The 49,762-nt window shown below is 40.5% G+C and carries 46 protein-coding genes and 2 pseudogenes; 23 read left to right on the top strand and 25 right to left on the bottom strand.

Annotated elements, in window-relative coordinates; translation table 11 throughout:
• A partial coding sequence (locus tag C0J08_RS09505; RefSeq protein WP_212655898.1) for a transposase occupies window positions 1-440 on the top strand: 440 nt, incomplete at its 5' end.
• 17 nt (window positions 441-457) lie between these two features.
• Here the strand turns inward: C0J08_RS09505 and C0J08_RS09500 are convergent.
• The 4 genes and pseudogenes from C0J08_RS09500 to C0J08_RS09480 all read right to left on the bottom strand — a co-directional run.
• Window positions 458-976: pseudogene (locus C0J08_RS09500) on the bottom strand (IS110 family RNA-guided transposase); the annotation flags it as partial.
• A 144-nt stretch (window positions 977-1,120) separates the two neighbouring features.
• Window positions 1,121-2,184, bottom strand: a pseudogene (locus C0J08_RS09495) (IS630 family transposase).
• A 34-nt stretch (window positions 2,185-2,218) separates the two neighbouring features.
• The gene (locus tag C0J08_RS09485) at window positions 2,219-2,857 is read right to left on the bottom strand and encodes an SDR family oxidoreductase (RefSeq protein ID WP_212655896.1); all 639 of its coding nucleotides are present in this window, start codon (window positions 2,855-2,857) and stop codon (window positions 2,219-2,221) included.
• A 141-nt stretch (window positions 2,858-2,998) separates the two neighbouring features.
• Window positions 2,999-4,228: a response regulator gene (locus C0J08_RS09480; protein WP_212655895.1), complete on the bottom strand. Its 1,230-nt coding sequence runs from the start codon at window positions 4,226-4,228 to the stop codon at window positions 2,999-3,001.
• A 179-nt stretch (window positions 4,229-4,407) separates the two neighbouring features.
• Here C0J08_RS09480 and C0J08_RS09475 point away from each other — a divergent pair, with 179 nt between their 5' ends.
• Both C0J08_RS09475 and C0J08_RS09470 read left to right on the top strand, forming a co-directional pair.
• Window positions 4,408-4,695 carry a YkgJ family cysteine cluster protein gene (locus tag C0J08_RS09475; protein WP_212655894.1) on the top strand — a complete coding sequence of 96 codons (288 nt, stop codon included), beginning with the start codon at window positions 4,408-4,410 and terminating at the stop codon, window positions 4,693-4,695.
• Window positions 4,692-6,362, top strand: a complete 1,671-nt coding sequence (locus C0J08_RS09470) for a L,D-transpeptidase family protein (protein ID WP_212655893.1) — start codon at window positions 4,692-4,694, stop codon at window positions 6,360-6,362. Before C0J08_RS09475 ends, C0J08_RS09470 begins: the two co-directional genes overlap by 4 nt.
• 97 nt (window positions 6,363-6,459) lie before the next feature.
• On the opposite strand, the gene rlmM is transcribed toward C0J08_RS09470, so the two are convergent.
• The 3 genes from rlmM to C0J08_RS09455 form a co-directional block, all read right to left on the bottom strand.
• The gene (gene rlmM, locus C0J08_RS09465) at window positions 6,460-7,512 is read right to left on the bottom strand and encodes a 23S rRNA (cytidine(2498)-2'-O)-methyltransferase RlmM (protein ID WP_212655892.1); all 1,053 of its coding nucleotides are present in this window, start codon (window positions 7,510-7,512) and stop codon (window positions 6,460-6,462) included.
• 46 nt (window positions 7,513-7,558) lie between these two features.
• Entirely contained in the window at window positions 7,559-8,230 is a 672-nt protein-coding gene (locus C0J08_RS09460) for a TIGR01621 family pseudouridine synthase (protein ID WP_212655891.1), read from the bottom strand.
• A 126-nt stretch (window positions 8,231-8,356) separates the two neighbouring features.
• On the bottom strand, window positions 8,357-9,433 hold the full coding sequence (locus C0J08_RS09455; RefSeq protein ID WP_249344608.1) for a GGDEF domain-containing protein: 1,077 nt from the start codon (window positions 9,431-9,433) through the stop codon (window positions 8,357-8,359).
• 530 nt (window positions 9,434-9,963) lie between these two features.
• On the opposite strand from C0J08_RS09455, the gene C0J08_RS09450 reads away from it, so the two are divergent.
• The 11 genes from C0J08_RS09450 (at window position 9,964) to C0J08_RS09400 (ending at window position 21,838) form a co-directional block, all read left to right on the top strand.
• Entirely contained in the window at window positions 9,964-11,523 is a 1,560-nt protein-coding gene (locus tag C0J08_RS09450) for an ABC transporter ATP-binding protein (RefSeq protein ID WP_212655889.1), read from the top strand.
• Window positions 11,520-12,587, top strand: coding sequence for an ABC transporter permease (locus tag C0J08_RS09445; RefSeq protein WP_212655888.1), 1,068 nt, complete (start codon window positions 11,520-11,522; stop codon window positions 12,585-12,587). The genes C0J08_RS09450 and C0J08_RS09445 overlap by 4 nt, the downstream gene beginning before the upstream one ends.
• 9 nt (window positions 12,588-12,596) lie before the next feature.
• Window positions 12,597-13,529 carry an ABC transporter permease gene (locus tag C0J08_RS09440; RefSeq protein ID WP_212655887.1) on the top strand — a complete coding sequence of 311 codons (933 nt, stop codon included), beginning with the start codon at window positions 12,597-12,599 and terminating at the stop codon, window positions 13,527-13,529.
• Window positions 13,530-13,587: 58 nt separating this feature from the next.
• The gene (locus tag C0J08_RS09435; RefSeq protein ID WP_212655886.1) at window positions 13,588-14,655 is read left to right on the top strand and encodes a BMP family ABC transporter substrate-binding protein; all 1,068 of its coding nucleotides are present in this window, start codon (window positions 13,588-13,590) and stop codon (window positions 14,653-14,655) included.
• 154 nt (window positions 14,656-14,809) lie between these two features.
• Complete coding sequence (locus tag C0J08_RS09430) at window positions 14,810-15,817, top strand: adenosine deaminase (RefSeq protein ID WP_212655885.1); 1,008 nt, start codon at window positions 14,810-14,812, stop codon at window positions 15,815-15,817.
• Window positions 15,818-15,920: 103 nt separating this feature from the next.
• Window positions 15,921-16,289, top strand: a complete 369-nt coding sequence (locus C0J08_RS09425; protein ID WP_212655884.1) for a DUF2750 domain-containing protein — start codon at window positions 15,921-15,923, stop codon at window positions 16,287-16,289.
• Between the two features lie 90 nt (window positions 16,290-16,379).
• Complete coding sequence (locus C0J08_RS09420) at window positions 16,380-16,820, top strand: DUF2946 domain-containing protein (RefSeq protein WP_249344650.1); 441 nt, start codon at window positions 16,380-16,382, stop codon at window positions 16,818-16,820.
• A 149-nt stretch (window positions 16,821-16,969) separates the two neighbouring features.
• A complete protein-coding gene (locus C0J08_RS09415) occupies window positions 16,970-18,361 on the top strand; it encodes a PepSY-associated TM helix domain-containing protein (RefSeq protein ID WP_212655882.1) in 1,392 nt (463 codons plus the stop codon).
• Between the two features lie 162 nt (window positions 18,362-18,523).
• A complete protein-coding gene (locus C0J08_RS09410; RefSeq protein WP_212655881.1) occupies window positions 18,524-19,474 on the top strand; it encodes a class I SAM-dependent methyltransferase in 951 nt (316 codons plus the stop codon).
• Between the two features lie 18 nt (window positions 19,475-19,492).
• A complete protein-coding gene (locus C0J08_RS09405) occupies window positions 19,493-19,663 on the top strand; it encodes a hypothetical protein (protein WP_212655880.1) in 171 nt (56 codons plus the stop codon).
• Window positions 19,664-19,981: 318 nt separating this feature from the next.
• On the top strand, window positions 19,982-21,838 hold the full coding sequence (locus C0J08_RS09400; RefSeq protein WP_249344607.1) for an LTA synthase family protein: 1,857 nt from the start codon (window positions 19,982-19,984) through the stop codon (window positions 21,836-21,838).
• A gap of 69 nt (window positions 21,839-21,907) precedes the next feature.
• Here the strand turns inward: C0J08_RS09400 and C0J08_RS09395 are convergent, their stop codons facing one another.
• Both C0J08_RS09395 and C0J08_RS09390 read right to left on the bottom strand, forming a co-directional pair.
• On the bottom strand, window positions 21,908-22,573 hold the full coding sequence (locus C0J08_RS09395) for a class I SAM-dependent methyltransferase (RefSeq protein ID WP_212655878.1): 666 nt from the start codon (window positions 22,571-22,573) through the stop codon (window positions 21,908-21,910).
• 137 nt (window positions 22,574-22,710) lie between these two features.
• Complete coding sequence (locus C0J08_RS09390; protein ID WP_212655877.1) at window positions 22,711-23,607, bottom strand: LysR family transcriptional regulator; 897 nt, start codon at window positions 23,605-23,607, stop codon at window positions 22,711-22,713.
• A 118-nt stretch (window positions 23,608-23,725) separates the two neighbouring features.
• On the opposite strand from C0J08_RS09390, the gene C0J08_RS09385 reads away from it, so the two are divergent.
• From C0J08_RS09385 to C0J08_RS09375, 3 genes are read left to right on the top strand one after another with little or no spacing between them, the layout of a single operon-like run.
• Window positions 23,726-24,787, top strand: coding sequence for a 4-oxalomesaconate tautomerase (locus C0J08_RS09385; protein WP_212655876.1), 1,062 nt, complete (start codon window positions 23,726-23,728; stop codon window positions 24,785-24,787).
• Between the two features lie 59 nt (window positions 24,788-24,846).
• Window positions 24,847-25,929, top strand: coding sequence for a Bug family tripartite tricarboxylate transporter substrate binding protein (locus C0J08_RS09380; RefSeq protein ID WP_212655875.1), 1,083 nt, complete (start codon window positions 24,847-24,849; stop codon window positions 25,927-25,929).
• A 24-nt stretch (window positions 25,930-25,953) separates the two neighbouring features.
• On the top strand, window positions 25,954-27,915 hold the full coding sequence (locus C0J08_RS09375; RefSeq protein ID WP_212655874.1) for a tripartite tricarboxylate transporter permease: 1,962 nt from the start codon (window positions 25,954-25,956) through the stop codon (window positions 27,913-27,915).
• Between the two features lie 164 nt (window positions 27,916-28,079).
• On the opposite strand, the gene C0J08_RS09370 is transcribed toward C0J08_RS09375, so the two are convergent.
• The 3 genes from C0J08_RS09370 to C0J08_RS09360 all read right to left on the bottom strand — a co-directional run bounded on the left by C0J08_RS09370 (window position 28,080) and on the right by C0J08_RS09360 (window position 29,918).
• Window positions 28,080-28,868: a hypothetical protein gene (locus C0J08_RS09370; RefSeq protein WP_212655873.1), complete on the bottom strand. Its 789-nt coding sequence runs from the start codon at window positions 28,866-28,868 to the stop codon at window positions 28,080-28,082.
• The gene (locus tag C0J08_RS09365; RefSeq protein WP_212655872.1) at window positions 28,853-29,392 is read right to left on the bottom strand and encodes an RNA polymerase sigma factor; all 540 of its coding nucleotides are present in this window, start codon (window positions 29,390-29,392) and stop codon (window positions 28,853-28,855) included. The genes C0J08_RS09370 and C0J08_RS09365 overlap by 16 nt, the downstream gene beginning before the upstream one ends.
• 151 nt (window positions 29,393-29,543) lie before the next feature.
• The gene (locus C0J08_RS09360; RefSeq protein ID WP_212655871.1) at window positions 29,544-29,918 is read right to left on the bottom strand and encodes a COG4315 family predicted lipoprotein; all 375 of its coding nucleotides are present in this window, start codon (window positions 29,916-29,918) and stop codon (window positions 29,544-29,546) included.
• 357 nt (window positions 29,919-30,275) lie between these two features.
• Here C0J08_RS09360 and C0J08_RS09355 point away from each other — a divergent pair, with 357 nt between their 5' ends.
• Window positions 30,276-31,790: an alanine/glycine:cation symporter family protein gene (locus C0J08_RS09355; RefSeq protein WP_212655870.1), complete on the top strand. Its 1,515-nt coding sequence runs from the start codon at window positions 30,276-30,278 to the stop codon at window positions 31,788-31,790.
• An 82-nt stretch (window positions 31,791-31,872) separates the two neighbouring features.
• On the opposite strand, the gene C0J08_RS09350 is transcribed toward C0J08_RS09355, so the two are convergent.
• Window positions 31,873-32,244, bottom strand: coding sequence for a DsrE family protein (locus tag C0J08_RS09350; protein WP_212655869.1), 372 nt, complete (start codon window positions 32,242-32,244; stop codon window positions 31,873-31,875).
• 129 nt (window positions 32,245-32,373) lie between these two features.
• Complete coding sequence (locus C0J08_RS09345; protein ID WP_212655868.1) at window positions 32,374-33,033, bottom strand: NADPH-dependent FMN reductase; 660 nt, start codon at window positions 33,031-33,033, stop codon at window positions 32,374-32,376.
• Between the two features lie 239 nt (window positions 33,034-33,272).
• Here C0J08_RS09345 and C0J08_RS09340 point away from each other — a divergent pair, with 239 nt between their 5' ends.
• Window positions 33,273-34,034 (top strand): EAL domain-containing protein, encoded by a 762-nt coding sequence (locus tag C0J08_RS09340; protein WP_212655867.1) that lies wholly within the window; start codon window positions 33,273-33,275, stop codon window positions 34,032-34,034.
• Window positions 34,035-34,048: 14 nt separating this feature from the next.
• On the opposite strand, the gene C0J08_RS09335 is transcribed toward C0J08_RS09340, so the two are convergent.
• Both C0J08_RS09335 and C0J08_RS09330 read right to left on the bottom strand, forming a co-directional pair.
• Window positions 34,049-34,513, bottom strand: a complete 465-nt coding sequence (locus C0J08_RS09335; RefSeq protein WP_212655866.1) for an ASCH domain-containing protein — start codon at window positions 34,511-34,513, stop codon at window positions 34,049-34,051.
• 49 nt (window positions 34,514-34,562) lie between these two features.
• Entirely contained in the window at window positions 34,563-34,754 is a 192-nt protein-coding gene (locus tag C0J08_RS09330) for a DUF3185 family protein (RefSeq protein ID WP_212655865.1), read from the bottom strand.
• Window positions 34,755-34,929: 175 nt separating this feature from the next.
• Between C0J08_RS09330 and C0J08_RS09325 the strand changes: the two genes are divergently transcribed.
• A complete protein-coding gene (locus C0J08_RS09325; RefSeq protein ID WP_212655864.1) occupies window positions 34,930-35,301 on the top strand; it encodes a glutathione S-transferase N-terminal domain-containing protein in 372 nt (123 codons plus the stop codon).
• A 174-nt stretch (window positions 35,302-35,475) separates the two neighbouring features.
• Here C0J08_RS09325 and C0J08_RS09320 read toward each other — a convergent pair whose 3' ends face one another.
• Genes C0J08_RS09320 through C0J08_RS09310 form a run of 3 tightly spaced genes read right to left on the bottom strand, consistent with a single transcriptional unit; the run spans window position 35,476 to window position 37,914 of the window.
• Complete coding sequence (locus C0J08_RS09320; RefSeq protein ID WP_212655863.1) at window positions 35,476-36,228, bottom strand: TSUP family transporter; 753 nt, start codon at window positions 36,226-36,228, stop codon at window positions 35,476-35,478.
• Window positions 36,215-37,423, bottom strand: coding sequence for a tunnelling fold family protein (locus C0J08_RS09315; RefSeq protein WP_212655862.1), 1,209 nt, complete (start codon window positions 37,421-37,423; stop codon window positions 36,215-36,217). The genes C0J08_RS09320 and C0J08_RS09315 overlap by 14 nt, the downstream gene beginning before the upstream one ends.
• Window positions 37,420-37,914, bottom strand: a complete 495-nt coding sequence (locus C0J08_RS09310) for a cysteine dioxygenase (protein WP_212655861.1) — start codon at window positions 37,912-37,914, stop codon at window positions 37,420-37,422. The genes C0J08_RS09315 and C0J08_RS09310 overlap by 4 nt, the downstream gene beginning before the upstream one ends.
• 127 nt (window positions 37,915-38,041) lie before the next feature.
• Here C0J08_RS09310 and C0J08_RS09305 point away from each other — a divergent pair, with 127 nt between their 5' ends.
• Entirely contained in the window at window positions 38,042-39,406 is a 1,365-nt protein-coding gene (locus tag C0J08_RS09305; protein WP_212655860.1) for an aminotransferase-like domain-containing protein, read from the top strand.
• A gap of 10 nt (window positions 39,407-39,416) precedes the next feature.
• On the opposite strand, the gene C0J08_RS09300 is transcribed toward C0J08_RS09305, so the two are convergent.
• From C0J08_RS09300 to C0J08_RS09290, 3 genes are all read right to left on the bottom strand, one after another.
• Window positions 39,417-40,325: an NAD-dependent epimerase/dehydratase family protein gene (locus C0J08_RS09300; RefSeq protein WP_212655859.1), complete on the bottom strand. Its 909-nt coding sequence runs from the start codon at window positions 40,323-40,325 to the stop codon at window positions 39,417-39,419.
• A 107-nt stretch (window positions 40,326-40,432) separates the two neighbouring features.
• Window positions 40,433-41,035, bottom strand: a complete 603-nt coding sequence (locus tag C0J08_RS09295) for a hypothetical protein (RefSeq protein ID WP_212655858.1) — start codon at window positions 41,033-41,035, stop codon at window positions 40,433-40,435.
• 154 nt (window positions 41,036-41,189) lie between these two features.
• Window positions 41,190-41,942 carry a MipA/OmpV family protein gene (locus C0J08_RS09290; RefSeq protein ID WP_212655857.1) on the bottom strand — a complete coding sequence of 251 codons (753 nt, stop codon included), beginning with the start codon at window positions 41,940-41,942 and terminating at the stop codon, window positions 41,190-41,192.
• A gap of 189 nt (window positions 41,943-42,131) precedes the next feature.
• Here C0J08_RS09290 and C0J08_RS09285 point away from each other — a divergent pair, with 189 nt between their 5' ends.
• Together C0J08_RS09285 and C0J08_RS09280 are read left to right on the top strand one after the other, a co-directional pair.
• The gene (locus C0J08_RS09285) at window positions 42,132-43,316 is read left to right on the top strand and encodes a helix-turn-helix domain-containing protein (RefSeq protein WP_212655856.1); all 1,185 of its coding nucleotides are present in this window, start codon (window positions 42,132-42,134) and stop codon (window positions 43,314-43,316) included.
• Window positions 43,317-43,440: 124 nt separating this feature from the next.
• Window positions 43,441-44,898 carry a S41 family peptidase gene (locus C0J08_RS09280; protein WP_212655855.1) on the top strand — a complete coding sequence of 486 codons (1,458 nt, stop codon included), beginning with the start codon at window positions 43,441-43,443 and terminating at the stop codon, window positions 44,896-44,898.
• A 140-nt stretch (window positions 44,899-45,038) separates the two neighbouring features.
• Here C0J08_RS09280 and C0J08_RS09275 read toward each other — a convergent pair whose 3' ends face one another.
• The 3 genes from C0J08_RS09275 to C0J08_RS09265 form a co-directional block, all read right to left on the bottom strand.
• A complete protein-coding gene (locus tag C0J08_RS09275; protein WP_212655854.1) occupies window positions 45,039-45,506 on the bottom strand; it encodes a hypothetical protein in 468 nt (155 codons plus the stop codon).
• A 262-nt stretch (window positions 45,507-45,768) separates the two neighbouring features.
• The gene (locus tag C0J08_RS09270; protein ID WP_212655853.1) at window positions 45,769-47,883 is read right to left on the bottom strand and encodes a methyl-accepting chemotaxis protein; all 2,115 of its coding nucleotides are present in this window, start codon (window positions 47,881-47,883) and stop codon (window positions 45,769-45,771) included.
• Between the two features lie 58 nt (window positions 47,884-47,941).
• Window positions 47,942-49,513 (bottom strand): ABC transporter substrate-binding protein, encoded by a 1,572-nt coding sequence (locus tag C0J08_RS09265; RefSeq protein ID WP_212655852.1) that lies wholly within the window; start codon window positions 49,511-49,513, stop codon window positions 47,942-47,944.
• Window positions 49,514-49,762 lie beyond the last annotated feature (249 nt).

Genomic DNA, 49,762 nt, shown 5'->3' with positions numbered 1-49,762 from the left:
CTCATAGTGATTACACAGCCGACCAAATCGCTCTGTTATATCAGCAACGCTGGGAAATTGAGTTAGGGTTCCGCGATATCAAATCTTCGATGCTTAATAACGCCATTACGCTACGCAGTAAGACCGTTGACTTAATCTACCAGGAAATGTGGGGAATGTTATTGGCCTACAATGTTGTACGCCGAGAAGCGAGCCATACAGCAGCAACACATGGTCAGCGCGCAAGTGAGATACGTTTTAAGATGGCTTTTACTTACATTGCTTCGAATTTAATCGTAATGACGGCGGCAAAGCCGGAATCAAAGACTGGAATGCGGCTTAAAGACCTAAGATCAGGGATATGTAATTTGTTTTTGGAATCAAAGAAAGCGAGGCCTAGTAGGCCTCGTATGGTAAAGCAATCAAAGACAAGATATCCGGTATCTCGTAATGCTATTTAGCTTAAGTGAACAGCATTAGGCAATGGGGCGTTTTTCTCTGCCAGCCACTGGAACACAGACTTTATTTTGCCATGACCTGCCGGAAAACTGAGTCCAAACTCTAATAAAATAGTGCCTATTCGAGACATGCAGGCTGTTCGCTCTTTGATATAGTCCAAACGTATTTTTTGAATCACCGAGATCACTTAGGCCGATTCTGTTTTGATACTCACAAAACGCATGCTAGGCCGCATCGCAGCTTCTGCAATGGCGTCCGCATCAATGTAGTCATTTTTATTGGTCTTTACGTAAGGTTTTACGTACTGAGGAGGGATGAGTTTGACCTCATAGCCAAATTTTTGACACTGACGTGCCAGCCAATGAGAGCCTCCGCAAGACTCCATTGCAATAATGGTTGGGGGTATATTCGCAAGATATTCTACCAACTTAAATCGTGTAAGTCGTTTTCGATATTGTTCTCGTCCAGCATGATCATGAGCAACAAGATGAAAAGAAGATTTGCCTAAATCGATTCCAATGATTTTAATAGTAAACATGATGGTTCGCCTCTTTGTTTAGCCACCTTCTAAGCATAGCTAAGAGTTAAGCCCCAATAAAAAACATTATGTGGTCAGTTCATTATTGGGGCTTACATTTGTAAGCAATATTAAAGTTATTAACCCAGCGGTTTTTTATATCTGCTAAGCAGCATAGCAAATTGATCTATGCTTAAAGTACTTTTTAACTCGATCTGGATGCTTCTGTAACATTCTCATATGTGAGATCACTCTTCCTTTTAAAGCTTGTTCATTCTTTGGCGCATCACCAGTGTGGATACCTGCTTTTAGATCACAATTTAGGTATTCATCTGGGTTAAGTTCAGGTGAGTATGCTGGCAAATAAAAGACTTCTATTTGCTCTTTGATTTTTGATTTTTGATTTTTGATTTTTGGCTTAGCCAACCACTCTTTTACTAACTTTGCATGATGGACTCGAAGGTTATCGAGTATCAGAAAAATCTTTTTCTTCGACGAGGAAATGAGTCTTTTCATGAAGCGAATTAATACCTTAGCGGTCATCGTATCGGAATAGGTCATAAATCGAAGCGTTCCTTGGTTTGTGACAGAAGAGATCATATTGAGACGGCAGTGCTTCGCTGGAATAACTTGGACTGGTGTTTTGCCTTTGGGAGCGAAACGACGACCATGCTGACAGTCGTTACGAGTGCCTGTTTCATCACCCCAATGTATCTCCGCGCCTTCATTCTCCGCTCTTTCCTTGATTAAAGGGTACTCTTGTTCAAGCCATTTTGAAACTTTTTGTGTGTTCTGCTCGTAAGCCTTTTTCAACGGCTTTTGTGGTGTAAAACCCCAGCGTTTTAGATAGTCTCCTATCGTTCTAATGGGCATATTCTTTCCCCACAATTGCTTGATGAGTTGTTGGATTGCCCGCCGCGTCCACAAAGCAAAATTCAACTTACACTGATCCGGCATTTTGTCTGTGATTTCTTGCTGGATGCGAGCTTCTTGTGCTTTGGTTAAGCTGCGCCCCCCCCTTCTTCGCGGCCACGCTTCTTATACTCGAAGCTGTCTTTTCCACGTTTCAAGTAGTCTCTATACCAACGACCAACGGTGTCGATATGGACTCCAGTCACTTCTGATATTTCTTTCAACAAAAAACCTTTATCACGCAGTTTAACAACTTGCTTTCGTAGTCTAGCAAGCTCGAAAGTGCTCAGTTTTCGGGGGGCTATTTTTTCGTTCATTTGGTAATTATATCAGATAATTCTTGCCGCCAGGTTAATAAACCAGCACAGTATCTACATCATAAGTGCCGCCAAAGAGTTCAAATATTTTTCCGTTTAGGTCGTCCCTAGTTAGAATAAATAATGTAGATTTAGCCACATCAGACCGAGGAATCGACATTTCTTCTAAATTATCAGGCCGTCTAATGGTAATTTTACCTTGACCTTCATCATTCGTTAATGGTCCAGGACGCACAATAGTAAAAGGTACACCAGACACCATCAAATATTGATCTGCCATATGTTTCGCTACGAGATAGGGCTTAATATCAGACGCTATTGCATCAGGGTCATCAGCACCAATACTACTCAACATAATAAAATGCTTAACATTCGCTTGTTTCGAATAATCTACAGCTTTCTTAGCGGCCCATAGATCAACCAATAACGTCTTATCAGCCCCCGTTGAAACACCTGATCCAGCGACAAAGATAACAGTATCAACACCTTCAAAAGCTTGACTAAAATCATTTTCTAAATCAGCTTCTACAATATCAAGCCCACTACTCTTAATATGATTCAACTTGCTTTTGTCACGAACAAGCGTTCGAACGGCCTCATCAGTTTCAGCTAAGGTTTTTGTAACCATCTGACCAATTTGACCACTCGCACCAATAATTAGCGTCTTACTCATTGTCTTTCTCCTTTCAGGAATCAAAACTTAATAAAGCCTTGTAAACAACTATAAGGACATCACACTAGGATAAAAGCCCAAATAAACAGTTTGCATAATTACTGGATATTCGATGAGCATTATTGATAAAAATAACGTTGTTTAGAAAACGAATACATCATGGCCGGTTTGTTTTGCTTGCCGCAAAAGCTGACCCGCTTTACGCACCAAGTCTTCAAAATGTTCCGTCGATTGCGAATATAAGCTTGCACTAAAAGAGATTGAAATTTTGGCTTCGGTAAATTCTTTCAACTTTATATCCGCCAAAAAATGCTCTACTTTACTTTTCAGATTAAGCCCGCTTTCAGACAAGATACAAAACTTCTTTCCACTAAATCGACAAACCAACTCATCATAAAATGCGGTCTGCATTTCTTGGCTTACTAAAGTTAATAAGCTATCACCCACTAAATGGCCATAGGTATCGTTTATCTCTTTGAACCTATCTAAATCGAGCATCACCAAAGAGATGTCTTTATTTGAGCTAAGGAATATTTTCTCCCCTTCTTCAAATAAATAACGTCGATTTTTCAGCTTGGTCAGAGGATCAATGCATGACAAGTCTCGAATAGCCTCGAGCATCTCCTGCGCTTCTAGGCTATGAATCACCCGACAATGAAATTCTTCATGATAAAAAGGTTTTTTAAGGAAATCATTGGCTCCTGCTTTGATGAATTTTGCAGACAATGAGTTATCACCTTCAGCAGACAGGCCTATAATCACCAAGTCTTGGAATCGTGAGTTATGCCTTAACATACGAACTAAGTCATAACCGTTCACCAAGGGCATATTGAAATCGGTAATCAACATGCTAATAGTTGAGTCTTTCTCCAACATAGCAAGTGCTTCTTGCCCGTTTTCAACTTCAATGACATTAAAGCAATACTGCTCAAGCAACACTCTAATAAAGAGGCGACTGGTGGAAGAATCCTCTGCCACTAAAACGTTTATACCTTGATTTTTTCTCAGACGCTCAATCACTTTAATCACATGATTGAAGGAGTAGCGGCTATCTTTAGCGATGTAATCCAATACACCTTTATGTAAAAGTTTAAGGCGTAAGTCGTCATCAAAATTTGCGGTTAATACCACACAAGGAATTTTATTGGACAGGACAAGATCAACAATTTCGCCATTTTCCGCATCCGGTAAATTAAGATCGACGATAGCGGCAAAGAAGGCTTCATTACCTCCTTCCAACTGATCTTCAGCTTCTTGATAGGTAGCACATAAAACCGGTGTGAAAGTTGAATTTTGAGAGAGCAAATGGTCAAGCACCTTAAGCACAACAGGACTGTCTTCGACCACTAAAATTTTTCTCACTACATTCATTCAAAAATCCTATTTTAAAAAGTAGCTCATTACTTTTTCGAACATATTTTTTTGATTATCCCCTATGAGCGACGATACCGATACTCTAAAATACAGCTTCTCTTGATCATTTGTAAAAAAACAGTAAAGCGACAATTTAAGCATTACACTTATCATTCTGTCTTTAAAGGTTATTAATTATGCAATGCCGGTCAGGCTGCGGTGCTTGCTGCACTTCACCTTCCATATCATCTCCCATACCAGGAATGCCTAACGGCAAGGCAGCGGGAGAGCCTTGCATCCAACTTTTGGACGATTATCGTTGTGCCATATTCAATGACCCATCAAGACCAAAAGTTTGCTCCGACTTTACCGCTGAAAATTACATTTGCGGAAACAGCCGAGAGGAAGCAATCAACATTTTGTCATTATTAGAAAACAACACAAGCCCCAAAGATATCGATTCATTAAAAAGGAAACATCAATGACATCCGCAAAAAAATTCCTTCCATTACTTTGTGTGAGTTTACTATTAGGTGCTTGTTCAACTACTAGCTCAAATAAACAATTTATTGTCGAACCTCCAAGTGAATCGCAAATGGAAAGTAGCGTTAAAGATCAAGTATCTTTGACATTAAATGCTTTCACTCCTGTTGCTGGTCAAGCATTGCCAAATAATAGCGTACTTGAAGCCTACCAAGCTCGTGGTTATGAACCAATGTGGATCAAGGACAAAAAGATCAGTCTGTCTATTTATAAACTGATCGACATTCTTGAGCAATCTCACTCTCACGGCCTCAACCCAATTCATTACCATACCAATATCATCAAAGAATATTTGGCGTTGAAACAACCGACACCTCAGCAGCTCGCTGAAATGGATGTAATAACCACTATTGCTTTAACCAGTTACGCCCACGACTTGAGTAATGGCCGATATGAACCTTTGCTTATTGACCCTAATTGGCAACTTGATGCTCCAAATAATAATTGGAAAGATTTGCTCTATCTGGACTCTGTAACGGATATGGTCAATTCGTTGCCTTTATTAGCACCACGTAGTCCGCAATATCAGGTCTTACAAAAATGGTTAGTGTATTACCAAGACCTCGCAGCAAAAGAAAATGACATATTCGTAGCCGCTGGCGTACCACTGTCATTTGGAGACGAGGGTCCGCGAGTGGCTCAACTAAGAGCCAGATTAGTACAGCTAGGCGATATTCGTTTTTCTACCCGAAAAGTAAATGAAGAACAATTTGATATACGCTTAAAAGACGCTCTTGTTCGTTTTCAGCGTCGGCATCACATCACAGCTGATGGCGCGGCAGGTTCTAAAACCATTGAAATGCTGAATGTGCCGCTCAAAACGCGCGCCAAGCAAATTGCTTACAACCTAGAGAGATGGCGCTGGCTACCAAGCGAACTCGAAGCAAACCGAGTCTGGGTCGATCTAACTAATTACACAGTCGATATGCATTTAAACGGCGAACACACCTCAATGAAGGCGGTGATAGGTAAGCCTGATAGAAAAACACCTGTGTTCAAAGGATTAATGACTTATATGGTCACGAATCCGACATGGAGAGTTCCACACCGTATCGCACGTGAAAATTTGTTACCTAAGCTACAAGCTGATCCAAGCTATCTTATAAAACATGGCTATAAAGTTTACTCAAGCTGGAGCATAGGTGCGAAAGAACTAGACTCAACCAAAATAGATTGGAAAGCCATTAGTGAAAATAAACTGGCATACCGCTTTGAACAAGAGCCGGATGAAGGCAATGCTCTTGGCCAATTCAAGTTTATGTTCCCTAACAAAAACGAAATCTACTTACACGATACACCATCCAAACATCTATTCCGCGAAAAAGACCGCGCTTTTAGCTCTGGCTGTGTTCGACTAGAAAAACCAATGGAGTTTGCTAGAGCCATAACCAAAGGCACTAAGCAATACAATGAAATGAACAACTCTCTCAAAAAAGGCAGCAATACGGTCATCACTCTGCCAACTTATATCCCAGTTTACTTGGTATATTTTACTGTCGTCCCAAATGCAAATGGCATGTTGGAATTCCGTAATGACATCTATGATAGAGACAGCCTAATGGAAGAAGCTATGGGCTACTCTCCTATTCGAGCTAGGGATTCCATTTAATAAAGAGCGACCTTTATTGGCTAGAATAATACCAATGAAACGCAAAAGGCCCCATAAACTACTTGTTTATGGGGCCTTTTCAACATCAAGAGAAAAATTATTTAACCATAATACAGACCGTAACTTCCTCTCGATCATGATAGAGGTGCTTTATCTGATAATGATAACTAACGCCGGATTTTCTCAATAAGTCTTCAATGGCTTGCAAACACAAGGTCACTTCTTGGTAACGTTTTTTCATTGGTAATTTTAGGTTAAAAATCGCCCTTCTTGTCCAGCCACTTGATAGCCATTTAGCCATCAGCTCAGCCACTTTAATAGGCCTTTCAACCATATCACATACTAGCCAATCGACCGTATAAGGCGGCTCATATTTGAAGCCGTCAGCCTTCTCATGTTCAACCAACCCCGTAGACATTAACTCTTTTTGCATTGGGCCATTATCAATAGCAATCACTTGAATGCCTTTTTTCACGAATTGATAGGTCCAACCGCCTGGTGCAGCACCAAGGTCAACCGCCGTCATTCCTTCAGTCAAATCAGCTTCACGCGTTTTTTCTGGAACAAACTGCAAAAAAGCTTCTTCTAACTTCAATGTAGAACGACTCGGGCCTGCCGCCGGAAAGCGCAAACGCCGAATACCCATTGGAAATTCACTACGACAAACGGCATAAGACACTCCCAAATAGGCTGCCCCACCATCCAACATAAAAACATGGTGTCGAACACCAATCGCTTTATTACGCAGCACACCTGATTTTTTCCAACCTTCTCGCAACGGCTTTTCTAATTTTTTGATTAAACCGGAAAGTGCTTTAGCCTCATTAGTATCCGCCGTTTCAATCCAAATTTCTTCCGCTAGAGGCAATTCACGAGCCGCCTCTAGCAAGGATTCAACACGACCGCCTTGCTCTAATTCAATCACATCATTTACAGCAATAATCTGACGAGCAAAGATAAGGCGATTAAAATCAAGTTGTTGAATCAATGCCTCGCCAGCATCCGCCTGATCAAAGTTATACACAACATATCCTGCATCAGAAACAACTTTTGCATATCCATAAAATCCCTTGCTACTAGCCACTTCCGATAATTCTGCCGCACAGTCTTTTTCGAACCCCTGTCGGCAATAAACCAAAACATTTTTCATTCAAATTCCTTCTCAGCCAGAACAAACCCTGCTGAGTTATATTAATTTATTTTTTAGCAGGCCATTTTAGTAACGACTCATCGTATTGAGCGGCAACAAAATCACGCAACGCTGACGAAAAATGGACTCCAAACTCAGGAAAACAGACATAACGCTTTACTTCTCCTTGCCAACTAAACTGCAAAGCGTATGCGTGTAAATAGCCTCTATCTGCTTGCTCCCCACCGTATCTAAGATCGCCTAAGATTGGCGCACCAAGACTCTTTAAGGCAACCCTTATCTGGTGAGTTTTCCCCGTCAAAGGCCTAATAATGAATAACCTAAGCCCTTGAAAATATGTAGAAAAAAACTGGGTAATGGCCATATTTTCAGTATTTTGAGTTAATTTCCATTGACCCCTTCGGCTTGGGGACATACCACCAGCAATGGTACCTTGTTTTTTCCTCGGCTTTTTAGTGGATAAAGCCAAATAACGCTTTTCCATTTCATGTTTCTCGAACATTTTTCCAAATATAGATGCCGCCACCGAATGACAAGCGACGACTAGTAAACCGGAGGTCATCTTATCAAGTCGGTGAACAGGGTAAAAAGTTTGCTCAGGATAAGCCAAAGCAAGAAACTGCATTACTCCAGTATCTTCTGACTCAGCATGAAAGCTCATTCCTTGGGGTTTATTAATAATCCAATAATCAGAACACTGAAAAAGTATCTGCAGCAAGTGAGCCTCATCACGTAAAATAAAGGAAAAATAGATTAGCCAACAAGGTTATCCACAGAGAAAGTGGACAACTCATATGTCAACATAGAAAAGAAAATATATTCCATTTTTTAAGAATTTCTTTGCTTATGATTGGTATTCTGCCTGCATAGCCAAGCGATTTCGCCCATTTCGCTTAGCCATGTACAAACCTCTATCTGCTTGAGCCAATATCTCTTCATAACGGGAAATACTAGAAGTAATAGCCGCTAAACCAATACTTACCGTCACAGGGATAACAATACCGTGATCAGTTTCTATCAGCATATCTTCTACCGCTTGCCTCATATCCTCCATGATTTTTTCCGCTTCATTTAACGTCGTGCCAGGCATAATAACAATAAACTCTTCTCCACCATAGCGGCCAATTTTATCATGGGGACGCATGACAGAGGCCATAAGCTCAGCCACATTGGCCAAAACTAAATCCCCAGCTTCATGACCAAAAGTATCATTAATTTTTTTGAAGTGATCCAAATCCACAATCGCAAAAACACATGACTCTCGGTTCATTACCGAGTCAGCAAAAATATTCACCGCATCAGCCAAGACTTTTCTACGGTTAGCCAACCCTGTTAACTCATCTTTTTCAGCTAACGCTCGCAAGTGCTGATTAACCGACTTCAATCGCTTCATAACCAGGCTCACCACCATAGAAAAATTGAAGGCGATACTAAAGAAAACCAAGATACGAATGGCTCTTTGATCTAACAAAGTTAGATAAATACTATCCATCTGAAGCAAAACACAACACAAAAACAAAATAATAGCGGCAGCAACAACACAATACTTTATAAAACGCTGCTCTGTGCTAAACACCACAAAAGCATAAACAATTACGTTGATATATAACCAATGGAAAGCGCTCTCAGCGCTAAAATAAAGCACGCTAAAAACTGTGATTTGAATCATCAGGAGAATAGGTATGATCAACTGAGCACGGTCGAAAATCCCCATGTAGTTGTAACGAAGACCAACAAAAGCAAGGACTAAACATACGACGCAAAAAAGAGCCATATAAGGCATCTGACGAAAGACAAAAATAACCAGCATCAAAACAGAGAAAGCAGCAAACATCATGTAGAAAAAGTTCACCACATGTTTTTGATTGAGGTCATTTCCATATTGGTCATCAAAGCCCAAAGTTAGAAGCCTTTTAATCATATTGTTCATGAATGAAAACACAGTGCCTCGCACTTTATACTTTATTATAGGTGTTTAAAGATAAACCAGCTAAATGCCAATATTCACGAACTCATATTGGCAAAATAATGCAGCATAATAAATGTAGACCTTGGCAAGCCGCACATTCTACATAACCAGCCACTTTTTTCCTATTGCTTAAAACCATAAGCAAGTTTCCCGCAAAAAATACCTCTTTATAAAAGTATCGTTAGAAAAAAACTAAGGGTTAAAGACAATCTAACAATTATTCCGTATTCTACGCGCCATCGTGCAATCTGCTTTTTGGCATGAATATTGATAACTGCATATTATATAACTAGAAACGAATCAAAAACATTAACTAATCGGTCAAAGTTATCTAAAAGCACCTAATTTTTCGCACCAAAAAAGGCAACATTAAGTCCAAATTGGTGCATGAGACATAAAAATTAGAACCAACTAGTACCAATACGCATACAAATAAGAAATGCGTTCTTTCATCTAACGCTTAATAATAAGGTGCCGGAACATTGAATAAACACAATTTGGTATCACGCCTAGAACTTGACAGCATTACCAAACAGTACCCAGGCTGCCTTGCTAATGACAATATTAGCCTGACTCTAATGCCAGGAGAGATCCATGCTTTGCTGGGTGAAAATGGCGCAGGCAAAAGCACTTTGGTAAAAACCATTTATGGTGTCGTTGCTCCTGATAAAGGCGACATTATTTGGGATGGGAAAGAAGTCAGTATTAAATCTCCATCTATTGCCCGTGATTTAGGTATAGGCATGGTGTTTCAACACTTCTCTTTATTTGAAACACTAACCGTTAGCCAAAATATTGAGCTTTGCTTAAGTAAAGTCCAATTAAATAAAATAGGCGATTTGTCAGCAAGAATCACTCAGCTTTCTAAAGAGTATGGATTAAACGTCGACCCAAGCCGATATGTCCACTCCCTGTCGATAGGTGAAAGACAACGTGTTGAAATTATGCGTTGCCTTGTTCAGTCGGTAAAACTGCTCATTTTAGATGAGCCAACCTCTGTTTTGACCCCACAAGAAGTCACAGGCCTATTTGGTGTTTTGCGCACACTTTCTAGCGAAGGTTGCAGCATTTTATTCATTAGCCACAAACTTCACGAAGTTACTGAAATTTGTCATAAAGCCACTATTTTACGTGGTGGAAAAGTCGTCGATACATGTGTTCCTCATGAAGAAACCCCCGCCTCAATTGCAAAAATGATGGTAGGAGATCTTGCCGAGCAAGATGCTGGATACGTAAAAAGAGAAGGCACGGAAAACGTTTTTACCGTTGACAATCTATCACTTCCAGCCAAGCAACCCTTTGGAACATCGCTTAAAGACATTAATTTTTCGTTAAAGTCCGGAGAAATTCTTGGTATTGCTGGCGTTGCCGGCAACGGTCAAGATGAATTAATGGCGATAATAAGCGGTGAAGATGATCGTAATGTAAATAGAAGCTTATCACTTGGCGATCTTCACATTGGTCATTTACACGCTGGCGCTCGTCGCAAGCTCGGTATGGCCTATGTGCCCGAAGAAAGATTGGGACGAGGCGCTGTTCCAGAAATGAGTTTAACGGAAAATACTTTGCTAACGCACAGTGATGGTTTTGTCAAAAACGGTCTTGTTGAATGGCAAAGTATCAAAGACTATACCGCCCAACTCATCGCCAAGTATAAAGTAAAATGTCATGGTGAATTTTCTGAAGCCAAAAGCTTAAGTGGCGGCAACTTACAGAAATTTATTATGGGACGCGAAATTGGTCAAAACCCCAAAGTACTTATATGCGCACACCCAACTTGGGGGGTCGATGTGGGTGCGGCCCTTGCTATTCACCAAGCCCTGTTAGAACTTCGAGATCAAGGTGCAGCTATCCTTCTTATTTCTGAAGATATAGATGAGCTTTTTCTGTTAGCTGATCGTATGGCCGCGGTTTGTGATGGCTACTTATCTCCTGTGGTAAAAACTCAAACAACCAATATAGATCAAATAGGACAATGGATGGCGGGAACGTTTATTAATGACACGTCCGCTCATTCACAAGAACAAGAGGCCCAGGCATGATACGCATTCAAGCTCGTACCGAGCCAAGCTCATTAATGAAAGTGGCCTCCCCGCTACTTGCTATCGCATTAACCTTAATCTTTGGCAGTATTCTATTTTCTGCTATAGGTAAATCTCCATCACAGGCCTTACATGTATTATTGATCGCTCCACTATCAGACAGTTACAACATTGGAGAAATGTTCGTCAAAATGGGGCCATTACTGCTCTGCGCGGTCGGTCTTTCTTTATGCTACCGAGCTAATATGTGGAACATAGGCGCTGAAGGACAACTTCTAGCGGGGGCACTAGGCGGATCAGCCATGGCGCTTTATTTTGTCAATTCAGAATCCGCTCTTGCCCTGCCGATTACTCTATTAGCAGGTATCGCATCTGGCATGATTTGGGCAGCGGTTCCTACCTTTTTAAAATTACGTTTTAATTCAAACTTAATCCTAACCACTATCATGTTTAACTATATCGCCTTGTATCTGCTTATTTGGGCGGTACACGGACCTTTACGTGACCCACAAGGTTTTGGCTTCCCTGAATCTGCCATGTTCTCAGATGCCACACTACTACCAACCCTATTTGAAAGCAGCCGAATTCATCTTGGCATTGTATTCGCAATCATTGCTGCGTTTGTTGCTTGGTTCATTTTGAGTAAATCACACCTTGGTTTTCAAATTAGAGTTTTCGGTGCTGATGAGCCAGCAGCGAAATATGCTGGTTTTAGCGGCAAAAAGCTCAGCTGGGTTGTCATGCTTTTTGCTGGTGCCTTAGCGGGCCTAGCTGGCGTCAGTGAAACAACTGGACCAATAGGGCAACTGGTTCCTAATGTCTCACCGGGCTACGGTTACTCAGCTATCATTGTCGCCTATTTAGGTCGCTTACATCCTCTGGGGGCAATTATTGCAGCTGTATTTATGGCGGTACTTTATATGGGAGGAGATTTAGCACAAATTGAAATGGGCATTCCAGTTGCCGTAGTCAGTATGTTTCAAGGCGTTTTACTCTTCTTTCTACTGGCATGTGATTTTTTCATCAATAATCGCCTCGCCTTTTCTAATCAAGCGACAAATTAGGAGCCTATTTTGGACTCAGATCTAATCATACAAATCTTATTTGCCGCTGTAAAAACCGGCACACCGTTACTCTTTATTGCTTTGGGAGAAGTCATTTGTGAAAAGTCAGGAGTATTAAATCTTGGCCAAGAAGGCATGATGCTCATGGGCGCAGTAGTAGGCTTTTTAGCCGCGTATAGTACGGGAAGCGCAGGCCTAGGCGTACTTGCCGCTATGATCATGGGTTGTGTAATGAGCCTTATCTTTGCAGTGCTTGTCCTCCATATTGGAGCAAACCAAGTGGCAACTGGACTTGCTCTAACCATCTTCGGTACAGGGTTAAGCGCTTTCATTGGCTCTGGGGTTGTCGGTCAAACCATTCAGGGCTTTCAACCTATTGCCATTCCATTGCTATCAGACATTCCTTTTCTTGGCCGTATATTGTTTAGTCATGACATTTTGGTGTACAGCTCTTTCATAATGACCTTTGCGCTTATCTTTATAGTCAACAAAACCCGTATTGGCTTAACGCTAAAAGCGGTAGGTGAAAATCCTCACGCAGCGAATGCAATTGGTATAAAGGTACTCAGAGTGCGCTATTTAGCGGTAATGTTCGGCGGTATCATGGCTGGCATTTCTGGTGCTTACATGTCCTTGGTGTATACGCCGATGTGGGTAGAAAATATGACAGCAGGACGAGGTTGGATTGCCCTTGCTCTTGTTGTTTTTGCCTCATGGCGTGTTGGTCGAATCATGTTAGGCGCCTATTTATTCGGTTTAGCCAGTATTATGCACCTGGTTCTGCAAGGTTTAGGCTGGTCTATTTCCCCAAACTTGTTGGCTATGCTGCCATATGTCGCCACTGTCATAGTGATGGTCATTATCAGCGCCGACAAATTCAAAGAAAAACTCTTGGCCCCAAGATCGCTGGGTAAATCTTTCGACCCGAGACAAATGGCCTAATTTAAAATCACTTTAATCACATTAAATAAAAAGCCTTCGGGCGCAAAAGGAGCAAGCAATGAAACTGAAAAGTTTGTTAGTCGGTGTTGGGCTTTTAGCTGGAGCAAGTTTTGTTCAAGCAGAAGAACCGCTAAAAGTGGGTTTTGTCTACGTTGGTCCAGTCGGAGATCTTGGCTGGAGTTACGAGCACGACATGGGACGAAAAGGCTTAGAAGAATATTTTGGTGACAAAGTAAAAACTACTTATGTTGAAAATGTACCTGAAGGCGCCGATGCTGAACGAGTCATTACTCAACTAGCCAAAGCTGGCAACGATCTCATTTTCACAACGTCTTTTGGTTTTATGAACCCGACAGTGAAAGTGGCGAAACGCTTTCCTAAAGTAAAATTTGAGCACGCCACAGGTTACAAACTCTCTAAAAACCTTGGAACCTATGTTCTTCGCACCTACGAAGGTCGTTACATTTCAGGCGTAACTGCGGGCATGATGACCAAAACTAACACTATAGGTTATATCGGTTCTTTCCCAATTCCTGAGGTTATCCGCGATATAAATGCCGCCTACATGGGGGCAAAGAGTGTTAATCCAGACGTAAAAATGAAAATTGTTTGGGCAAACACTTGGTATGATCCAGGTAAAGAAACCGATGCGGCAAACGCTTTAATGGACCAAGGCGTGGATGTAATGCTTCAACATACAGACAGCCCTGCACCACTTATTGCAGCAGAAAAACGTGGCTTACGCGCTATCGGCCAAGCTTCAGACCAAAGCAAGTTTGCTCCTAACGCTCACATTTTTTCTGTACGTGACAACTGGACGCCCTACTACATCAAACAGGTTCAAGCCGTTATGGATGGCACTTGGAAACCTAAAGATTTCTGGGGTGGATTTCAAGATGACATGCTAACGTTAGCGTCTATTAACCCGAACCTGCCTAAAGACGTTCGAGCTAAAATCGATGCAACATTAGCGTCCATCAAATCGGGTGAATTCAAACCATTCACAGGTCCTATTAAAGACAACAAAGGCAACATCGCTGTTCCTGCCAATCATTCATTAACAGATAAAGAGCTTGCTCAAGTTAATTGGTACGTTGAAGGCATTACAGACGAAATTCCTCACTAATCCCTTCATTATCTATATACAGCCAGCCATGCTGGCTGTATATTCTGCCGATTTTTCTAAGAGCTATACTCTAAACACAACGACTCATTCTTTTTCATCTTCGTATTTATCGTTATATTTAAAAATGAAAGGCAAAGCAGCATAAGGCAATCCTATGGAAACACTGATCGAATTATCCCAAAAAATGCCCAAAACCGAACTTCACTTACATATTGAAGGCACCTTTGAGCCAGAGCAGATGTTCGCCATAGCACAGCGCAACAAAGTGTCACTAAAATACAACACGGTCGAAGAGCTAAAAGCTGCCTACCAATTCACCAACCTTCAAGACTTTCTAGACCTTTATTATCAAGGCATGTCTGTACTTCTTCATGAAGTCGACTTCTATGACCTAACCATGGCGTATTTAAAGAAAGTACACAGTGAAAATGTGGTTCATGTAGAGATCTTTTTTGACCCACAGGGCCATTTATCTCGCGGTGTCAGCTTTGAAACCCAAATTAAAGGCATTTATAACGCTCTCAAAGATGCCGAGACACAATGGGGAATGACATCAAAACTTATCATGTCATTTCTAAGACACCTAAGTGAAGAGAGCGCGTTTGAAACCCTAGAACTCGCCAAACCTTATTTAAACTGGATTGATGCTGTTGGGCTAGATAGCTCAGAGGTTGGACACCCACCAGAAAAGTTTTTAAACGTCTTTGAAGCCTCTAAGAAGCTTGGATTGAAAGTAACCGCGCACGCTGGAGAGGAAGGTCCACCAGACTATGTGTGGCAAGCAATTGAGCAGATCGGCGTAGATAGAATTGACCACGGCAATAGAGCATTGGAAGATGACAAGCTCATTAACGAAATCAAACAGCGTAATTTAACACTCACTGTTTGCCCTCTTTCAAACCTAAAGCTTTGCGTTGTGGATGACATGAAAGACCATCCTATCAAACGCATGCTCGCACTTAACCTTCACGCAACAGTAAACTCAGATGATCCAGCCTATTTTGGCGGTTATATGAATGATAACTACCAATCACTGATCAAGAATACAAAGATAACGAAAGAAGAGCTATTTCAACTGGCTAAGAACGGTATTTTAGGCAGCTGGATGGCAGACCAACAAAAAGAGCACCACCTTAAAGAGCTAAACACCCTGTTTGCCTAACGCACGTTACCTCCAACACATTGACTAAAAAAGCCGAATAGAACTCATCACTCTTTTTGGTCAATGTGTTAAGATTGCTTTTTTATCAGCCTGAGTTCCATTCATGTCAAACACCATCCTTCTTGATGATACTTTCTACCGCTTACCAAGCAGCCAACGCTACGATCATGTAATTGATCTTATTAAAAAAGGCTCATCATTATGGACGCTTGCTGATACTGAGGGCTGCCTAATTATCAACCTAGGTAGCGACAAAGTATTGCCTATTTGGCCTGCTGCGCAGCTGGCTTTGGCTTGGGCAGATAAGGACTATCAAGGCTTTACCTGTTTAGAGATCACCCCCGAAGCTTGGGCGGAAAAGTGGCTACCAGGCATGCAAAATGACGGCTTCTCTGTCGGCGTAGCACCCAATCTTGCTGGGGAATGCATCGTATCTTCTGCAGAAGAACACGCAGCCGATTTAAAAGTCTAATTTCACTTTTTTATTTAAGATAAACGCGCAGTGAATTTTCAATTAAAAAGCCTTCCATTAGAAGGCAGAAAATTAAAAACTCGTCGAAATATGCTTACGCGATTTGCCGTCTGCGTTTGCTTATTTGCCGTTTTTCTTATTTATTTTGCCCCACTTTTCTCACAGATTAGCAACGCCCTCTCTCCTCACTCGACTATGATGCCCATGGGAAGCATGTCTATGGACATGCCAATGTCGAGTCACATACATGATAAGATGCTTGCAAAGCATTCACATCATCAAACATCACAAGAGAGTCCTGTTCATGCTGGACATCATGGACATCACAACCATGGCGAAAACGCGAACCTACTAGAAGCCTGTGGCTATTGTTCACTCCTATTCCATTTAAACTGGATTGATGCCAAAACCTTTGAGCTTATACCACTAATACCAAGCCCTTACCCAAATATCGTCACGATTATCCTTTCGCACAAATACGATGTGCCTATTACCTCAATACAGCCTAGAGCGCCTCCAGCAACCTCTTGATCTTCATTTAAGTTTAAACAAAATCGACGCCAGCGCTCCTGACACACCAGTGCCAGCGTTTTTGCGCGCGTCTTTCATGACAATAGAAAAGTGAGTGATCTTACTCAGAGGCGTTGTTTTGCCCTTTTCTATGGAACGAGAAATAAAATATGTCGACACAAACTAAAAGCAAAGCATCTGAATCTTCTTCAAACGCTATGCTTCTTCTCATTACCAGATTGCACTTTTATATTGGTCTTTTTGTTGCGCCTTTCATTTTTGTAGCGGCGCTTACTGGAACTATCTATGTCATAACCCCACAGCTTGAGAACATCATCTATAAAGATGTATTAACAACGCAAAGTGTTGGTGAAAATCAGTCTCTTGCTAAGCAAATTGCCGCTGCAAGGTCTTACCTGAAAAGTGACTTAACGCTCTTCGCTGTACGCCCTGCTCCAGAAAAGGGTGACACCACCCGAGTTATGTTCTTGGACCCAAGTGCACAGCATTCTGGGGCTAGAGCCATTTTCATTGATCCAGTCACTCTAAATGTGACAGGAAACCTCGCCGTATACGGTACAAGTGGTATTCTTCCCCTTAGAACAACCATCGACTTTATGCATCGCCAGTTACTTCTGGGAGAATTCGGCCGCTATTACAGCGAACTTGCGGCTTCTTGGCTTTGGATTGCGGCACTAGGTGGCCTTTTCCTTTGGTACAAAGGTGGCAAGAAAAATAAAGCGGAATTTGCCAGTAGAACAGAACATCTACGCAAACGTAGACGCCATTACCAAGTCGGTTTATGTATTTTTCTAGGACTGATATTCGTTTCGATAACCGGATTAACCTGGTCTAAGTGGGCTGGTGCAAATATTGGCACCCTGCGTTCAAGTATCGGTTGGGTAACGCCTTCTGTTGATAGAGATTTAAGCGCAAGCAGCCACAAAACCATGACTTCGGATGAGCACGCTGATCATTTAAATCACCCAAGTCACAAACATGCACAAGCAAAACAACCAGCCGAAAAGTTTGAAAACACAGACCTACTTTTTGATGGCGTATTAAATGCAGCAAGAAAGGCAGGTATCGACGCTAATAAGCTCGAAATCAAACCCTCTAGCACAAAAGATAAAGCTTGGTTCGTTCGAGAGATCGATCGCTCTTGGCCTACACAAGTAGACAGTGTTGCTGTCGACGCTAGCACAATGACAGTAACCAGCCGCGCTGACTTTGCCATCTTCCCTATTGTTGCTAAATTGATTCGTTGGGGAATCGATGGTCACATGGGAATCCTATTCGGGTTGGCAAACCAAATCATTCTTGCAGCATTTGGTTTATCTCTATGCTTCATGATCATTTGGGGATACAGAATGTGGTGGATTCGTCGCCCACAGGCTTGCTCTACCTCAAAACCTTTGCTTCAAGCATGGTCAAGACTCTCTACACTTCAAAAAGTCATCACAACAGTCATTGCCATTGCGCTGGGATTCAGCTTACCCGTCATGGGAGTGAGCCTAGTGGTCTTTTTGTTGATTGATGCTTACCGCTGGAAGCTTCAATAATCAACCGCACCAACCTCATCGAGCCAAAGTGCTTGGCTCGATGAGCATTTCCTCTCCCCACTTTTCAGCTCGACCAGTCTTATTTTCAGGCTTTTTCTGGCCTCTTGTATGGTTATCAGTAAAATACGTGGTCTTATTTATTAGCATTAGAACATCGACTTTATGGACACGCAGTCTCTCGAAACACTTTCTGAACAAGTCTTAATCAAGCTAGCGGAAGCACCTCAAGGGGTCCAACGCCTTTTCCATGGACGTGGCCGTTGCTTTCCAGGCCTTGAGCAAATCACTGTCGACTGGCTAGATGGCCAAATACTCATCTCTCTTTTTAAAGAACCTTCCGCTGAAGCATTAGATAAATTAAATAATGAAATTATCAAATGGACGATACAAACGGAGTGGCATACTGCTAAAGCCAGATCTGTACTCCTTCAGCACAGAAGCAGAGAGCAAAGTCCAACAGAGTGTCTATGGGGTGACTTTAAAGAACAGCAAGTTGTGAATGAAGACGGCTTATTTTTTCAGCTTGATCTAGGTAAAAACCAAAACTCTGGGCTTTTTCTAGATATGAGATATGGCCGCCGTTGGGTAAAAGAAAACAGTCGCAACAAACGTGTGCTGAATCTCTTTGCTTATACCTGCGGCTTCTCCGTTGCCGCCATTTCAGGCGGTGCGGACTTTGTTGTAAATCTTGATATGGCAAAATCTGTGCTGAGTCGAGGCAGAGAAAATCATCGCCTCAATCAACATGACACAAACAAAGTAAAATTCTTCGCCCATGACATTTTCAAATCTTGGGGAAAGATAAAAAAATATGGTCAATACGACCTCATTGTTATTGATCCTCCGACGTTCCAACGCGGAAGCTTTGCTTTAACCAAAGACTATCAGAAAATATTAAGACGCCTTCCAGAGCTACTAACTGAAAACGGTCAAGTGCTAGCCTGTGTCAACGACCCAAGCATCCCGGCTCAATTCTTAATTGATGGCATGCGTGAAGAAGCACCCTGCTTAGAGTTTCAATATAGACTCGACAATCCTCCAGAGTTTATGGATATCGATATCGAAAGCGGTTTGAAAGCCCTCATATTCAAAAATACCTCCACCCCAAATTAACCCATTAAGGATCATATTATGACGAAAACAATCATCACATTTGAGTACGAGAAAGAAACCAAAAATAGCGTGCGTTATCAGGAAGTACCAGAAGAAGGAAAAGCGCCGATCATGGGAACTTTGTATGTACAAAAATGGTTTGCCGGTACCACTAAAAACCTTGAAATTACGATAGAGAAAAAAGACTAGAAAACAAAACTGGCTTTTACATTGTAATAAAACAAACGCTTACCGTTTTTATTACTTAAATTGCAGGCTGTAAGCGTAGTCTTCAAATTAATCACACTTGACATAAAACTTCTAGAATAAGGGCCACTTGATTGTAGAAACTTATTTTTTACTTTATTTTTACTTATATTGTTATATATTTGCACGCTTAATCTATTCACTGGACATGATATGCTGCAAAACAACAACCTGTGGAGACGAGCCCTGTCACCACTCAAACCGTATTTGTTTTTTTTCACCATTACCCTCTTTTGCCTAACCCTAAGTAGACTTCTACTAATGATTTGGCAGTCTGATCGAGTAGGCAGCACAGATAACTGGATAACATTATTAGGCTTTGGCTTACGAATTGATGTCGCATCTATATGTTTTATTGTTGGTATACCGGCCGCGATTAGCTTATTAATCTCAGGCATACCTTATATCAACAAAGTTTGGGATGTGCTTACTCGAATTTGGTTAACCGCAGCCTTTATCATGTTCATTTTCATGGAAGCATCTACTCCCGCTTTTATTGACGAATACAGCTTAAGACCCAATCGACTTTTTGTAGAATACCTAATATATCCAAAAGAAGTTTTCTCTATGTTGGCCGAAGGCCATAAACTGACTTTATTTTTAACCTCATTGGTTACTATCATTACGGTGGTCTTATCGTATAAATTTTTTAAAAAACAGCATATTTTTCATCGACCACAACCCAAATGGTATCAACGCCCCATATTGATGGTAATTGTTTTTTTACTTGCTTTCCTTGGTGCTAGATCCAGTTTACAACATCGAGCAATTAACCCTAGCTACACCGCCTTTACTAATGATCCTTTGGTTAATAGTTTAACCCTTAATTCCACATATTCATTGTTGTATGCCGTCAGCGAGATCGCCGATGAAGTGAGTTCTTTCGAGCTTTATCCTAAGATGCAACAAGAGCAAATCATTACCGAAATTCACCAAGCCATGGGAATGACTCAAGAACAATTCCCTTCAACAGAATATCCAACCTTACACAAGCAAATAGCCACAAAACATTTTGAGCGCCCAAAAAACCTTGTCATTATTCTTGAAGAAAGCTTAGGTGCACAATTTGTTGGCAGCTTAGGTGGTCTTCCATTAACCCCAGAATACGATAAATTAGTTCCTGAAGGTTGGTCTTTCAGCCAACTCTATGCTACAGGAACACGCTCTGTACGAGGCATTGAAGCGGTCGTAACAGGATTTGTTCCCACACCCGCACGCAGTACTGTAAAGCTCCCAAACTCACAAACAGACTTTTTTACTCTGGCTAAATTACTGGGGCAACAAGGCTACGACAGTAACTTCATTTATGGTGGCGGAGCTCATTTCGACAATATGAAATCCTTCTTCTTGGGTAATGGTTTTCAATCGATCATCGAGGAAAAAGATTTTGTTAACCCAGAATTCGTAGGTTCTTGGGGAGTAAGTGACGAAGACCTTTTCACCAAAGCAAACCAAGATTTTGTTGAAAAATCAAAAACAGGCAGGCCTTTTTTTAGCCTAGTATTCAGTTCATCAAATCATGACCCGTACGAGTTTCCCGATAATAAAATCGAGTTATACAACTCCCCGAAAGCCACTCGCGAAAATGCTGTTAAATACGCAGATCACGCCATCGGACATTTTTTCAAGTTAGCGAAACAAGAAGACTATTGGAAGAACACTATATTCTTAATCGTTGCGGATCATGATGCTAGAACCCGACACCCTGAGCTAGTGCCAATTACTAGCTTCCACATTCCGGCACTTATCTTAGGAGACGGAATTAAACCCAAACAAGACAATCGAATTGCCAGCCAAATCGATTTAGCACCGACACTTTTATCATTAATGGGCATAGACTCAAACACTCCTATGATTGGACAAGATATGACCAAAGCAAGTGATAATTATATTGGCCGCGCCATCATGCAGTTTAATCAAAATCAAGCCTATATGAGGGGTAATAAAGTAGTAGTATTACAACCCAACAAACCGGCAAAAACCTTTATCTATGAAAACAAAACCTTATTACCCAGTAATGATGTAGGAATAGATTTAGTTAACCGAGCAATTGCTCATCCTCTACTCGGCACATGGTTATATAATCAAAAAAAATACAATATTCCTGATACTGAGTAATAACACTTAAATAAAAATGCCGAGCATAATACTCGGCATTTTTATCTCGCTCTTTTATCATAAACCCTATTAAACTTTTGCAATTCCCTTTTGATAACTCAATATTTGCCCCTTAAAAGTAGATTCCAAATAATCAATATTGTCAGGCTTACGCTGAGTATGCGTATAACCTAAAGCCACCATTTTTTTACTGAAGGGCGCATGATGACCTCGCCCAGGATCTACCAAAATAACCAAACAATTTTCGGCAGCATGTTTTTCAATAAACGCCGATAAAAGATCAACATGAAAACGCTCATACAGAATATCACTGCCAATAATGCAATCGTATTTGCCCAGATCAGTACTAGTATCCTGCCAACTTGCTCTGATAAAAGGGATTGGCTGGTCGCCATTTAACAGTGCATTTTCCTTAAGAAAATTACCCGCTTCTGGGTGATAATCTGTTGCCGTAATATTTGCAAGCCGATGATTCAGAATCAGACTTGCAAGCCCAATCCCACAACCGACTTCCAGTATCTTTAGCCCCTCTATTTCATGCTTAAACATTAGATGAGCAAGGACTTCACCTGATGGCCAAATTACGCCAAACAAAGGCCATACAGCAGGTGAAATACCTAAATTTAAAGCAACATCATTATCATCAGAAAACTCTTGATTATCACGTAATGTACGTACATGAATATCGGTCTTATCAAACTCAAGCGTTTGATAACGAACTCGAAAACGAGACATAACAGTCCTTGAATGGGTATGCGTTAATAGCGAACGCTATTAAGCTAAGTCCCCATACTAGTCTTATTGAGCGTAATTACCTAAGTTTAGTTCATAGCATTTTTAAAATGCCTATTTCCACGATCGTGAAAGATAAATTAATTCGCCGACCAGTGTTCCAACAATATATTGATAAATAGATCGGCAGCAGAGGAAACAGAGGTTGAGCTTCGCTTAACAAGCCCAATGGAACGATCTATTTTCTGCCCTTTAAGCGGCCTAGAAGTTAATACAGATGCACTACTTAATGGCATAGCCAGTTTGGGGACAATGGATATTCCCAATCCCATTTCAACCAACCCCAGAGAAGTGGATAAATGTTGGACCTCATAGAAACTATTGAGCTGCACTTGATCTCTTGCTAAGGACTTATCCAGCAAAATTCGGTTACCACTAGCACGCCCAACACTAATCAATTTATACGGCTCCATATCCTTCCACGAAACCTCTTCCAACTCACATAATGGATGATCCTTACGTAAGCACACCACAAATGGATCGTCGAGTAGTGGCGTGAAAGACACCTCTGGATGTTGGGCAATAGCCATATTGATACCAAAGTCTGCATCGCCACGAATTACTGACTCCAATCCATGGTTGGCACTCTCATCTAAAATTTGAATCCGAATTCCAGGATAACGCTCATTAAAAACATTGATAACACTGGGCAAGAAATAGAAGGCAGCAGTTGGAATACAAGCTATGGTCACTTTTCCCTTTTGTTGAGACGCCATATCTTTTATCCCCAACACAGACAGCTCGAATTCTTCCACCATCCGCCGCGCTTTCGGTAAAAATTCACGTCCGACAGAAGTCAACCATGTTTTTCGAGTGGTTCTCTCAAACAAAGGCGCCCCCAATATCGCTTCTAATTTTTGCATTCTTCGACTTAAGGCAGGCTGAGATAAAAAGGTTAATTCAGCGGCATCATGAAAGTTTCCGGTCTCCGCAATACGTATGAATATGACTAAATCTTTAAATTCTATTTGATGCATTCCCACCACCATTGATACGTTTTAGTTATCAATTATGACTTATCTTTGCATTTGATGCACGAATACAAATTATGAGACTTTAGCGACAAGATATTACAACAATAAAGGTTTACTAAAAATGTCACAGACAATACCTTGCATCATCATGCGTGGCGGCACTTCTAGAGGGCCCTACCTGCAGATATCTGATCTTCCACAAGATCGAGATGCTTGCGCTGATGTTTTAATGAAAATCATGGGATCCGGCCATGAACTTCAACTAGATGGCATTGGCGGCGGAAATAGCTTAACCAGTAAAGTTGCCATGGTAGGCAAATCCACCCACCCAGACGCTGATGTTGATTACTTGTTTGCTCAGGTTGCTATCACTGAAAAGTCTGTCGATTTCTCACCTAACTGCGGCAACATGTTGGCTGGCGTAGCTCCTTACGCAATCGAAACAGGATTATTTCCGGCTAGCGAAGGCAAAACAACGGTACGAATTCACAACCTTAATACAGGAAAAATCATTCACTCTACTGTGCAAACACCAAATGGCAAGGTCAATTACGCTGGTGACACCATTATCAGTGGAGCAAATTTTCCAAGCGCCCCAATTGAACTTACCTTCTACAATGTTGAAGGAGCTAAAACAGGCCACCTACTTCCAACAGGCAACGTATCCGACATTATCGAGTCCATTGAAGTAACCTGTATCGATGCTGCGACTCCGGTTATTTTAATCCAAGCAAGCGATCTTGGAAAAACAGGATACGAAACGCCAGCAGAATTAGACAGCGACGTAGAATTCATGGCTCGTTTAGAAGTGATTCGCCTTCAGGCTGGCAAACTTATGGGCATGGGCGATGTGTCAAAGTCCGTCATTCCAAAACCTATTTTACTTTCTCCAGCTCGCTTTGATGGGGCTATCAATGCCCGCTACTTTGTTCCACACAAATGCCACAAAGCCTTAGCTGTGACGGGAAGTATCGCTATTGTAACAGCATGCTGCCGACCAGGTACGGTAGCAGCCAAGCTTATAGGAAATAAAGGTTCTGAGCCTTTTTTCACGCTTGAACATCCTTCGGGAAAAATAGAGCTAAGCGTTCAACGCAAGGAGGACGACCCATCTGCATTAAATAGTGTATCGGTAATTCGAACAGCTAAAAAAATAATGTCAGGTACGGTTTATCTAAACTAACTTTCAATATAGCAATATTAAAGTATTGAAGATTCATAAAAACAAGAAAGGTGAAATCGATGAAAAAAATTTCTAAAATCATTGGCGCTTCTGTCCTAACTTTTGGTTGCTTAATGGCATTACCAGCTAAAACTCTAGCAGCCGAAGTTCCATCGACGATCAACTGGACCATTCCGTTTGGTGTTGGTGGTGGTACAGATGTTTGGGCTCGCTTTATTGCCCCAAATCTAACCAAAAACATCTCAGGTAACCCAACGGTAGTTATCAAAAACCAACCTGGTGGCGGCTCGATTACTGGAACAAACTTGTTCTATAAACGCGCTAAAGGTAATGGTGAAGACATCCTTGGTACATCTGCATCAACTCTTTTCCCATTTATGTTAGGCGATCAACGTGTTCGTTATAACTTTGATAAATGGATTCCGTTAATGGCAAGCCCAACAGGTGGTGTCGTTTATATTCAGCCAGAGTTTGGTGTGTCATCTGCAGATGACATTGCAAAATTAGACGGTGTGACTTTACCTTTTGGCTCTCAAAGCCCAACGGGCTTAGAGCTACCAGTATTCCTAGCGTTTGAGATGCTTGATCTAGATATCAAGCCAGTTTTTGGTATGAAAAGTCGCGGAGCTGGTCGTCTTGCTTTCGAGCGCGGCGAAGCGAAAATCGACTTCCAAACCTCTTCTGCTTATATGAACTCAGTGGTCGATCTTGTTCAAAACAACAAAGCCGTGCCACTTTTCTCTCTAGGAATTCTTAATAACGAAGGTAACATCGTTAGAGACCCTGCATTCCCAGACCTTCCTACTTTTGAAGAAGTGTATGCGAAGAAATTTGGTAAAGCGCCATCAGGTATGGAATACAAAGCTTACAGAAAATTCTTAGCTGCTGGTTTTGCTTTCCAGAAAGTCATCTTTATTCCTGCAGATACACCTAGCGATATTATTTCTGAATATCAAAAAGGCATTCAAAAAATGCTGAAGGACCCTGCTTTCATTAAAGATTCTAAAGTACAAATAGGGCCATACCAAAACGTTATGGGCATTGATGCCGCTCAATATCTGAATGATGCCATCACAGTTTCTCCTGAGATGTATTCTTGGATTTCTAACTGGCTAAAAACGAAATTCGATTACAATCTGTAATATAGAGATTAGGAGAAATTGTTAATGATTGAGTTCCTCAGCGCCCTAGATCAAATAATGTCAGTGGCCCACCTAGCCTACCTGATTACAGGTGTACTAGTTGGTCTAGTGGTTGGCATTATTCCCGGACTTGGCGGTATTGCCGGCATGTCGTTACTCTTACCATTTTTATATGGAATGGAACCTTCCGTTGGTCTTGGTATGCTGATGGGGCTCGTTGCAGTAATACCTACAGGTGATACCTTTACCTCAGTGCTAATGGGTATCCCTGGTTCCAGTTCTTCGCAAGCGACAGTTATGGACGGCTTTCCACTAGCGAAAAAAGGACAAGCGGCGCGAGCTTTATCTGCCGCTTTTCTATCTTCCATGATAGGTGGAGTGGTTGGTGCGATTGTATTAAGTGTGTTCATTCTCGTAGCACGCCCAATCGTATTAGCCTTCTCTTCCGCTGAACTATTTATGTTAACGCTACTGGGCCTTAGTGTTGTTGCCGCCTTATCAGGTGCTAATGTGTTTAAAGGCCTCGCCGCTTGTGGTTTTGGTCTTTTGATTGGTGCTATTGGCGGCGCACCTGCAACAGGTGAGTTCCGTTTTACCTTGGGAATTGATTACCTTTACGATGGTGTTCCTCTTGTTGTTGTTGGTTTGGGTATTTTTGCTTTACCTGAAATCATTAGCCTGTTGGTTCAAAATCGTGCGATTGCATCGTCACCCAATAAATTGGGGCATGGTTTAAAACAAGGTTTTAAAGACGTTTTTGCAAACTTACCCTTGGTTGGCAAGTCCTCTGTTTTTGGTAGTTTAATTGGTGCCATTCCAGGTTTAGGCGGTTCTGTTGTGGATTGGATGACATACAGTTTCGCCATAAACTCAAGTAAAGACACATCGCAATTTGGTAAAGGTGAAATCCGTGGTGTTATTGCACCAGAATCAGCTAATAATGCCTGTGCATCAGGCAGTATGATTCCAACGATTCTATTCGGTGTACCTGGCTCCGGTTCGGCGGCTGTGTTCCTTGGTGGTATGTTGCTGCTTGGTATTCAACCAGGTGTGTCAATGATTTCGACTCACCTTGATCTGACATACACCATTATTTGGTCACTTGCCTTAGCCAATATTCTTGGGGCTATGTTCTGTATTCTTTTCACACGCCCTATTTCGCTACTAACCTACATTAAGTTTTCTGTATTAACTCCAATTATTTTGACATTGATCTTGTTTGCCGCTTATCAAGCAACGCGCAGCCTTGGAGACTTCCTCCTATTAGGTGTTGTGGCCGCTATTGGCGTAATGATGAAAGGCGCAAATTGGCCTAGACCAGCTTTCTTGATCGGCTTTGTATTGTCTTCGGGTGCAGAAAACTATTTCTTCCAAAGCATCCAGTTCTATGGCTACTCTTGGTTCACTCGTCCTGGCGTAATCATTATTGCAGCTTTGATTATTGTTGGATTTGTCTTACCACCTATTCTGAAAAAGAAAAAGTTAAAAGAAAAACCAGAACAGTTGAAAGACGAAAACGAAGACACACATGTCAAAACAGTAAGTTGGGCCGACTGGGCAATTATTGCTACTCTTGCTATTTCAGGTACGTATGCATTAATCGATATCTGGGATTCGTCTACATTAACGAAAGCCTTCCCCATTATTGCTATCGCCATTGTTTTACTGTCGGTGATAATGGTAATACGTGGTTACATTAAAGAGCCTCACAAGAAAATTGCAGCAAGCTTGACACCTAACTTAGTGTATATTTTGGGCTTTTTTGTGATTGCTTATTGCTATTACCTATTTGGCTTTATTTCCACAACCTTTGTGTTTTCACTTTTATTCTTGCGATTTATCGCCGCAGCAACTTATGTGAAATCCACTACGATTGCGGTTTGTTTGGTCATATTTCTTGTCACCATTGGTAAAGTCATGAACGTAGACTTCCCAGAAGGCATCTTTGATCCATACCTACTAGGTACAATTAACCGTTTCATCTAGAAGACGTAGAAAAAATCCCGGTGCATTGAATTGCATCGGGATTTTTTTTGCCAAAGCCACCGGCTCCATTACTTAGATTTGATGTGTGAACTATTATTCAGCATATCATATGACCAATGTCTTGCTATCAAAAAGCAATGCAACAAATGACAACGCCCTATCGATTAAATAGAATTCTTTTTCCAACTAGATAGCTGAATACAAGGCCCTGAGAATAAAGTATTTTCAGAGTTAGGTTTATTCGTATCAGTAGTAAAAATAAGGTGGCTACTATTTGATACAGCGGTCCAAGTCGCTTTGTTTAGGGACAAACTCTGAGCACCATTTGTCTCCACACCGATATAGGCCATTTTACCGGTAGCCTGTTCTTGCGCCCATACATGCATCTCCGTCATATTCATGCGAGGCTTTCTTTCTGACCATTGTATAAACAATCTAGAAGGTTTGGTCTCAGTTTTTCGGTAAACATTCACAACAAAACGAATATCATCGCTGTTCTTAATACCATCATTAATAGGGGACATAACAGCGGTATAACTTGGCGCTGAGCTAATCAAAGGAGCGATTACATTCGCTTTTTGAATATCAACGGACAAAACTAAAGCCAAACCAAGTGAAGCAACACTCGCCCCAATTCCCGTCAAGCGCCAAAAAAGTAAATTATTCCACCAAGATGAACTCCCCGCAGTCGGGTGTTTCGTTTTATATGACGGCTGCGTAATAGAGTTATCGATATTTTTCCAAACTTTAACAGAAGGTTGTTTTCCAGGTATCTGTTTATGGATATTAGCAACACTTTCTGACCAGTTAATAATCGCATCATCTAACTCAGGAATTTGCTGGCGTAGATACTCAATCCTAGCTTTAACATGTGGCGTTGGAACTGACATTACATACTGACTTGCCAAATAATCACAAATAATTGGGTCTTTATATCTTAAGCTTCCAGACATAATTTTAACTCCTTCAAGCCTCGACGACACCAAGCCTTCATAGTCCCCAAGGGAATAGCCATCTTGTCGGCTAAATCAGTATGGCTGTAACCATGAAGGTAGGACATCAAGATACTTTTTCTTACTTGTTCTTTTAGCGTCATCAAGCAGCGATTAATAGCAATATTGGTAGCCCCATCAAACTCTTCAACAAGTGAGTCAAGTAATGCTTCATCCTCATCAGTCGAAACGCTCGGATGCCTTTGCACTTTTCTTAATCGGTCTAGACTGCTATTACGAGCCATGACACACAACCAGCCCCAAGCACTGCCCTTACCATTAAATTGATTAGCTTGTAGCCAAACTTTTATAAAAACATCTTGTAATACGTCTTCCGACTCGGATTCATCTTTAACGATACGAAAAATTAATCCCAATAACTTGCTACTGGTTAATTCATACAAAAGCTGTAATGCTTGTTTATCTTGTGCCTGCACACGATACAACAAAACATCAACTTCATGACCCCACTCGATTTTATCCACTAATTAACCTTTTGCTTCATTACTATGAAATAACACCCATATAGAAAGATGCAACAGAAAAACAGCGCTCCGAGTCCGGAAACGCTGTCTATTAATACATACAGAAAGAAAAATATAAACGCGAATAGTCGCTTATATGTTGCCTAGACTTTTAATAAGAACTAGATGGTTTAGTTGCTATATGCCATACACCACCAAGACCATCTCCCTTTGTGTCACCTTTCTTCTTATCACCAGACCAAGTGTATAGTGGCTGTCCTTTATATGTCCATTGCTTAGTACCATCTTCACGGTCAATCACGCCAAAGCCTTGTTTACCTTTAGCATTTTTGTTTGCAATGAAAGGTGGCCATTTAGCAGCACAGACATCATAACAGTTAGATTTATCTTCTGAATCTTTGTCAAAGGTGTAAAGCGTCATCCCAGATTTATCTGTTAATAAATTAGCTGCGTAAGCAGTTGAACTCATTACTGGTGCTAATAAAACCGCTACGCCCATTGCGACTGCTTTATACTGTAATTTCATTTTGATACTCCGACTTGTCTTAGTTTAATTGCTCTTACATAAAAGAAGACGAAGGAAATAACTCTTTTGGATGCAATGGATATAAAAAATTTTAAAAATAAAAAATCAGTCAAATAGATAAAGGGGGAAATAGCGTTTTTTTCATAAAATTCATTGCAATGATTCGACTTACAAATGGATCTCATTTCTTTTTCGTGATAAATTCGCCCCACTACGGTGCACTTTTTATGCGCAATATACCTTTCCTCACAAAGACATTCCGCAAAATAATGGCGACAACCCGCCTCTCACAGCACCTTAGTAACAAACATAACAACTTAATAAAGCTCACAGAGCAAATCTTATCGAGGACTATCTATGCAAGCATTCATTGATTTCTTAAACGGAGTCATTTGGAGCCCTGCCCTAATTTATCTATGCCTAGGCGCTGGCTTGTTTTATTCAATACTAACGCGTTTTGCTCAAGTTCGTCATTTCAAGGAAATGTGCTCACTTTTGCTCAATTCCAACGATTCTGACAAAGGCATTTCTTCTTTCCAAGCACTCGCCGTGTCTCTCTCTGGTCGAGTTGGTACAGGTAACATAGCAGGAGTGGCTGCTGCCATTGGCTTTGGCGGTCCAGGTGCAATTTTCTGGATGTGGGTTGTGGCCTTCTTGGGAGCAAGCACTGCTTATGCAGAGTCCACACTAGGTCAGCTGTATAAAGTCAGCGAAAATGGTCAATACCGTGGTGGTCCAGCATACTACTTTGAACGCTGCCTTGGTTGGCGCTGGTTAGGTGTCTTGTTTGCCCTTTCCTCCATCATTGCTTGTGGTATTTTCTTACCAGGCATCCAAGCCAATTCAGTTGGTAACGCGGTAGTACAAATCTTCGGCGAAGGGACTGTTGTTTCAAGTTCTTTTGGTGAAGTAGGTTCAACTAAATTAGTGGCTTTGGCTGTTATCTTAGTGGTATTGGCTTTCATTATCTTTGGTGGCATAAAGCGCATTGCAAACTTCACTCAAATCATCGTTCCATTCATGGCATTAGGTTACATAGTGATGGCGCTGATTGTGGTTTTCCTAAACCTAGACAAAGTACCTGGAATCTTTGGCATGATCTTCTCTGACGCATTCACAGCGCAGGCAGGTTTTGGTGCTGCCATTGGCTGGGGGGTTAAACGTGGAGTTTACTCTAACGAAGCGGGACAAGGTACTGGGCCTCATGCAGCCGCTGCCGCAGAAGTACAGCACCCAGCACAACAAGGTCTTGTTCAAGCTTTTTCTGTTTACGTGGATACATTATTCATCTGTACAGCAACGGCTTTGATGATTCTAATCACGCAACAATACAACGTACAAGGCACCTTGGCTGACGGTCAATTCATTGTACAAAATGTTGATGCGTCTACGATTATTGCGTCTCCTGCTTTCACCCAAATGGCACTAGCAAGTGTGTTCGGGCATTCTGGTCCTGTTTTTGTCGGTATCGCTCTGTTCTTCTTTGCATTCACCACTATATTGGCCTATTACTACATCGCAGAAACCAATGTCGCATACCTGCGCCGTACTTTGAACATCAATGTTTCTTTAACCTTCGTTAAGCTTCTTATTATGTTCATGGTGGCTTACGGTACAGTAAATACGGCTGGTTACATCTGGAACCTAGGTGACGTTGGTGTAGGCCTGATGGCTTGGCTAAACATTGTTGGAATTATCACTATTTTCTTTATGGCAAAACCGACCATGAAAACATTGCGTGATTATGAAGAGCAAAAATCGTCTGGCGTAACTGAATACACTTTTAACCCAAAAGCACTTGGAATCAAAGGAGCGGAATTCTGGGAAAAACGTTACGACAAACAGCAAGCAGAAAAAGCAGCTGACAAATAATCACACCGCTTGATTGTAAAATATGGATTTAAACAAGGGTCACTATTTGGTGACCCTTCTTCGTTCTGCGACACAAGGAACTCTATGGCTTTATATAGGCAAAGCCATCCGCTTGTTTCTCGATCAGCTCCAACACCCCCACAGGAACTACCTCCAAATCATCAGACAAGGACTCAGCTGCTATACCAAAACCCTTTAACGAATTCTGACACAGTTTAAATTTAACTCCCTGCTCGACTAATTCTTGGATAAGGTCGCTATGACTGGCTAGCGCTACCTTCGGTGAAGAAGCACTATTTTGCTCATCAAAAATAATGACCGCTTTTGAGTTCACCAATACTGCAATACAAGAAGCACTTACATCCACCACTTTTACCAAATTTCTAACATTGGCAAGAAGCAACGGCCACTTCTCCACTTCATCGATATGAAAAATTACCTTTACTGATTGCATAGAACCCTCGTTAAGTCTAATCGTTACAATGAGATACTAGACTAAGGCAAATTAAAAAAACAACAGAGCCAAATATACTAAACGCCTCTGACTATGTAGAAATAATTACAGCTTGGTTAATCAAACAGTCTAAGGAGCATTTCTCTGAGAAGGATCTTGAGTGAAAGGCGCAATTATTTGTAGTGGATCAACCTGCTCTTTGTGGTTAGACGCCGCTTGAGTCCACCAAACAAGCTGACTAAAAGTACGTCCAAAATAATCAAACCATTCAGCTTCATCATTGCTTTTAATAAAGTGTCCATCTTCTGAAAGAAGGTTTTGCGCTTTTGGAACATGGATCATAGACGAAACAGGCAAACAACCTAATTCTGATAAGAAAGTACGCATTCCCATTGCGGCACGCATGCCTCCCCATTGCCCTGCTGAATAGGTCACAATGGCACTTGGCTTATAGGAAAATAAAGAGCTGCCAAAATGGTTTAAGAGATTCGCCAGCGCTGGGCTCATAGAATGATTGTATTCTGGACTCACCATTATATAACCATCTGCAGAGGCAATTTTATCAGCGAGTTTATCTAACTCAGCTGGAACCTGACGTGTCGAATAGGAAAAATGAGGCTTAAAAACTGGCTCTAAAGGATAATCCAAAACATCTACAAGCTCTATTTCATCATCCTTGTATTGCTTATTAAAGCCTGCAAAACAGGCTTTTGCTACTCTTTCACCTAATCGAGCAGGCCGCGGTGGCGTGCTGTCTCTAACCGTCCCAAGGAACATCAAAATCTTCATAACCAACCACCCATAAAAATCATTACCATCAAATGCTTCGTCAGCCTCTACCCACAAAAAGATCGAGTAAAACCAATACCATAACAAATCTTTGAAAGAAATGGCCTACCTCTGGTAAATTATTCTTGAACACTCTATTGTTTAATACCCTATAGAAATCATTATGATAGGAGATTATATGTATAATAAGCATCAACTCATCTCCTGCTGACTCAAGCACAAATCAAGAGAATCGCAATATGAAACAGAAGGACTTTCGAAAACTAGGCTGCGCGGAATGTTCAACTGGCTGCGATTTAGGCTTTGATTTCACCATGGCGTTCCAACCCATTATTAATAGCCAAACCAAAACCATCTTTGCCCAAGAAGCCCTTGTCCGAGGGTTAAACCAAGAAAGTGCATTTCAGGTGTTTCAAAATGTAGATCAAACAAATCGATACCGCTTTGATCAAAGTTGCCGTGTAAAAGCCATCAAGCTAGCCGCTGAGCTTGAGATAGACAAACAAAGCCTACTCAGTATCAATTTCTTACCCAACGCGGTGTACAAACCCGAGCTTTGCATTCGGACTACACTAAACGCGGCGGATGAATACAAGTTCCCAAAAGAAAAGATCATTTTTGAATTCACTGAAAATGAACAAGTCACAGACAGCAAGCACCTAGAGTCGATTATTCTGCATTATCAAGAACAAGGTTTTTTAACCGCCACAGACGATTTTGGATCAGGTTTCAATGGGCTAAACCATCTTGCAGACCTGAAAACCGATATTACAAAAATTGATATGGCGCTTATTAAAAACATTGATAAAGATAAAAAGCGCCAAGTTATTGTACGAAACCTAGTGAACTTATTTAACGAGCTGAACATGTTAGTGGTCGCAGAAGGCGTTGAAACACGGGGAGAATACCATGCATTAGAAGACATGGGGATTAAACTCTTTCAAGGTTATTACTTCGCTCGTCCAAGCTTTGAATCCTTGGCAGAGATCAATTGGGATTAACTTATGACCCCAGTCTACAGATAAACAACCTTAAATCGCTCTAATACAAGTAACATATCTTCCGTTGGCTCAATCCCCAGCTCTTCACATTCAGCAGAAAAAAATGCCCAGTGTGCATCGCGCCACCAAGCCAAGGATTTATCACCCTCGCCTTCTGCTGCGGCAAATTCAGCGTCAACATCACAATATCGGCATTCGGTCACAGAAGTTATTTCTATGATGCACACGGGAATGCCATCCCAATTAGTCACCACTTGCAAATGACCAATCTCTGGCATCTCTTCCCCTTCGTGGCTATACCAACGCTTCATACTACACGAAGCTTGTTTTTCGCCTCGTACAATTAAATCAGCACAAACGTTAGCGTTGTACTCATCAGCGCAAAAGTAATCTGCACTAAAAGACGTGTATTTTTTAGCAATTTCCAGCGGTAAAGAATGGAGGTAAGCCTCTAAATACGCTTCACTTCGCTCTTCCATGATAACCTCAACTTAGTTATTCAAATCGTTATTTATTAAAACTTGAGCTTTATTTCAGTCTAGTTAAACCCACTATCACACATACAGCACCACCAACCATGCCAATCCAAGCTTCTATTGGCGTATCACCACTGATAGCACGAGTGACTTGTGAACTGGCTGCATCGTAAATGTTATAACCCCATAGAGCTAAAGCCGCACCAGCGATCACTAAGATAATACCGATAATTTTATTATTCATACTTACTCCAGTTGATGCTTCGTTTAACTCAACACACTTGATAATGACACACATCTGAGCACAAATTAAAATCATTTATATCTAACCCTTAAATGATGGACACTTTCCCGTTAGAATGGCGCCCATCGAATTATTCCTTTTTGAATTACGTTCTCAGAACAAGTGAGTGCACTACATGAAAATATTTATAAATTTCATCCGAAACCTTCTTGGTTATATCATCATCGCCGTTGACCTTCTGACTCGCGGTGCTAAGAAAAAACGTGCTCCTGAAAAGCAACAACAGATTAACCAAGAGCTTCAAAATTTCTCGCTATATCAATTTGCTGCCTGCCCATTTTGTACAAAAACACGCCGCGCTATGTACAAGTTAAACCTACCAATTGAAAAGCGTAATGCGCCAGCAGGCTCCAAACATCGTGAAGAATTGCTAGAAGGCGGCGGTAAAGTAAAAGTTCCATGCTTACGCATTGAACAAGATGGAAAAGTTGAGTGGATGTACGAATCCTCAGAAATCATCAACTACCTAGAAAAACGTTTTGCTTAATATCTATAGTGGCCAATCACGTACTTGCTAACGCATTAAAAAAGCGGCTTCTGTAATAGAGGCCGCTTTTTCGTTATTGCGCCAATCACGCCTATCCCGAACCTTAAAAATCAATAACAAAGCCTTACATACCCAACATGTCAGATCAAAGCCGGATAAAGAAAAAACGCAAATTCAACTGAAGGCCAGCATCTTGACCGAAATCCCAATGCTTACAACAATCATTGTGAACTTAATAAGCTGCTTGCCTTTGGATAAAACCAGCCTTGCTCCAATTTGACCACCAACGACTTGCCCAATAAACATGAGTAGGCCAACGTCCCAGATGATGGCGCCATCGTAAACAAAGTACAATAAGGCGGCCAAGTTACTGCAAAAATTTAATAGCTTAGTGTGTGCTGTTGCCTTAACCAAATTAAATCCCAAGAAGAAAACTAAGGATATTGCAAAAAATGACCCTGTGCCTGGGCCAAAAAAACCATCATAAAAACCAATCGCGGTAGCAATAACAAAGGTATACGCATAAGGCGATATTTTATTCTCTTGATTGACTTCACCTAAATTGGGAGCGAAAAGAAAATACAGCGCAAAACAAATCAATAGAAACGGCACTATAGATGCAAGGAAATCGCTATTAATCATGGTTAGGGCCATCCCTCCCACAAATGACCCTACGAATGTCGTCAGCATCATCCACTTCATCTCATTAATATTAACCTCTCCAGTTTTAATGAAATGCAAAGACGCTGACAGTGTGCCTCCAACACCGCCTAGCTTATTCGTTGCAATGGCAGAAACCGCAGGTATTCCACACATTAACATTGCAGGAATGGTAATAAGTCCGCCACCACCAGCTAATGCATCGATACAGCCAGCGACAACCGCAGCCATAAACAAAAACAGCAGAATCTCATTAGCAAGTTCCATAATTCATTTCCTTTAATATGATGGGGTCGTTACGAACAAGGTATTGCCGACAAAGACTTCGCCTCAATGTCACCCCGTCTACTTCTATATTGAAAGATTCTGTCGCGATTTTCTGTCGTCCATGAGTCACATTAGGCTGTCCACTAAATGCTAAATTAGGAAAAAACAAAATATCAGATGTCTCAACTAAAATTTCGATATTTGGGCAATTTCTAACATTCGTACAAAACCTATCAAACAATGACTTTTCTTTCTCATTGTCCCCTACATATACCATTCGCCCCGGAGCTAAATTAATACATGTTCCTGTAATATCACCTGATTCATTCATTAAAATAGGCGCTGTGATATTTCCAACATAACCAGATATTTCACCATCAGCTGGTCCAGCAATGTGTGCAATAGGCGTTTTTGCTAAAATTTTTAAATCCTCTTTACTGAAAGATTTCTTAGTAAGATATGTCTGTAACATTTCAGGAAGCGTTATTAATGTCTTTGTGTTTTTGTTAACAATTCCTGTGAGCATGGTTGCATCGACTCTAGAATATTTTCCACAAAGTACTTGTGACACAAATTTATCTTCAGATAACCCCAATATATTTGCTGACATTGAAATTGATGTGCCAAGCTTACGAAGATGCTCTTCAAGTTCATCTAGCGTCTTTATTGAGGTATATACTGTAGCGTCATTATGTTGAAGAAATTCGCCGCCACCAGTACTTGCACTAACCGACCGAAGGTCTACATCAGATATTGGTGACACCATATGGAAACGGTTTTTACCACCATGTTCAGAAGGATGAATAATATTGGTATGACGCAACAACAGAGCTAAAGCCCATGACACCCACTCAGTATTAAAATGAAGCTTCATTCGATCATGAGGGTTACTACCATAATCAAAACCTCTTGGGGTTCTTGGTGGAAGCAATGTATTCGAAGGTTCTTCAACAATATTTTTTATATGAACGGTTGGCACTGGAAAAAGAGGTCTTTCTTGAATCAGTTTAATCAGTCTATATAACCTCTGACTTTCTTCATCAATGCTTGATTTCAATGTTTCATACATGAATCGACTTAAAGACTCTGCATCAATCTGCTCACTGCTGTATGGATTGATGTCATTCAAATGCAAATTGATATATTTATTTATAATGCGTTTAAAGTTACTATCAAGTTTAAATGTTTGAATCACACTATCACCTCGGTTTGCCAATCTTCGACAAATTCATTATCAATTATTTGATATTCTCCCAAAGGAGGTGAATATAAGTGTATGGAAACTGCATCGACATTACTGTTATTGGAAATTTTGTGATAGTAGTTCTCGCCGAATAACAGACTACGTTGACCATAGGAAAGTTCATTAACAGAAATACTTATCAACTGGTCACTATTCCGGACAAAGTGTGTATCTGTTAATTCCCCTTCAACAACCATAAACATACAAGTACTATCCTCATGATTGTGTATTTTACTTTCCTGACCAGTCTTCCAACATAAAACAAGAATTTCAAACTTATCAGTTCTTATAACTCTATTTCTTGTATAGCTTTCAGCATCAAACCGAATGTACTTTAAGAGCTGACTTGTGTCTGCCGGTATCATGGCGAAAGTAGTTTTGAGTGATTCCATGTCTCGACATAAACTCAATTTCTGCAAGATTGGTTTTAGTTCATGATCCATTGTTGCCATTTCTCCTTAATTTCATACCAGTATGAAATTAAGATAACGGGTAATTCACTGCCAAAATATATACAGTTATGAAGATTCTGTTGTATAACAGATTTAAATTGTTAAAAAAGATGAAGTCATGGATAGAAAGCCCATTTACAGGATCGTTGCAGACAATATCATTCACTCAATATCTGAGGGAGACATTCCTCCAGACACAAAACTTCCTTCTGTACGAAAGTTAGCCAAAGAGTATGAAGTCAGCAATCTTACAGCACTGAATGCTATGCGTTTTCTCGAAAATGAAAGCGTTGTTTACGCTGTACCTAAAAAGGGATACTTTGTTAAAGCTTCTTTTCAAGCAAAGAATTCCCACTCCAAGCGTGAAGGGAAACAAAACGAAAAAGAACAATTATATTCACTGCTTTCTTCTAGGAACGACACAGGACTGTCGTTATCAAATGGACACATTGACCTTTATCCTACTCAAAAAATCAGTAAGATCATGCGCAAACAGATATATCGCAACCCGGACTTACTCGGTGGAAATATCTCTGGACACGGATATGAATTGCTAATAGATGAGATCATAAGAAGATCAATTGAGTATGGCTGTTCATTCGCAAAAAGTGAAATATGCATCACCAATGGTGGGCTTGAATCCTTGTCACTGGCTTTAAGAGCAACCACTTCCCCAGGAGATACGGTTTTAGTTCAGTCACCAACATACTTTTACACCCTAAAGTTTGTTTCTGAATTAGGATTAAACTGTGTCAGCGTAAAAACGTTTGATGACATTAAACAGGCGCTAGCAAACCACTCTATTAAAGTCATTGTCTATAACGCAAACTTCAACAACCCAGATGGCGTTTTGCTCAGTGAAAGGCAAAAAAAACAACTGGTTGAGCTTTCAAAGGATTATCATTTTACTATCATTGAAGATGACGTTTATGGCGATATCTATTTCACGAATAACCGCCCTAAGCCACTTCGCGCCTATTCATCTGATGTTATTCTCTGTAATAGTTTTACAAAATCGATCGCTCCAGGTCTAAGAATTGGTTGGGTAGCTGGATCCAAAAGTGCTACGCAGATCAAAGACCTCAAACAAACCACATCGAAATTTACCGCTGAATACCCACAAGCCACTATCGCAGAATTTTTGCGCTCAGGTGGTTATGACCTCCACATGCGAAAGCTTAGAGCCACATTAGCCTTCTTTCGAGATCAAGTACGTCATGAAATACTAGAAAGCTTTCCAAAAGGAACCATGGTCTCTAAACCTCAAGGCGGATTTGTTTTATGGGTGAGCCTACCTGAGCATTTACCTAACAAAGCGAACAAACTACAAGAGGCACTCAAACTCGGAAATTACTTCATTCCCGGCTATTTCTTTTCCTCTAATGGCGAATATGACAATTGCCTAAGATTCAATTTCGGCTTCGGATTAAACGAAGACTCATCAAAAGCGATAAGAACCTTAGGTCAAATTTTTTGTCGCTAAGCAACTAAGGCTAGTCACTTAGTGAGTCAACATAATTACGCCAATTATGCTGTTCTTTAAATCCCAGCACTTCTCTTATTTTACGATTCGAAAACAAGGCTTCATGCTCACCCATCTCTCGAGTAAATGGCACATTTGGAAAAAAACGTGCTGCTAACTCTTTCGTTGGAATCGTCGCTCCATTATGATCATTCCCCGCATTGAACACCTGAAAGCCCAATCTGTCTTTTTGCAAACATAAGTCCACTATCTGACCAAGGTCACGCGCATCGATATAACAAAAAGCGTTCCGACGGCGTACTTCAGGGTGTTTAAAATAATGCGGAAACAGTTCTGCGTATTCATGGGGCTCAATCACATTACCAATGCGCAGCGCATAAATATCAAAGCCTGAACGACGCTGGAAGCTACGAGCCGTTTTCTCATTCAGTACTTTAGACAAACCATAACTGTCCATAGGATCAACATCATAGTCTTCTTCTAAAGGCAAAGAATTCGGGTCGGTTTGACCATCGGAAAAGCAAATACCATAGGTAGTCTCTGATGAAGCAATCACAATTTTTTTAATACCTAGCTTCACAGCGGCCTCAATCACGTTGTACGTCCCCATAGTATTGACGCGAAACGTTTCATTATCGGGATGAATCAGGATTCTAGGAACCGCAGCGAAATGCACCACGGCATCAAATTTTGGCACTCCGTTCCCCGGTTCTAACTCATCAAAATCGGCATAAGATGTCATGGCATTAAACACCTGACCAGAGTCCGTAATATCTACAATAAGGTTATCTACTTGTGGGTGATCCAAAGGCGTTAAATCCACATTCAGCACCCGATACCCTTGATCAAGCAAATAAGCCACCACATGCTTGCCTGCTTTCCCTGATCCACCCGTAAATAAAATACGCTTCGCTGTCATACCGTATTCTCCATTGTTTTTAATTATTATTGAAAGACGACGTTATTGATTGATAACACAATATTCACCAAAAGATGGCAATAAAAATCAGCATGTTACTTACTAGCTCAAACAAACATAACTCCAACTGCCATCACATAGGAAACACTTGGATACAGCCAATTACGTGGATAACGACGTAGGTAATCAAGAATCAGCGATAAAACCACTCCCACCAGCATGTAAATAGGAATTACTTGGATAGAGGAATAGTGCCCCATATCATCAGGCAAATAGTAAAAATAGAAAGTGCCATAAAATAGCAAAAAGAAACCATTAGCCAGAATTTCTAATAAAGGACCATCGATCCCAGACAATAAACCATGCAGCCAACGCGGACGTAACAATACTCTTTTTGAAACCAGTACTTTATGCACAAGATACAAATAAAAACCGTATGCGGGCCAAACAATGAAGTTCAACCCAGAAGTATAACCCTGATGAATTGGCCATACATGATATAGCCAAAGTGGTTTGTCCATTATCGAAAAATAAAGTCTATCAATACTAATTTCGCAGACAATCGCAACCAAAAAAGTAACGCCCATTGATAATGTAAGTTGATAGGCATCTAAACGTATCCATTGCTTTAATAGCATCGACCCCAATAAATAAAAAAGCCCTAAACCAATAATTACACCAGACAATCCTTGCAATAAAATCCCTACCATTATGCCCCTCTCAATAGACAATTTTTTCTAAAAATATCAGGCATTCAGAATATTGAGCGCCGGAAATGTATCTTAAACGCTCAATATGGTTAATCACCTTTTCTACAGTAGAATGTACTTTACTTTCATAACAGCTGAAAAGATTTTCGGCTTATCAAAATGGCTGAATAATAGCAAGCGTAACACTTCCTTCACCATCATGCCTGATCAACGGACTTTTCTTTATTTCGCTGCTATAAGACTTATAACCAACAATGGCGAGTAATTGGGTATTTTTTCCGACAAGGGTGAAGGCTTTTGCTTCAATAAATGTAACAGATGAGTCTTTTGGATAAAATGCTGGCCGACTAACATTTGCTTCATTGTTTTTTACCCCATAAAGATGAGCGTTGAGTTTTTCATCTAAATAGGATGCTCCAACAGCCAAGTCCAAATTGATGCCTCTAAACTCCATAGACCGCCCGACTTTAAGAGTAAATTCATGACCATTATGAACATCTGAAATATCGGCTCTTATCGCACCATTCACATAAAAACGACCTATTGCATAATTCCCACTTAATCCTGCCTCTAAAGCAGTATCCCTATCAATATCAGTCAATAATGGAGAGTCACTTTCCTCTATGCTCGGCCATCTTGGAGAGACTTCGGCTGCCAAAGACAATCCTTCCTGTTTAAAAAATTGATAAGACAGCCCATCAGCACCTAAATGAAAGTTCTCCCAATCATAGGAAATATAGGGAGACACATTCCACATTGGCTGATCGGTTTTTCCATAGCCCGCATATTCGCTCTCTATTGCAACGCCTACACGCCAACCAATGGCTTCACCAACATTTTGAAAACCGGCATAAGAAACACTAGAACCCAAGCCTAAACACAATAATCCGATGATTTTCTTTTTCATTATCTCTCCAGATACGACACACATTGTCACAATAAATATTGAAGAGATCCTAAATGCTGATGGATAATAGATCGTCTTTTCATGTCTGGGCGTACAACACCTTCTGTCCTTTCCTACATGAAAAGTCATGTGTGTACTGAGAATTGAAAACCGTAAACGGAAAGTATAAAAAAGGACGTCAACCTATTCATGATTTTTTCAACAACGATTGCCGCCATGTTAGCAGCGGCTTCATTGGGGCAATGCCTGTTGTCCATCAGTCTACTTTTAGTAAGAAAAGACCCTCATAAAATTTATGCCCCTCTCATTGTATTTTTTGCGTTCTTCTCACTTAATTTTCTCACTACCTGCTTAGCCCTATTTATACCCGAAAGCAGTGGCGCAGTTTGGTACAATTTCTTTGAAATTTCGTCCTTCATAGGCTTATTGGTCCTATCACCAGCACTCTGGATTTACTTAAGGAACATCACCAGCAACCGCCCCAATCCGCCTTTTTATGAAGACTTTTGGCACTTTTTTCCCTTTGGTATTGGTCTTCTTGTTGGCGCGTTTTTATTATCACTACCAACAAACCTATTTGAACAAATGGTTGGACGCCTAGAAGGCCCAAAGACTCCATTATTTATGATGGCCACGGGAATACTATTTTTCACTATGGTGTTTTGGGCTGTGCAAAGTGGCTTTTATCTTGTCGTTATCATTCGCCGCTTACTCAAACACCAACACCACCTAAAACAGGTATTTTCAAGCACGGAACACAGGGAACTCATGTGGATATACACGGTTGCCTCACTACTGGTGATTACCTTAGTGCTGTCAGTGTTAAATATCTTCTTTTCACTTATCGACCCGTTCCAATTTATCGTAGACATTTTTGATCTCATACTCATTTCAGTGTTATCTCATTGGGGCCTAAGGCAGCAGATTGCTCTTCAGTCAGAAATAAAAGAACAGGAAGTGAACACTATTCCTCTGGCTGAAACAGAAGCCAGTAGCGCTAAGTACGAACGCTCACCTTTAACAGAACAGCACATTAGCCGCATCGAAAAGCGCATTCTGGAATTAATGGAAACACAAAAGCTGCACCTCAACCCCAACCTATCTCTTAGCGATTTAGCGAGAGCGGTGTCGGAGCCAGCAAACTATGTATCTCAGACATTAAATGGACACATAGGGCAAAGCTTTTTTGACTTTGTGAATGCGTGGCGAGTAAAAGAAGCACAGCAACAAATCCTAAACAGTGATAACACCTTTCTCGATATTGCATACAGTGTAGGCTTTAACTCAAGATCCTCTTTCTACAAGAGTTTTAAGCGAGAAACAGGCATGACACCATCAGCCTACCGGTCACAGGCACATCCAGAAACCTCTTAAAGTGTCTTTCTATACAATAGAAAGACACTTCCAGCACTAATACTTCGTCCTTCCTTTCGTGCGAAGACACGCTAATGATGATTTTAGGTAACAATCTCACCATCAATTTTTTGGAAGATTTATTATGCGATATTACATAGCGTTAATTATTTTAGGCCTAATTCTGCTTAGTTTATCGGGCTGTCAAAGTCCTAGTCATAAATCAGAAAACACCAGCTTACGCTCCTCTTTAAACGGTATTTGGCAATCAAATGGCTACGGTTACCTATTAGATATTCAACCGAATGATGTACGCTTTTACGACATCACCGAAGAGCGATGCCAATACAATGAAGAAGGTTCGACGTTATTTTCAAAGCTGGCCGCTGGAGAGATTTCCGATGCCGTTTTCAAACTAAAAAAGACAGATCGTGACACATTAATCTATATCGAGCCCTTTGAAACCTACCCGATTGAATTCATGCGACTGGGTAACATGCCACATAGATGCCTAGCGTCAGTACAAAACGATCCGAAAACCAATTTCGAATTTTTCGCAGATTATATGCAAACACACTATGCATTTTTTAAACTCTACGGGGTCGATTGGCAAAAAACAGTACATGAAGCCAAGAGCCAGGTAGACAATAATATGAGTGATGTTGAGTTGTTTAATCTCTTCTCCTCCATGCTCAAGCCTCTAAAAGATGCTCACCTTGCTTTAATAGGCGACGTAGATGGTCAAACTAAACGCTTCCAGCCTGACCACAGCACAGTGAGTAAAGCCAACGCAGAATTAGCCAAACAACAAGGCACGAGTCATCGCAGCATGAACAAAACCTTTTTTAAACAATATAAAAAGGACATACGCGACACTATTTTAAAAAATAAAGGCGAAGTCGCGGCAAATGGTTGGATACAGTATGGTGTCATTGACCTTAATAACGATAAACAAGCCATTGGCTACCTAGCGTTAATGAGTACATACAACTACGCTGGGGCTGGCGTGGGACATGACATAGAAGACAGGTCAATATTAATGTCTGTGCTGGATGACGCAATAGATGAATTCAACGAACAAAAAGTCAAAGCCGTGATCATAGACCTAAGCGTCAATGTAGGTGGCTACAGCTTTCCCGCTATCGATCTCGCAAACCGATTCGCCGCACAACAGCAGCTTGTTTTTTATAAACTGGCTTACGATGCTAGGGATCAAAATTTCTTTCCTGAGTATGTTGCCCCAGAAAAACGCTCACCTGAAAGCCAATTTCATGGTCCTGTCTACTTACTTTCAGCCAATACAACGGTTAGCGGTGGAGAGGAAGTCGTTTTAGCTTTGAGGGCATTACCGAATGTTACCCATTTCGGTGAAAATACCCGCGGAGCGTTATCTGACATACTCACTAAAACATTACCGAATGGGTGGACCCTTGATCTATCAAACGAGATCTACATAGACTTCGCAGGCAACCTTTGGGAGGGAGATGGCATTCCGCCAGATTACTACTTGCAGGTATTCGACCCAAAAAACCCCTTCGATGGTCATGTGGAAGCCGTTGATCAAGTCATTCATCTGATTAATAACTATCTTCAAAACACATAACTTGCAAAACAAATCGTTTGCCAGGTCAGATAGTCACATAATTGAGCATCAACAAGAGAATTCGAGCTGTCATTTTTCTTATCATGACGCTCAGTTGTGTGAACCATATTAGTCGTTACGCCAAACCATCAGAGCAGTAACTAATAGTAAGTAAACTCTTCTATGTTATGGGCTGGTAAATCATGTATAAACGATTTACCAGAGAAGCTCTGACATTGAATATCCTTCAGTAATTTCTCACCTTTAACGACATAAATACCAGCCCGCTCGATTTTCTCTCTTGTTCCATCATCACGCCAATCGCCATTGCTGATACTGGAGTAAATCACATACTTATACTTCCCATTATGGAAGGTTAAATTCCCCTCGCCACCACCACTGAATGCCGTGCGACTAAAGTGAATATCCGACTCTAATTCAAGCTCAATGTTATCTTTTTTACCAAAGCGATAAATTAAGGCATCCTCGTCATTACGACACACAGAAACGCTTTTACTCTTAAAACCACAAGAAAACGAAACCGTTTCCTGCGTCTTACACAACACTTCAGAATGAGCACTCGAAATGAATACAGCAAATAACAACGATACTAGTAATTTTTTTTTCAACTGAACCTCCATTTTCTAACATCTACTTTATTTTTAATCACTACACACAAGCTAACAAGACCACAAACCGAATGATAAAAAAAACCTATGTACGGTTCCTTTCGCTAAAATTAATTTTATCAGCTAAAGGGTTTATATGGTCTATAAAAAACCACTATTCCATTTCTAGAAAAGTGGTTTTCGTTTATCTCTGATTTATTAATTTAGTCAGAGATGTTAATAGCACAAAATTAATTACAACCTTATTTTTTGAGAAAAAATCTTACGACCTACGGCTAGAATGAGTAGATTCGGGACTGAGAGTAAATTTCTCTACAATTCCTTTCAGTCCAGACGACATCTCTGTTAATTTTTGAGAAGTGCCGGCACCCTCTTTAGCTTCTGATGTTGTTTCAACATTTTTAGCCGCTATACGATTTAAATTATTACTCGTATCATCAATGGTTCTAGCCTGTTCATCAGAAGCAATAGCAATATTACCCATCAAATTGCAAACCACTTCGATAGAATCAACGATTTCTTTGAGACTCTCAGACGAGCTTTCAGAAATCTCGGCACCAACTTGCGTTTTTTCAACCACAATTTCAATTAACTTAGCGGTTTCATTTGCAGCTTTTGTACTTTGTGCGGCCAAAGCACGAACTTCATCAGCAACCACGGCAAAGCCTCTACCTGTTTCACCAGCCCTAGCGGCCTCAATCGCCGCATTTAAGGCTAACAAATTGGTTTGATTTGCAATGTCTTCTATCGCAGAAAGAATAGAAGAAATATTGCTGCTCGCCTCTCTGATATCATTCATAGCTGACACGGTTTTACTAACCAAATCACTCCCAATCATAGCCGACTGTTGTGCTTTTTGCCCCAGTTCATCAGCCTCTTTAGCCGTATTGGCCGTAATTTTGACTTGCTCATTTACCTCAACTATCGCTGCAGAAATCGACTGTATTGATTGTTCAGAGCTGGCCGTATTAGACAATATTGTCTCGCTGGAAAGCATGACCTTATTACTTTGCTCAACGATACTATTGGTATAGCCTGAAATATCCGTCACGATACTTTTCAGATCAGCATTGGTTTTAATCAGTGCATTGGTAATAACATCTTGTTGACCGTTAGACGTTAAATTACTTGTTAAATCACCTTCTGATATTTTTGCTAAGCTACTAACAAAAACCGTTTCCAACTCTTCTGCAAAATTATCTAATGACGATGCCATATCGCCAAGTTCATCGGAGCGTTTTACGTCTGTTCTCTCACGGACATTACCACTCGCCAATTGATTAACAAAGCCTGTCATTTTAAGAATTGGATTGGTAATGGAGCGACTCAATACAACCCCTATTACAATAATAATGGCAGCGGTAACTAGCATTGAAAATATAATTACCCACTTTATTGCACTCACCGAGGCAAAGGCTTCCTCACGAGATTGTTCTGCCACAATTGCCCAAGTTACCCCCTCAAATTTTATGGGCGCATAGGCTGACAACACTTCATCACCTAAATAACTATCAATCAATTTTGAACCTGTTTCGCCCGACAGTGCAGCATTAATTGCGATACTGGTTGCTTTATTACTTTCTGGACTGGCAAATGCATTAGTAACAGAATAGCGAGCGCTATCCAAATACGAATTAGAGCGCATTAAACCGTCTTTGCCCACGAGGTAGGTTTCGCCTGTTTCTCCGAGCCCTGAACGCTGAGACATAATGTCATTAATGACGTCTCCGGACAGTTCTAAAATAACGACAGAGGTTACATCCCCCCGTAAATTAAAAACAGGGGCACCAATAAAAGCTCTCGGCTTATTATTTCGATAGCTATAAGTTGTGAAATCCTGAAATGCTATTCCTTTTGTTTCTAAAACTTTTTTCCATAAAACAGAGACTGGGTTCTTTTCATTGAAGTTCTTTTTTACATTTAAACCAAGCTCCGAACCTTTTTGGACACTATAGATAATATGTCCTTTATCAGCAGATAATAATAAAAGATCACGATAGCCTAAAACATCAACGTATTTTAATAGATTTTCACTTTTTTCTTTCCATATCCCTTCATAATCTATATTATCAACACCAAACTCATCGTTTTCAGAAAAAATTTCTTCTAACTCTTGATACACTTGCAGTGCTCGAAACAACTCATATATATCTCTACTAGTTGATAAAATAGAAATGTCTTTTTTTGCGCTGCTAAGGTAACTTTCTATTTGGTTAACCTTAACATCTCGCGAGCTTATCAACTGATCTAATGCATCACTTTCCAATGCAGAACTCGATTTCATTATTGAAATGGTAGCTACAATAGCAACTGGCAATATCCCTATTAAAGAAAAAATAAGTAACAATTGGCTTCTAAGTTTTAGTTTTATTTTCATATTACTATCTCGATAAAAAGGAATGTTAGATATTTGAGAAAGTGGCTACACATCTTTTTTATTGTTTTACCGACCAGTGGTCTTCACTCACTTCAATTTCCCATAATGGAAGAGAAGCCATTGGTAATGGGGTGTAAGAAACCTTCTTATTGACTGCTACAACCTTGTTAGGAGCCGGTACAACAAGCATATAAGCATTTTCGTAGACATGATTAATCATTTGTGTCATCACATCACTGAATTGTGGTGTGTTAGCAGCGGCCTTAAACATATCATCAATATACTTACCCATTTGAGGATCTGCAGGCATAGTACTCCAAACACTATTTGGTTGATAAACAAAGACCGCAGCCCAAGGATGATTGAAGTACCAATCATCATCACCCCACACAATTAAATCCCAAGACTTTGTATTTTTACCTGCATTAGTAGACAGAACTTGTCCAAAAATGGTTGTTTCATCAACAATTTCAAAATCCAGCTCTACACCAACTTTGCGTAAGTCTCGATCAATTGAACGCCAAAGAAACATAAACTTCTGTTGTGTTAACACTTTAAGTTTTAGCCCGCCTAAAATACTCTTGAGTTCTTTGCGTATTTCTTTTGGCGACTCAATTTCTGAATAGGCTTTTAGATTTTTTACAGCCTCTTTTACGCCAGGGAAATTAGGTGAAGCTAATGTAGGCTTTATTTGACCATAGCCAGAGAATGCATAACTTAATAACTGCTGCTGATCTATCGCTCTATTTAGAGCAAGACGAACATTTTTATCTTTTAATTTCTCATTACCATTAACCATATTTATATGAATGGCTATATTATCTGTTGATGGTCCTGTTACTAATCTGGCATAAGGAGAGGAGCTGACCAGTTTTACGTCAGAAAATGCAATTGACATAATATCTAGAAAACCTTCGGATTCAATAACATCAGACAATGCAACTTTTGGGTCTAGTTTTGTATAAATCGTGAATTTTTCTACTTTTGCTAAATCCTTATCATAGTAATAAGGATTAACTGTCAACACTGCTTTATCCGTTTTTCGATCACCTTCTATATAACCTTCACTAAGCATATAAGGACCTAATCCATAAGGACCGGCTTCAGCTAGATTCGGACAGGTCGCTTTACCATTCCAGCCGAATTTCTCGAGGTATTTTGTTGTGTAAAATTGAATCCAGATTACATCATTGAGAAATGTCCCATACTTTTCTTTTAAATAAAACCTGACTGTATAATCATCAACTTTTTCTGTATGGTCATATACGGTATTAATTTTACTAAACAAAAAAGGTTTCTTTTTAAAGTACTCCATATTTTCAATGACAGCATCTGCATTAAATGGCGTTCCATCTTGAAATTTAACACCTTCACGTAATTTAAATTCATAGACGGTATCACTAATTTGCGAATGAGATGTGGCCATATAATATTCCCAACCACGTTCGTTATTTGCAGGTCTAAGAAGTGAACCATTTACAGCATGAGAGGTATAAAGATAAGGAAGACTTGATACATATATTTTAACATGTGAACCTTTTAATGGTGCCGCACTAACAGCAGGTAAAAAGGTTAAAATTAAAAAGATAAAAACTAATGAAGATGTGTTGCGTAAAAATGATCTACACATATATTTCTCCGAAATTCAGCAACTTAGAACAATTTATTAACTAACTTTCTTACTCATCCAAAACCATTAATAACTAAGACTTAAACAGCCTAAAAATCCAAGTTATTAACCTATTCTGATATTTAAGAAAATGCGTAGTCCTGTTTACTAACTAGGAACATCATATTTCTAACGTCACCCAATGGCTTGACTAATTCATGATGTTATTAATAATATTAATACTTCAGACTTATTTTACTTACTATCTGT

It is taken from the genome of Marinomonas sp. CT5, assembly GCF_018336975.1.
Taxonomy (GTDB): domain Bacteria; phylum Pseudomonadota; class Gammaproteobacteria; order Pseudomonadales; family Marinomonadaceae; genus Marinomonas.
Note: the sequence above shows the minus strand (reverse complement) of the source record. Positions and strands in the feature narration are given on the sequence as shown.

Excerpts from the sequence above, each read along its gene's own strand:
- C0J08_RS09485 (WP_212655896.1), bottom strand. The coding sequence starts at position 2,857 with ATGAGTAAGACGCTAATTATTGGTGCGAGTGGTCAAATTGGTCAGATG.
- C0J08_RS09480 (WP_212655895.1), bottom strand. The coding sequence starts at position 4,228 with ATGAATGTAGTGAGAAAAATTTTAGTGGTCGAAGACAGTCCTGTTGTG.
- C0J08_RS09475 (WP_212655894.1), top strand. The coding sequence starts at position 4,408 with ATGCAATGCCGGTCAGGCTGCGGTGCTTGCTGCACTTCACCTTCCATA.
- C0J08_RS09470 (WP_212655893.1), top strand. The coding sequence starts at position 4,692 with ATGACATCCGCAAAAAAATTCCTTCCATTACTTTGTGTGAGTTTACTA.
- rlmM (WP_212655892.1), bottom strand. The coding sequence starts at position 7,512 with ATGAAAAATGTTTTGGTTTATTGCCGACAGGGGTTCGAAAAAGACTGT.
- C0J08_RS09455 (WP_249344608.1), bottom strand. The coding sequence starts at position 9,433 with ATGATTAAAAGGCTTCTAACTTTGGGCTTTGATGACCAATATGGAAAT.
- C0J08_RS09445 (WP_212655888.1), top strand. The coding sequence starts at position 11,520 with ATGATACGCATTCAAGCTCGTACCGAGCCAAGCTCATTAATGAAAGTG.
- C0J08_RS09435 (WP_212655886.1), top strand. The coding sequence starts at position 13,588 with ATGAAACTGAAAAGTTTGTTAGTCGGTGTTGGGCTTTTAGCTGGAGCA.
- C0J08_RS09430 (WP_212655885.1), top strand. The coding sequence starts at position 14,810 with ATGGAAACACTGATCGAATTATCCCAAAAAATGCCCAAAACCGAACTT.
- C0J08_RS09425 (WP_212655884.1), top strand. The coding sequence starts at position 15,921 with ATGTCAAACACCATCCTTCTTGATGATACTTTCTACCGCTTACCAAGC.
- C0J08_RS09420 (WP_249344650.1), top strand. The coding sequence starts at position 16,380 with ATGCTTACGCGATTTGCCGTCTGCGTTTGCTTATTTGCCGTTTTTCTT.
- C0J08_RS09415 (WP_212655882.1), top strand. The coding sequence starts at position 16,970 with ATGTCGACACAAACTAAAAGCAAAGCATCTGAATCTTCTTCAAACGCT.
- C0J08_RS09410 (WP_212655881.1), top strand. The coding sequence starts at position 18,524 with ATGGACACGCAGTCTCTCGAAACACTTTCTGAACAAGTCTTAATCAAG.
- C0J08_RS09405 (WP_212655880.1), top strand. The coding sequence starts at position 19,493 with ATGACGAAAACAATCATCACATTTGAGTACGAGAAAGAAACCAAAAAT.
- C0J08_RS09400 (WP_249344607.1), top strand. The coding sequence starts at position 19,982 with ATGATTTGGCAGTCTGATCGAGTAGGCAGCACAGATAACTGGATAACA.
- C0J08_RS09395 (WP_212655878.1), bottom strand. The coding sequence starts at position 22,573 with ATGTCTCGTTTTCGAGTTCGTTATCAAACGCTTGAGTTTGATAAGACC.
- C0J08_RS09390 (WP_212655877.1), bottom strand. The coding sequence starts at position 23,607 with ATGCATCAAATAGAATTTAAAGATTTAGTCATATTCATACGTATTGCG.
- C0J08_RS09385 (WP_212655876.1), top strand. The coding sequence starts at position 23,726 with ATGTCACAGACAATACCTTGCATCATCATGCGTGGCGGCACTTCTAGA.
- C0J08_RS09380 (WP_212655875.1), top strand. The coding sequence starts at position 24,847 with ATGAAAAAAATTTCTAAAATCATTGGCGCTTCTGTCCTAACTTTTGGT.
- C0J08_RS09375 (WP_212655874.1), top strand. The coding sequence starts at position 25,954 with ATGATTGAGTTCCTCAGCGCCCTAGATCAAATAATGTCAGTGGCCCAC.
- C0J08_RS09370 (WP_212655873.1), bottom strand. The coding sequence starts at position 28,868 with ATGTCTGGAAGCTTAAGATATAAAGACCCAATTATTTGTGATTATTTG.
- C0J08_RS09360 (WP_212655871.1), bottom strand. The coding sequence starts at position 29,918 with ATGAAATTACAGTATAAAGCAGTCGCAATGGGCGTAGCGGTTTTATTA.
- C0J08_RS09355 (WP_212655870.1), top strand. The coding sequence starts at position 30,276 with ATGCAAGCATTCATTGATTTCTTAAACGGAGTCATTTGGAGCCCTGCC.
- C0J08_RS09350 (WP_212655869.1), bottom strand. The coding sequence starts at position 32,244 with ATGCAATCAGTAAAGGTAATTTTTCATATCGATGAAGTGGAGAAGTGG.
- C0J08_RS09345 (WP_212655868.1), bottom strand. The coding sequence starts at position 33,033 with ATGAAGATTTTGATGTTCCTTGGGACGGTTAGAGACAGCACGCCACCG.
- C0J08_RS09340 (WP_212655867.1), top strand. The coding sequence starts at position 33,273 with ATGAAACAGAAGGACTTTCGAAAACTAGGCTGCGCGGAATGTTCAACT.
- C0J08_RS09335 (WP_212655866.1), bottom strand. The coding sequence starts at position 34,513 with ATGGAAGAGCGAAGTGAAGCGTATTTAGAGGCTTACCTCCATTCTTTA.
- C0J08_RS09330 (WP_212655865.1), bottom strand. The coding sequence starts at position 34,754 with ATGAATAATAAAATTATCGGTATTATCTTAGTGATCGCTGGTGCGGCT.
- C0J08_RS09325 (WP_212655864.1), top strand. The coding sequence starts at position 34,930 with ATGAAAATATTTATAAATTTCATCCGAAACCTTCTTGGTTATATCATC.
- C0J08_RS09320 (WP_212655863.1), bottom strand. The coding sequence starts at position 36,228 with ATGGAACTTGCTAATGAGATTCTGCTGTTTTTGTTTATGGCTGCGGTT.
- C0J08_RS09310 (WP_212655861.1), bottom strand. The coding sequence starts at position 37,914 with ATGGATCATGAACTAAAACCAATCTTGCAGAAATTGAGTTTATGTCGA.
- C0J08_RS09305 (WP_212655860.1), top strand. The coding sequence starts at position 38,042 with ATGGATAGAAAGCCCATTTACAGGATCGTTGCAGACAATATCATTCAC.
- C0J08_RS09300 (WP_212655859.1), bottom strand. The coding sequence starts at position 40,325 with ATGACAGCGAAGCGTATTTTATTTACGGGTGGATCAGGGAAAGCAGGC.
- C0J08_RS09295 (WP_212655858.1), bottom strand. The coding sequence starts at position 41,035 with ATGGTAGGGATTTTATTGCAAGGATTGTCTGGTGTAATTATTGGTTTA.
- C0J08_RS09290 (WP_212655857.1), bottom strand. The coding sequence starts at position 41,942 with ATGAAAAAGAAAATCATCGGATTATTGTGTTTAGGCTTGGGTTCTAGT.
- C0J08_RS09285 (WP_212655856.1), top strand. The coding sequence starts at position 42,132 with ATGATTTTTTCAACAACGATTGCCGCCATGTTAGCAGCGGCTTCATTG.
- C0J08_RS09280 (WP_212655855.1), top strand. The coding sequence starts at position 43,441 with ATGCGATATTACATAGCGTTAATTATTTTAGGCCTAATTCTGCTTAGT.
- C0J08_RS09270 (WP_212655853.1), bottom strand. The coding sequence starts at position 47,883 with ATGAAAATAAAACTAAAACTTAGAAGCCAATTGTTACTTATTTTTTCT.
- C0J08_RS09265 (WP_212655852.1), bottom strand. The coding sequence starts at position 49,513 with ATGTGTAGATCATTTTTACGCAACACATCTTCATTAGTTTTTATCTTT.